The sequence below is a fragment of the Lentibacillus halodurans genome (assembly GCF_900112045.1).
Classification (GTDB): Bacteria; Bacillota; Bacilli; order Bacillales; family Amphibacillaceae; genus Lentibacillus; species Lentibacillus halodurans.
The window spans coordinates 1-57,671 of record NZ_FOJW01000010.1; the positions used below are offsets into that span (position 1 = coordinate 1).

Below are 57,671 nucleotides of genomic sequence, written 5' to 3' on the forward strand. Positions count from 1 at the left end.
TTGTTTAATATTATTAAGTCGTCTTCATAGATTTCCCCTTTGTTATCAATAATTGCTACTTGATGTTTATGTTTAGCTACATCAATCCCCACATAAATCATTAGAATTCCTTCCTTCGACTTTATTACGCTGTGCTTCAAGCCACGCACTCCTTGTCCTGTATCCTTGTACGAAATCAAACGTCTTGCGTTATCTAACTGATTAACAGATAAACAAAGAGCTGTGGTTAGATTCTCTAAAAACCAGTTACTAAAAAGTACTGTAGGCTGGGTTACTAATCCACAGCGTTGCTTTTAGTATAAACTAAAAAAGCACCAGAGGTAGCGAACCTCTAGTACTTAATATACAAGGCTGGGACACAATGAAAACTTTCCACGCTAAAGACGAATGATTACAAGGCAGGAAGTGCAGCATTTTACTTTTTCAACAGTCACATCCTATTCAGTCTTGGTGTAGCTTTCCTTCCATTCTGATGTTAGTTGCGTGCGATCATTTGCTCCGGCAGCATAGTGTTTACCATGGGCACGGCCTCAGCCTCCTCGGAAAGCAAAGACCTCTTCCTGCCGGGTCTTCGGCTCGTGCTGTTCCCATAGGAGTCTCCGAATGCTGCCTCCGCTCATGTTAGGGTGCTGATGGTTGAAAGAAAAGAACTTATAGAACGATATTCATTGAACTTGCTGTTACCTGATGAGAACACGCGATTCTAAGCTGGGAAAAATGCGGCACGCCTGGAGAACAGCGCGAGCAGAAGATCCACTTTGCCAAGTGTGTTTCTTGGCAACATTAGCTGTGGCTGTGCCCCGGAAAGGGCGTATTTTTCCGTAGCGACAATCATGCATTCACCAACAAAAGAATGGAAGCAAGCAAAACTAAGACCAAGTTACTTCTCCGTTTATCGATCATTCGCAACAAATTTTCAACAATACTCAAAAGGTAAATCCAAACCGTTCCAATCATAGTGGGATCATCGTTCGGATGTATCTTTGGCTTATATCCTTTTGTCTCAGCCTCACCTTCCTACGGTTAGTGCTGTTTTTTGACAAAACGTTTCTAAAAATTTGGAAATACCCGTAGATTCAAAAACAAACATCAAATCATCAGGAAGCGTTTGAATTTCATTCATTAGTTCTTGAAAACCAGATTGATTATGAATAATTTCCCCTTCAACCTTCAGATAGACAATTTTGGCCATCGTAAACAACCTTATAGCTCTTACCCATGGAGACATCTAAAGCCATTACTGTTCCCATTTCATTACCTATCCTCTTTGTTTGTATGAAAGATCTTCACTTATTCATTTCGATTCCAATTTCCTATACACGAGCTCTATGGCCCCAGCATACTTAAACCTGATTCAAAAATGAAAGTGAATTAAGCCTGGTTTTTTATTCAGATTCGCAATCCTCGAGACTTCGGTCGGGCTTTCTTTCACTTCTCACTATAGCTTAAAAAGAAAATAGTGGGTAATCTCACTCGTCGATGACATTACCCACTAATCTTAGTATGTTTTTTCTTTATCCTGCATCATCACGTTTAGTATGTCATTTTGTTGTGATCATGAAGACTTATTGATTCGTGATCCGAAATAGTTTAATATAGAAAGAAGATTAAGACAACCTTATAAGGAGGTTACACAATGAGCGATGAAGCAAAACGTGCATTGACCGCGGAAGACCTGAAACAAATCAGTGTTTACAGCGACCCGCATTTTACACCAGATGGAGGTGCTTATACGTTTGTATCGACTACCGCGAATGATGACAATGATTATGCATCACAATTGTTTGTTCACTCCTTAAATGAACAAGAACCAAGACAATGGACGTTTGAAAATGCTAAAAACAATCACCCGCGGTTCTCGCCGGATGGCAAACTAGTCGTTTTCCAATCGACCAGAAGCGGTGTTCCGCAACTTTGGCTATTACATACTGATGGCGGTGAAGCGAAACAGCTGACAACATTTAAACATGGTGCCGTAAACCCGGAATGGTCCAAAGAAGGTAAATATATCATTTTCAGCGCACCGTTGGAAAAAGATGATGACGTAACAAATCAGCACGAACTATCTGAAAACGAACGCCAAAAAGAGAAAGAAGAAAAAAACAAACAGCCGTTTATCGTTAATCGTTTGAAGTATAAATCAGACGCTAAAGGATTCCATGATGATAAACGTACACAAATCATCCGGTTTAATGTTGCTGCTGAAACGTTTGAACAGTTGACGTCTGCCGATACAGATCACCATTTTGAGGACATATCACCGGATGGGAAACAACTGCTGTTCAGTGCTAACCTAAGCACCAATGAAGATTACGAATTAAAAAACGATCTCTACCTTTTAAATCTTCCCACAAAAGAAACAATAACTTTAACCGATGGAAACGGTCAATACGGAAATGCTCGCTTTTCACCAAGCGGAGCAAAAATTGCCTGTTTCGGCCATGAATTTGCCTACCAGGGAGCCACGTTAAATGATTTATTTGTTTTTGACGCTGCAACAGGGGACAGACGACGCTTGAGCAGTGACTGGGACTTCCAATTAGGGGATGCCATGATTGGTGATACTAGAATGGGACTATCCGAAATAGGCCCTGTATGGAGTCATGACGAAAACCATTTATTTTTTGTTGGTACCGATTTCGGAGCAACCGGATTATACCAGTCTGATCTGAATGGGGAGCTGACTGTGCTGTACAACAATAACAACCACGTTTTCGGTTTTTCCTATAATGGAGAGACATTTATTCTTGGCATCAGCACGCCGACAAACCCTTGTAACTTCCATCGACTGGACAACAAAGGGCAAATAAACCAACTGACTGACGCTAACAGGAACTTTTTGGATGACGTAAAATTAAGTGAGCCTGAAACACTGACATTTCATACAGATGATGACTGGGCAATCCAGGGATGGCTACTGCGCCCATATGGGTTTGAAGAAGGCAAAAAATATCCGTTTGTCCTGGAAGTACACGGTGGACCGCACGCTATGTACGGTCAGACATTTTTCCATGAAATGCAGCTGCTTGCCGCCAAAGGCTACGTCGTGCTGTATACCAATCCAAGGGGGAGCCATGGATACGGTCAAACATTTGTAAACGCCTGCCGTGAAGATTATGGGGGAAAGGATTATTCCGACCTGATGCGTGCTGTTGATGGTATACTTGATGAATATAATTTTATCGACAAAGATCGACTTGGTATAACCGGCGGCAGTTATGGCGGCTTTATGACAAACTGGATTGTCAGCCATACAAACCGGTTTAAAGCAGCCGTAACCCAGCGCTGCATCAGCAATTGGCTCAGTTTTTACGGCGTGAGTGACATCGGCTATTTCTTCACCAAATGGGAACTTGGCAAAAATTTGCTGGAAGATCCAGCAAAACTGTGGGATTTCTCCCCACTCAAGTATGTCGAAAATATTGAAACACCTTTATTAATTGTGCACGGAGAAAAAGATTACCGCTGTCCGATCGAACAGGGTGAGCAAATGTTTGTGGCATTGAAGCATATGCGGAAAGAGGTTGAGTTCGTGCGCTTCCCTGATGCCAACCATGAATTAAGCCGGAGCGGAAAACCGGAAATGCGCATCGAGCGGTTAAACCATATTACCCGCTGGTTTGACGAATATCTTTGAACGAAGCGCCGTTTAAAACGGGGCTTCCTAAGAACACCGGAGACTTTTCTTGCCTATTGATGATAAAATGACATAAAAAAACGGACGCCCTCTTATAAAGAGAATCGTCCGTTTTTTTATTGCCAATCTGTATAATGAGCCAAAAACGTATTAAGCCTATCAATATATTTTTCTTTGGCGACCACAAATGGCTCCCCATGTCCGGCATTGTTCACTGTCATAAGATCAGCTTTACTTTTCGTATTTTCATATAATGTTTCCGACATGCTCGCAGGTACAAATGTATCGGCATTCCCGTGAATATACAAAATCGGAACATCTGCTTTTTTTACTTGTTCAAGAGCTGAAGCTTCTTTCAATGAATAGCCTGCCCTTAATTCTGTGACCATACTAGTGGACGGTAGGAACGGAAATGATGGCAAATGAAACATCCGATCCATCTGGTATGCAAACATATCATGAACGCTTGTATATGGACTATCAGCGATTACGGCTTTTACATTGTCCGGAAGTTCTTCGCCAGCAGTCATGAGCATTGTTGCGGCGCCCATTGAAATGCCATGCAAAATAATTTCAGTATCTTTTCCATATACTTTAATAATCCGGTCAATCCAGTCCACATAATCCTTGCGATCATGCCAGCCGAAGCCAATATAGTCACCGTCGCTTGCACCATGCCCTCGTGCATCAGCTGTAAAAATGTTGTAGCCCTTTTCCTCATAATAATATTGACCAAAAAGACCCATGTCCATCGCATTGCCAAGGTAGCCATGTGCCATCACAACAACTTTGTTGGATGGCTGTTCCGCCTCAAGAAAGTACCCTTTCAGTTTAATTCCATCATATGAAGTTATTGTCCATTCATCAAAGTCCTGTTCGTCAACCCATGTCCGCCAATTACCGTCAGTCAGAACTTCCATCGTTTCAGCAGATACTTCCAGATCCTCGTTCCCCTGCAAAAAATCCTTCTCATTGCGGTCAATTGCCAAATTATAAAAATAAAAACTTGCAATCATAACGATAATGAAGCCGACACTTACAATCCCAATAACAATCTTAAGCCATTTATTTCGTTTCACGCCTTTCCCCTTTCCAAAAAAACCTTCTATCTGTATTATACAAGATAATCTCGAAAATTTGGACAGTTTATCTAATAGTAATTGATGGAATTGCGGTCTGCTAACCGCTCAAAAACTAGTGTCTACCGTTCAAAAAAACGGACAGAAAACCTGCCCGCATTCCAATAATCATCTATCTTCGCAAAGGGCAAGACGGCTGCAGGAACAGTTAGCAGACTTATGAGAATATTTTACCATTTTACGAAAATGACAAGCTTTTCCAGTTTATATGTAGTATAATAAAAGAGACAGGTTATGCGAGTGTGCTTACGGTAAAGGAAGCAGGAAAGATTTTTCCTTGCTTGACGGCTTCAAATCCCTTAAATGAAAGGGGTTGACGTAAGTGATTCCAATTGACAAGACCCTTGAGTTGATGCTCATGTTTGGTACGCTTGTATTGTTAATTGCTGACTTTAACGAAAAAAAGTAATCCCCCTCCTTAGCACAATGAAGATTCCGGGTATTACTTTTTTTCAGTCCCTGATCGAAGCCGCCACACTCGAAAGTAACCGTCCTGGCCGCAAGTAGCCGCTTGCGGCCAGTTTACGGCCGTATTAAAAAACAGCCAATGTCAGTTTATTTATTTCGGGCAGCAAATATTCATTAAAATGAATTTTTAGTTTTTAGCTAACTGGAGCATGAGTTCCAACAGCACATTTAACATCATACTTTTGTCTTAACCAAATGATACCATTTCCGGGCGCGAAATTCATCAAATATAGTCTAAAATTTGCTTCCACTCTTCCAACTTCCCTTTAAAGCTCTTCGTATAACGTCCCGGTATTGGACTGGTTGATGGCAGCTTAATGACATCGACATTTTCTGTCCCAAAATGTCGCATAAACGTTTTGTATGACTTTGTTCCATTACAGGCGATTAACCGAATAGCAGGGTATTCCTGCAACAATCTGATGATATCATTCGGCTGTTCATCCACGATATTTTTGTCAAGACTTCCCTCTCGGCTGCATTTTCCGATGACATCCCACAAAGCAATTTGCCGGCTTTTGACAAAGGTTATTTTTTCATCATAGTGTTCGGGCGGCACTTGATTGAATAACCCAAAAATAATATGCCAAAAATGGTTGCGCGGATGACCATAGTATTCATTTTTGTCCAAAGATACGCTCCCTGGCATTGACCCCAGGATCAGCACCTTGGGCTGTTCTGGAAGTACGGGCGGAAATGAAAACAATTGTTGTTTCACTTGCAAAACCTCCATTGCTATATGACGTTTTTCTATCGAATAACCCCGAAAACATGATTGAAAGTATCAATAAATGGGAACAAATAACAGCAACGTACTTTTAGAAAGAAGGGTTAATGTGAAAGCAGTTGTCATTCATCAATATGGAGGCACCGATCAGCTTGTAGAAGAGGAAGTTCCCAATCCTGTTATAGCAGATGATCAAGTATTAGTCGAGCTTCATGCAACATCTGTTAACCCGATTGACTGGAAAGTGCGGGAAGGGTATTTGCAGGAAAGGCTCCCTTTTAAATTCCCCATCATTTTAGGATGGGATGCGGCAGGCGTTATTGTTGAAGTGGGGAATCATGTTTCCGGGTTCTCTGCTGGTGATAGAGTCTTTGCCAGACCAGATACAACCGAAAAGGGAACCTATGCGGAATACGCGGCTGTTGACGAAAATCTGCTAGCGATAATACCGGAAAAGATCTCATTTGAGGAGGCAGCCGCTGCACCGCTTACCGGCCTTACAGCGTGGCAATGCCTGGTGGACTTCTCAGATATAAAAGAAAATGACAAGGTATTAATACATGCCGGATCGGGTGGTGTTGGGAGCTTCGCCATCCAAATCGCGAAAAGTTTTAATGCTTATGTTGCTTCGACAGCCAGTGCCAAAAATGAAGCATTCCTGGAAGAATTGGGTGTGGATCGATTCATTGATTATCAAAAAGAGGATTTTGAGGACATTATGGACGATTATGACATCGTCCTTGATACCATGGGCGGCGACATCCAGAATAAAAGTTTTAATGTCCTGAAAAAGGGCGGAAAACTCGTCTCCATCGCTCAGCCGCCAAACGAAGAAATCGCTGCATCCAAAGGTGTTAAGGCGGGGTTTTTATGGCTGGAGCCGGATGGAAAACAATTAGCCAGACTTGGTGAATTAATGGAAAAAGGTGACGTAAAAGCATATATCGGTCATACTTTCCAGTTCAGCGAAGAAGGCATGCGTGAAGCCCATAAGCTAAGTGAAACACATCACGCAAAAGGAAAAATTGTTATTCACATGAAGTAGGGAATGTTGAAAAAACCTGTGATCCATACAGGTTTTTTCTTCGCTTACTTTAAGGCATACTAGACATCTAATTCACTCAATATCACCGTCCCTCTCTCTCAGATCCTCATCACCCAGCCGGTCAGTCCTCAATTGGCCAATAAAAAGTTTCAATGTCTGTAAGTTAATCCAATTCGTCCCCCACACATCATCATTAGCAAGCATTGTTCCCATCAGCCAGATTCTTCTGGCAGTAATGAACAGCGGAAGGCTTCTTACATCGTCTGCTGCCAGATCTCGTTCTGCCAAATACCCTTTCAAAAATGCATCCCAGCACGCTTCTTCCATATTTTTATAATTATTTTTCAAATTCCACCAGGATACTGCGATATCGTAGCCCCGATACCCAAACGCACAGCAGTCAAAATCAAACACTTCTATTTCGCCGTCATGGATATGCATGTTGTGGTTATGAAAATCTTCGTGGCAGAAGCCTTTTTCCAGATCAAGTTCTGCCAAATCAGCCTTAGTGTTCTCCACAACAATGTTTAATATCTCAACTGCGCCGGTTCCGAGATATCTTTCAATCACTGGTGAAATAAAAGCTGCCGGTTCATCCAGCAAATGTTCGGTGTCAAGTTCAAAACCCCGATCATACTTCACGGAAAATTCGGTTGTCAGTTTGTGCAGCCGGCCAAGCGTTGCACCGATCATTTCTGAATTGTCCGCATTAATTTGCGGGCGCTTCCCTTCCGAATACGAAAACAGCACACCATAACGCAAACCTTCAGGTGCATCTATCTCATTCAAAAACAGTCCATCCTTCTTTCTAACCGGATATGACGCGGCAAATCCTCGATCATACAGACGAACCAGGGTATCCAATTCAAACAAAATCTTTTGTTTATCGCGCCAGCCGGACCGGTAAAGCCTGAAAATATATCTGTGTTCATCATCTGTTATGAAGTATGTATCATTCAGACTGCGTGCCAAAAGATCACATTGAATAAAGTCGCCCAAATCATATTCCGCTGTCATCTGTTTGATTGTTTCCGTATCAACTAGTGAATGTTTGAAGTTTATTTGCAGCATATAAAGCCTCCAGCAGTAAAGCTTGTCTTGCCATTCTTTAAATGGGTCAATCGTTCTTCTTACGTTAAAAACATTACCATATATTCTTCATCATAGTAAATATCACCTAATTTCACCGCCCGCTTATGAATGCCAAACGGAACAAAACCCAGCGCATAGTAAAGACTCTTAGCCGTATTACTTTTGACAATGACAGATAAACAAATCTGCTCAACGCCTTCAAGAGACCTGGCATGATCAACAGCCGTCCGTATTAACTTTTTTCCCGTCCCAAAGCCCCTTCTGTACGATGTAACATAAAGCGCGCTAATGTTTGTCCGGTGTTCAGCTTTTTTGGCTGTTTCCCGGGCGAGCGTCACGACACCGATCAATTCATTTGCTGCAAATGCGCCAAAGGTAAATACATTGTCGGACTGAAATGTAACCTTATACTTATCGAGCGAATTGTCCTGCACTTCATCATAACTGGATGAAAAAGCTTCAGGACTGTTAAGCAGCGCCTCCAGTCGTATCTTCTTGTATGTCTCGGCATCCTCTGGTTCCAGCAAGCGTATATCGATCTTCATCATCCCCCGTTTCATCTTTTGGCTGGTTAAAAATGTACTTGCAATGAATATATGAATACCGCGACCGATTTCATGAATTATATCACGTAAAAACTGCTATTCCCTGCAGAGAACAGCAGCCTTATTTGATGGCAATGATTATTTTTTCTCGTAAGTCCCAAATTCTTCACCGTAAAAACGATTGTAACGTCCCTTAAACTTTTGGAACAAATAAACGACAATCACCTTCAAAATCGCATATCCCGGAATACCGAGGATAACACCGACAACACCGAACAAATTTCCCGCAACCAGCAATACAATAATGATGGTAAGCGGATGGACCTGCATAGTCTTTCCCATGACATTCGGCGAGACAAAATTTCCTTCCAAAAACTGTACCGCTGCCCAGACAATCCCCAATTTCAACAGCATCACAGGAGAATTAACAATGGCAATAATAATCGCCGGTGTTATGGCGATCATCGGGCCCAGATATGGCACAACACTAGTGATCGCAGCCACAATCGCCAGTGTGATGGCATAATCCAGACCAATGATTAAATAACCGATGTACAGCATCATGCCAATACACGTCGCTACAATAATCTGTCCCTGAATATAGGAGCCGACCTGTACATCCATATTATGAAGGATTTGATTCATTTCACCTCTGTATTTGGGCGGTAATAATTTCAGACAAAACCGTTTAAAGCGCTCTCCGTCCTTTAACAGAAAAAATAATATAATTGGAAATGTGATAATGACAACCAACGCACTGGTAATCGTGCTGGCAACATTTTGGACACCTTCCACGGCACCACCCAAATGTTCGGTCACTCTGCTGGTCAAATCACTCAAATTCGAGGTGAACCAGACATACCCCTGTTCATAATAAGGCGCGAGAAACGAGTTCTGGATCCAATGATCAATCCCTTCTCCCATCTGTTGCAAATAAATCGGAAATCTGGATGCCAAATCCTTTATCTGCGACTCAATCGCCGGTGCCGTCAGTAATATCAGTCCTGTAAGCAGCCCGCTAATGCCCAGAATAATAATGATAATACCCCAAATGCGATTAATATGTACACGTTCCAATAAATCGACAATCGGATTCAATAAATAGAATGCAATAAAAGCCAGAATGACCGGCGGCAATACGGTTGAAATGATAGTCAGAACCGGCGTAAAGATGAACGATATTTTTGTATAAATAAAAATCGTAATGCCGATCAAAATTAACAGGATCAGACCGTAAAATAAATCACGTCCGCCAATAAATTTCATAAACCGGGTTGGTGTTTTCATAACATGTCACTCCTTGATAATCAAATTATAGACGATATTGCGAAAAATTTCCATAATTGATGTGGCATGACATGGGAACTGGCTTTACCTGCTATTCCCACTCCAGAAATTCCAGCCGATTTCCGAATGGATCTGAGAGATAAAAACGATTCGCCCCGGGCAGCTGGTCATCCTCTCTGTAGTCAACACTTTTCCCGGCCAAATACGTCTTTATCATCTCAATGTTTTTCACGCTGAAAGCAGGGTGTGCCTTTTTAGCAGGAACAAATGCATCTTCCACCCCGATATGCACATGAACATTTCCCGACTGAAACCAAACACCGCCATTCTTCATTAACTGCTCCGGCTTTTCAATTTCTGCAAAACCCAATAAATCTCGGTAAAATTCACGTGCCTGATCTTCGCTGCCCACTGGTGCCGCCAGTTGGACATGATCAATTCGTTCATAACTAAAAAACATCATCATCACTCCCTCTATTCCATCATAGCTTTAAAATTCCAAAAAGAATAATCGTTATTTTGAATTGCGGCCGTAAACTTTTGCTTATCACTTGATCGAATCAACAATCTAATTAATCTTTTAAATACAAAATAAAAACCAGCTTCCAAATGGAAACTGGTTTATCACTTAAGTGGTAGACAGCCACAATTGCCGTATTTTTTAAATAAAAAGTTTTAAAACCACCACTTCACCAAGTGGGTGTTTGCAGGAACTTTCCTGTCTTCCACGCTTAAGGAGGCACGACATTTCAGTTCCGATATAAAACTCCCTATTCATCTGTTAGAGGTTAAAACTTATTTAAATACGAACAACGCAGCCTGTATTTATATAATAAATCTTTATGACACTAAAATCAATGGGAATTTTAACCTGATTTCAGAAAAGCAACGCGTAAATTTCTCTCAATTGTTTGACCCTCACATCATCTTCGGCGTTTCTGGCATAATTCAATTCCTGCTCAACGACCGAATCCAGATACTCGATCTCCTCTTGGTCCAGGCTTTTCACAAATTCTTCTTCATTTCTAAAATCATTTGTCTGAAGTTTATCCTCAATTTGTTTCGTCATATCGTTGTCACGATGGTTAACCAGTGACTCACGCAAATAGTTCAATGTAGAATCGATGGTTCTCACCCTTATTCGTTAGTTAAACGCTATAGCGTTCAAATTTTGGTATTTTTCTTTTTAGCCCGCTGTTCAAGCTGACTGTCAGGCTGCTGATCGGCCTCATCCTCACTCATCCCTTGTTTATTAACACTCGTTTTGACCTGACGCTTGCTTCGGTTATCCCTTTTCTCAGCCATAAAAACACCTCCAAAATATAGTATTTTCAATATCAAGTGTCTTATGCTGAAACTGCGGCGATTCTCACAAAACCAAAACCCATGGATATTACTGCCGTATGATTAAAGATTTTTACCCCCTTCATTCGACGTTTATTACGGAATATTTGACGTTTTTTCCGCCGAAATTCGGTATTCTTCTTTAAACTTATTAATCCCCCAACTTTTCATACCGACTACGCAAAGAACGTTTTAAAACTTTACCACTCGGATTTTTAGGCAGTTCGTCAGTAAATTCCACATGTTTTGGAACTTTGAATGTTGCCAGCCGCTCTCGGCAGAACGCCACAACGGCCTCTTTCGTCAGTTCCGTCCCCTCTTTCCGCACGATGATGGCCGTCACTGCTTCAATCCAATAGGCATCGGGAATGCCGATGGCAGCCACTTCCGAAACAGCATCCATTTGGTAAATTGTTTCCTCAACTTCGCGGCTGGATACATTGACTCCGCCTGTGTTGATCATGTCTTTTTTGCGGTCGATAATTGTAATATAGCCTTCCTCGTCCATCACACCTAAATCACCGCTGTGAAACCAGCCGTTTTTGAACACTTCAGCCGTTTTATCCGGATCATGCAAATAGCCTTTCATCGTATGCGGGGTTCGGTGAACAATCTCTCCCACTTCTCCGCGCGGCACCTGATCCCCATCCTCATCCACAATTTTTGTCTGCACATTCAGCGTCGGCACACCGGCAGAACCTAGTTTGCGCAGCTGATCTTCAGGCTGCAATGCTGTTGCTAGCGGTGCCACTTCAGTTTGTCCATAAAAATTCCAGAATTGCGCTTTCGGCAATCGTTCTGCAAGTTCCTTTAAAATTTCCCGTGGCATGATCGCCGCTCCATAATAGCATTTTTGCAATGTTGATAAATCCCGCTCGTCAAACTCCGGGTTTCTCAATAGGGCAATCCAGACAGTGGGCGGGGCAAATAATTGAGTCGCACCTTCTTCCTCAATTGTTTTTAAAATGACTTCCGGGCTTGCAGCGCCTAAAATTACCCCGCTTGCCCCAACATAGATGCTCGGCCCCAAAAAGACATGCAGCTGTGCGCTATGGTAAAGCGGCAAGGCGTGAACGAGCACATCCCCTGCTGCCATCTGCCCATCAACAATACAACTGACATATTCACTGACAAGGCTCTTATGGGAAAGCATAACGCCTTTTGGCCGTGATTCCGTTCCACTCGTATACAGCACATGGGCAAGATCATCATCGTCAATATTCGCATCAACAAAGTCAACCGGCTGTCCTTCACGCACTTCAGACAAGGACACCCACTGAGCGAGATCACCATCATACATACCTAGCGTGTCCATTAAATAGCGCTGACTGATACTAAGGCTCTCAGCCGACTTATCCAATACCGGTGCATATTCCTCGGAAGCGATTAATGCACTGACCTCCGCATGTTCCAAAATGTACTGCACATCCTCAGCCGACAGCATATAATTAATTGGTATCATCACCGCACCTATTCGCGCCAGAGCAAAGTTGACGACAACAAAATCCAGACTGTTCCTGGACATCACCGTTACCATGTCGCCTTTTTTCATGCCGTCATCGAGAAATGCACGTGCAGTCTGGTTTACCATTTCATCCAATTCCACATAATTTAACCGCTGTCCGTTGTATGCAACCGCAAATTTCTCAGGCATCCGATCCCGTGTCCGCACCAATAAATCGCTAAGCGTATTCCGCCGTGCCCTGTCCAACATCCTGCCAAGCCCACCCGTTACATTTGTTTTCATGCTCATCATTCCACTCCTCAACTGATTTTTCGATGACTTATATGCTGAATATTCCTTGTTTTAGTTTAATTCAGATATCTAATTGAAACAAGCATGAAAAATATCTTCTTTTACCGGAAAATAGCTGAAATATTTGTTATTTGTCGAAAATGGCTGATGGTCCTCCCATCCGCCTGAAAAACTCCCCCTCAATAATTAAATCAGGGAGTATATTTTGGAACATAGCAATAATCCCCATAATTCCCGCGATGTCTCCGGGGTTATAAATCTGAGATAAATAATCGGTATTTATGGTAACCGGGAAAGGCATTCGTTCATGAACCAGTTCAATGGACCTTTGTTTAAGATCAGCACCAAGTAAATGATATTCATCCGATCCGACATATTGTTTCAAGCTCTCCCAGCTTCTCGCCAAAAACATGGGGTAATGAGCAAGTGCACGATAATCACTCGCAGCATCATATGCACGATGTTTTTTGGTGATATCCAAGAGTAAGCTTTGTACATCAGGAGCTGTCCGACATATATCCACTAGGCGAATATCTTCCAATCCCTGAAAAACGCCTGGAGCAATATATCCATCACAACGTTGGGTACCTTGTATTGGCCGATTGCCTAAACTTTCCGCCCATGCGCTGGCAATCAATAATAACTTTGGATTGACATAGTTAAATGTGATAATCACGCTTTTTATTTGCTCAATGGTTTGTAAGTCGTAAATTGCCCCCCAATTTATATCAGGAGCTTTTACGCTAATATCAGGATACCTGAGGTTTTCAGCAGCATTTTCCATGTCCACTGTCAGCATATTTGAACGAACTTGAGTCCAGGCTGTGCCTAAAAATGTTTCATATAAAGCCAATGTTCTAAACATAAAATTGACAATTGGTACCTTTAAGATCGTCTGAATATCCCGATATATGCCACCCAAATTACCTTTTGCTTCTTTCTCGTAAATTTCCGGAATGCCATAATCCGTATCTTGCATAATGGAACCTCCCAGCATAATACCTTCTATAAACTTATTCTATGTTCACCGCTAATTGTTGAGACTAACGTACAAAATTTAACAATAAAAACAGGCCACCCCCTTAGGATGCCCTGATGTCAAGCACTCATTTTCACATTACTTACAAATGTTGTTCCGGGAACGTATGCTTTCACTGTCCCATTCTACCTGTCAAACACAACCCGTGTGCTGCCGAACATGTCATGTACGCCCTGTTTTTGATCACCAAACGCTACAAACAAATACAACAGATTTGTAAACCAGAATACACGATGGATGAATCGTCCAACCACTTCACGGAAGATCAAATCACTCCATTCCAGTGGCCCCCGGTCTTCCCGGACAACCCGCAAACCGAAAATCATTTTGCCCAGTGTCTTCCCGTAAAATTTCGTCATGAGCAGAAAGTACAGATACAATACAACCACTCCCACGATTCCGGTCACCGTCCAAAACCCGATATCAATCGGGTTTCCATCATTCACAAATTTAAACGGGCTCAGCAGGATGCCGTTAATACTGAATACAATCACCAAATCAACCAGATACGCCCAGAGGCGCATCCAAAATCCAGCATATCGTTGTTCGTCGACTCCAGCAGTTTCGGTATATGTTTCCTGACTTTCATTCATAACGGCACCTCCTTATTTCGAATATAAATACATGGCACGCGGTCCATCCGATTGCTGCAGAAGCTCCTGAATCGCCATCAAATTTGCTTCCTCACTGCCGAACATACTTTGCACCGTTCCGCCGAGAAAACTATTCCATTCAAAGGCAGATTTGTACTCAACCACCTGTGCATTAGGCCATTCAAAATCTTCCCGCATCATAGTAGCCGTATCTTGCAATGAACCCAAATCGTCAACCAGACCATTGTCAGCCGCCTGCTTTCCGGTGTAGACCCGGCCATCGCCAAGGTTACGTACTTCTGATTCCGGCATATCCCGGCCATCAACAATTACTTGTACGAAATCAGCATACATATCATCAACCATGGTTTGCAGAATATCATGCTCCTCGTCAGTCATTTCCCGAGACTGCGACATAATATCCTTAAACTCACCGCTTTTAATCGTGTTGAAATCAACCCCGATATTTTCAGCAAGCTCGGCAAAATTGAAGCTTTGCATGATGACACCGATTGACCCGGTCAATGTAGCCGGATGTGCAACAATTTTATCGGCAGGCGCAGATATATAGTAGCCGCCTGAAGCCGCTGTATTCCCCATCGAAACATAAACAGGTTTGTTGTGCTCCTCTTGAACCTCAACGATCTTATCATGAATTTCAGCACTTTCCACAACACCTCCGCCAGGTGTATTCACGCGTAAAATGATCCCGTCTACAGTCGGATCATCACCGACATGCTCCATTTTTTTCAAAAATCGCTCATGATTATAGCCGCCTGAATTCAGGAGGGAAGATGTGGAAATATCCTGAATAACCCCGTCGAGCTCAAGCACTGCAATTTTATTCCCGGTGCCTTCCTCAATTACTTCTTCTTGATATTGCTGCTGGGGTATATCAAACATTGCCTCCAAATCAGAAGAAAAAAGCGTGCTTATAAATCTGAAACCGATGGAAAACGCAAATAACACGACCGCGATTCCCAGTGCGATCCAACGTTTCTTATTCAATTCAATATCCTCCATTCTGTCTGTTTGTGTCATATGTATACAACAATGATACTACATTTTTTGCCAAATTATAACTGGAGATACCTGCAAAAAATACTATAGGTCCAGATTGTCCAGGGCAGCTTTCAAGTTACCCATATCCGGTACCGTCAGGGTGACACCTTTTCCCATTTTCGTCTTGTCGGGCGACCAGTCGCGCAGATCATATTTCGGCTCACGTCCATTCCAGCTGATTAAATTTAATTCCTTCGTCCATCCCTTTGGTGACTCGGAAAGTACTGCAATGTGTTCGACAATGTCATATTTGATATCGGCCACGTCAATTCCTCCTAAAGTATGGAAACCAGTCAGATCCCTCCGTTGAAACGTAAGAGGAGGCTGCTGTCATTCCGTAACGATTTAAACTTTAATACACCTTATAATTCTGTCCGGTTTGCGCCCCTTCTACACTTTTGACATATGCCCTTGCAACACGAGCAGCCGGTACCGGGTCAAAGCCGGCAAAAAAACCACCAAGTCTGCTCCAGGACTCCTCAACGATATTCGGACTGACACTATTAATCCGAATTCCTCTTGGGATTTCGATAGAGGCTGCTTTCACAAATGCTTTGACACCGCCATTTGCCATTGCAGCTGAGGCACCCATTGGGATAGGGTCATCCATCATCACGCCGGTTGTTAACGTAAAGCTGCCACCGTCATTTACATATTCCTGGCCTAAAAGTACCAAATTGATTTGCCCTTTCAATTTACTTTCGATCCCTTTCTCGTTCAGCTCCGGTGTCAATTCCGGGACAGTCTTGAAATTCGCTCCGCCTGATGCATTGATAACGGCATCCACACGTCCAATTTCTTCATACATGCTGGCAATACTTTCCGGAGAGGTTATATCAACGGAAACATCTGCTCCGTTTCTCCCAGCTCGAAGAACCACATGTTCAGACGCCAATGCTTCCGTAATCTTTTGTCCGATTGTACCGCTTGCCCCAACTAACAGTATACGCACACACATCATCTCCCTTTTTATTCCTTTAAATTTATTACCATGTCATAATGTAATACACACTAAACACTAAAAATATATTTTCCTGCTTCGCTTCGTTTGCTCCCTTTTCGGCGGAACATAACCCCGATCATAAATCCTGCCTTTTGATATACCACACTTCCCTAGAAATATATCCATTTGATCCGTTTCATATGTCTTAAAAGCTTCGATTAAAATTTTCGCAGCAACCCGTGCATCTTCCAATGCATGGTGATGGTCAAATCGAATACCATGATATGAAGCAACTGTATTCAGTTTATGATTTGTGAGGTCCGGCCATACACATCTTGAAATATTTGCTGTACAAAGATAATCCATTTCAGGGTATGTAAAATTAAAGTAATCCAGCGTATGCCGAATGACACTCATATCAAAACTGGCATTATGAGCCACAACCATATGGTTGGACAAATAACTGTCAAGTGTCAGCCACAACTGCGCAAAGGTCGGAGCATCCGACGCATCTTCTGCAGTAATACCATGTACCCGTGTGTTAAACGGGCTGAAATCCATCATTGGATTAATCAGGCTATAGAATTCATCGACAATCTCTTCCCCGTCGACAACGGCAATTCCTACCGCACAAGGACTATTTCGTCTCTCGTTTGCCGTTTCAAAGTCAATCGATACAAATTGCATAACTTCTTCCTCCCCCATTTTCCTGTAGTACGTTTGATAGATCCATATTGATTCACCTTTTGATTTCGGAAAAACTCAAAATCCCCCATTCCGCCTTAGAACGAGTACTTCTGTTTTTCACAGCAGGTCTACCATTTTTTTCTATTCGACGTTATAAAAAAAGGCTGCTGTCAACTTAATAATAATTGACCAGAAGCCTTTCATGAGTATTTTTATGCCTAAGCAACGTTTTTGTTATGTTCCGGATTTTTGATAAAAAAGGCCATAATCAGTCCGACAATAGCTATAAAGCCAACAACAAGAAATGATATGTTAACACCATGGACTGCTCCTTCGAGACCCTGCTCGGGTATTGCACTGTTGGACATAACCGTAACCATCATCGCGGTTCCAACTGCCCCGGAAACCTGTCGCATCGTATTGTTCATGGCCGTTCCATGTGGCATCATTTTATTTGGCAGTTCATTCAGTCCAGCTGTTGTGACAGGCATCATCACCATCGCCACACCAAGCATTCGAAACGCATTGACAGTCGCAATATAGGCAAATGTTGTTTCGGTCGTCATCGTGGTGAACATGAACGTTGTGGCTGACACAATAATCAAACCGATAACGGCAAGCCATTTAGCACCGAACTTATCAAACATTCTTCCAGTTATCGGGTTCATTAGACCCATGACAGCAGCACCCGGAAGCAGTGCCAGACCTGAATCAAATGCTGAAAAACCCAGCATATTCTGCATCAAGATCGGTAATACAGTTGCAGCACCAATCATGGCCATAAACACAACCATTCCGAGAGCAGTTGACAGTGTAAACATTTTATACTTAAATATCCTGAATTCAAGAATTGGCTCTCGAAGCTTTAGCTGTCTAAAGATAAACCATGTTACCGTTACAGCACCTATAACCATCGAAATGATGACATGACTGCTGCCCCAACCTTCGGGATCCGAGCCTGCTAAACTGAAGCCATACAGCAAACCGCCGAAACCAAATGATGACAGGATGATGGACAGAACATCCACTCTTGGGTAAGTCCGTTCCGTCACATTTCTTAATAGAAAGTAAGCAATAATGATATCAACTACAACAATCGGAAAAACGACATAAAATAGACTTCTCCACGGTAAATGTTCAACCAGCCAGCCTGATAACGTTGGACCGATGGCCGGCGCAAAAGCTATAACCAGACCAAACATTCCCATCGCGGACCCGCGTTTCTCCACTGGATAAAGGAGCATCAGAATCGTCTGCATCAACGGCATGATAATACCTGCCCCGGATGCCTGGACAACTCTTCCTACCATTAATATGCCAAAGTTTGGTGCAAAAGCACAAATAACAGTACCTAATCCAAAAAGACCCATTGCCGTGAGAAACAAACCTCTTGTGGTGAAACGCCCAATCAACAATGCTGTCACTGGTATCATGATTCCATTAACAAGCATAAAAATGGATGTCAGCCACTGAGCGGTGCTTTCCGAAAGATCTAGATCACTCATAATGTGGGGAAGCGCCGTTGCCAATAAAGTCTGATTTAAGATTGCTGCAAACGCCCCAGAAATGAGCACAAGCATAAGTGTCGTTCTTTTTGCCTGATTTTTTTGTTGTTGATTTTCCTGACTATCTCCCATTGATGAACCTTCTTTCTATTTGATAAAGCGAAATCCTACCATAAATGCAGGAACTTTTCTTAACACATATTTATTTAGTATAACAGAATGTATTTAGTTATGGAATCATTCTGCACCATCTTTTATAGATTAACTTTAATGTTGCAGCAGAACCGGTTCCGAACTGAATGTCTAGCAGGCCATATTTTGCTCATCTCGGCAGATATTATGAAGAATTGTCACTCCTGCCGCACGTTCAAAAGAGACCGGTTTTTGCAAGAACGGCCATTGTTTCATTTTGACATGACAGCTATACAAAAACATTTATACATGCTCAGCTCAACAGTAATCACAATAACCAATACATCGCCTCAAACATTATAACCAAGGGTGAACCACCAATACCCATGACAATCCATTGAAGGAATGACTGATTATATTCTTCCAGACTCCATGGCAAAACATGCAGATATCCGTTTTCATCCGAGCGCTGAAAACCGGCGGCTATAGCCGAATAAACGTATATCGCTACGACAATGTCAATTTGAAATATAGATCATTGACAAACATGAGAAATGACAAGGTCTTGATTAGCAATGCATTTCCAATCCTTGTGTACAGAACCACCTTATTTTTACTTGAGGACGATTTACTGCTTTCTATTTATTTTTGCACGCCATTGATCGAAGTTTGAATTCTACAGCTCAAGTGCAGATCCCCCACTCATATTATAATAGCTAATCAATGCTTTTGCTTGGAACTTCCATTTCAACAGGATATAATGAAATAAAAAGGTTTGTTAACCATGTGTCTGATCAATTTTCATTTTCAGGATCACCCGAATTACAAATTAATCATCGCCGCCAACCGGGATGAATTTTATAAGCGCCCAACTGCACCTGCCCAATTTTGGAAGGATAGCCCGGACATTTTAGCAGGCAGGGATTTAGTCGGGATGGGCACCTGGCTCGGTATTACGAAAGGTGGTCGTATTGCAGCGTTAACCAACTATCGGGATCCAGCCCAGGAGCAACATAATCAAAAATCCCGAGGTCATATCGTGAGAAACTTTCTGGAAAGTGGCATGGCAGCTGCAGATTTTTTCTCCAGACTGCAAAAAGAAAAAGATCTGTACACCGGATTCAATGTCATTGCCGGGACACCAGAACAACTATTTTATTACAATAACATTCAAAACGTTATATCACTGATTCATCAGGGCACGCACGGATTAAGCAACAAATTCTTGAACACCGCCTGGCCAAAAGTGACAAAAGGGAAAGAAAAACTCGCGGAATATATCAATCAAAACGCAATCATTAAGACAGATCCGCTTTTTGATATCATATCTGATGTGGAAGAAGCACAGGATGCGCATCTGCCTGAAACAGGTGTCGGTTTGGACCTAGAGCGAAAACTGTCACCCATGTTCATCCAGACACCAGATTACGGCACACGCTCCTCAACGGTGCTGCTCGTTGACAGGAATAATCAGGTTACATTCGCGGAACGGACCTATGAAAATGCCACACTTGAAAATGAAAATCGGTTTACGTTTAAAATCGAATAATGATTATTGTGGGGTTTGATTATAGGATCGCGAAGAATATTCATTTAATCAGGGTTTTTCCTAAGTCATCAGCACTTTTTCACATTGTACACGGCATTTCAAAATGTATCGGCAATCTAAGATTTTTTAACTAATGTGCAATCCAGTCCTAATCATCAACAAAAGCGAACAGCACCGCCGCACTGTTCGCTTTTAGTTTTCTTAATCTTTTTTCCGTATTTTCCGGATTTCATCGGCAACAAATTGTACTTGTGTTCCGACAACTACCTGGATATTATGCTTGCCGACAACGTTGACGCCTGGTACACCGGTTGCTTTAATTTTTTCCTGATTCACTTTATCCATATCTTCAACCTCAAGTCTCAGACGAGATACACAATTGTCAACGGTAAGGACGTTTTCATCTCCGCCAAGACCTTCGTAAATTTTTTCCGCCATAACGGCTGTTTCATCTTTCTCGGAAGCCGGCGCATCATCAGCTTTTTCGTCTGCCGTTTCCGTCACTTTCGCTTCATCACCTTGTACGTCTTCGTCACTTTCCCGTCCTGGTGTTTTCAAATTGAATTTAACAATCAGGAAGCGGAACAGGAAGTAGTAAATCACTGCAAAAACAAGCCCCTGCAATATCAGCATGAGTGGTTGATTGGCAATCGGAACACCCAGACTCAAGGTGTAGTCAACCAAACCAGCACTGAAACTGAAACCGGCCGTCCATTCAAACATTGCTGCAACTGCCAGTGATAGTCCTGTCAATGCAGCGTGTACAACATACAGCACAGGTGCCACGAACATAAAGGAGAATTCAAGTGCCTCCGTTACACCAGTGAAAAATGATGCGAAAGCGGCTGCCAGTAACAGGGATGCAGCTTGCTTTTTGCGTTTTGAATTAGCTGTATGATACATCGCAAGTGCCGCTGCAGGCAGACCGAACATCATGATCGGGAAAAAGCCGGCCAAATAGCGTCCGGTAATCCCTTTTTCGCCCTCGCTGGCCCAGAAACTGGCAATATCATCAATCCCGGCCACATCAAACCAGAAAACTGAGTTCAGGGCATGGTGCAGACCCGTTGGAATGAGTAAACGGTTAAAGAAGCCGTATATACCGGCACCAATGGCCTCCAGATTAATGATTGCCTCACCGAATGAAACCAGTGCTGAATAAACAACAGGCCAGACAAAGAATAGAACAGCAGAAACAACCATCATGGATGCTGCACTCATGATCGGCACCAGTCGCTTGCCGCTGAAGAAAGCGAGCGCATCCGGTAATCTTACATGACTGAACCGATTGTACATGATCGACGCTACAATACCGGAAAGAATGCCGATAAACACGTTTTCGATATTTTCAAAAGCTGGATTGACCGCGTTTTCTTCAATACTTTGAAGCCCGGCAACCCCACTGACACTAAGAACAGTGGTTCCAACCAGCCAGGCAACAAGACCGCTTAAACCGGCAGCACCATCCTGCTCCTTTGACATCCCAATAGCGACACCAACCGCAAATAGAATGCCGAGATGACTGAGAATGGCATCACCACCGCTTGTAAGATAATTGCCAATAACACTGCTCTCATTAACATTTAAAATCCAATTCCCAATACCCATCAGAATCGCGGCAGCTGGCAATACTGCAACTGGCAGCATCAAGGAACGACCGAGATTCTGTAAATATTTCATCATTGTGTTTTCCTCCTTCTATCATTTTTGAAAATTTGCTAAGGGACTCGCCTTCATCATCAGAAGCAAACAGTAAATAGGGCAATGTCTGAATTCGTTTACAAAATAAGTCCAACATGCTCATGAACAGGCATGTCCCGTTAATGTGTCCGTAATCGTTCAATATGAAGCGTAATGTACCCGAGTTCTTCCTCTGGCAAGGTAATACCATACGAGGCAGATGCTTCTTCTGCCACCCGTTTCGCACATTGGTACGAAACATCGTATTTCTGTTTAATCATGTCAAACATCTCTTTATCCATGACATGACTGTCATGATACTTTGCCCGCGTTAAGGCAAACTGAAGGTGTGTTACCAGCCGTTCATAAGATATGTCTGCCTCGTCAATCGCAATGTTTAAGTAGTCCCTGATTCGCTGAACCATTGTCTGTACCATTGTTGTCTGCCGGACTGTTTCGTGTATATCACCCCCTTGAACTTTCATCGTGTGAATATACAGCGCAATAAACGCCGCTTCATCTACAGGCATTTTAACTCCAATTTCAGTTTTAAGACGTTCTAGTGCCCACATACCGATTTCAAACTCTTGCTGATAGAGAACTTTAATTTCACGCAGCAAAGCATTTTTCAGCTGGATTCCATTCTGTTCTCGTTCAATAGCAAACGAAATATGATCGGCAAGCTGCACCCGGATATGGTCATTCAGCTCAGTACGAAGCTGTTTTTCAGCATAAGTGATAATTTCTTCGGATAGGGTAAAATGTTCTTCCGGTATTCGCAGTAAAAGCTGCTGCAGTTTCTTATTTTCTTTTAAAACAAATAACTTTTCGATTTTTTTCGCGTTCACTAGGTCATTTTTCTGTTTGTCGAACCCCACCCCCGAACCGATCGCTATTTTTTCTTCCGCTTCATCAACAACAATGACAGCATTATTGTTCAATTTCTTTCTGATCTTCATCAGAAAGCACTCCCTTCACACCGGAAATCATTTATCTGAAGCCGTTATGATCACGGTTTCTCCGGCCTTGCCTTCTTTTTCATTCGTCATCGTATATTGTTTTCCGGTTTCCTGTGCATTCGTAATCACAATTGGTGTCATATCACTTGAGGCATTATCCCGAATATATTCCAGATCAAACGCCATCAGTGGCTGACCCGCAGAAACGTTATCTCCTGTTCTGACAGAAACTGTAAAACCCTTCCCTTCCAAGGAGACAGTTTCAAGCCCAATGTGCACCAGAACTTCAGTACCATCTTTCGCACGCAGTCCAATGGCATGCTTCGTATCTGGAATTTGAACAACTTCTCCATCAACCGGTGAATAAATTTTCCCCTCTGACGGTTTAACGGCAACACCGTCACCCATCATCTTTTGGCTAAAAACCGGATCAGGAACCTCCTCCAGCGAGACAATTTCACCATTAACTGGTGTGTATATCTCTGTTTGGGAATTACCTTTTTTAAATAAATTTTTAAACATGGCATTAAACTCCTTTTCAATGATTTCGATAATTTTAACCAGTGCATGCGTTAGTATGCACCAAACACTGTCAATTAAAAAGGCATGGCGGTACAAAGGAGGTCTGCTTTCTCTCCTTCTCAAATACCACCATGCCTGATCAAGTCAGTAACATGTGACGCAATATTCACGATAACCTATTCTTATCCTATCACGTCATAAACATGAACACAATAATGATTGCTCTGGAAGGTACTCAGACATAAGGCAAACCTCAAACGATTTAAAGGTTTGCATCCATTAATCATGAGGCCAAAGAAATTTGGTTCTTTTTACCTGCATTTTCAGGAATTTTGGCCCGTTTTATGACAAGGATCTTCGGAAATAGAATAAGAAACATATAATAAAAATAGGTTTTATTTTAGGAGGGAGAAATAATGGCAAAAATACATTTGATTCCTTATCAGGTGGATGAAGTGGAAGATACAGCTGCAGAAATTCCCCAAGGTGTTCAAATGATACAAGCTCCGGATGTTTGGGAGCAATCAGACGAAGGCAGTGGCAATGTGATCGCTGTTATTGATACGGGCTGTGATACAAATCACCCTGATTTGGAAGGACAAATCATAGACGGTAAAAATTTCACAAATGATTATAACAGTGACGAGAACAATTACGAGGATAACAATGGACACGGAACACATGTGGCAGGAACGGCCGCAGCTGCTGCAGGAGAAGAAGGGATAGCGGGTGTTGCCCCAAATGCTAAACTGCTGATTGTCAAAGTATTGGACGGTAATGGCAGCGGCGAATACCAATGGATTATTGATGGCATCAACTATGCAACTGACTGGGAAGGCCCAAATGGTGAAAAAGTGAGAGCCATTTCCATGTCCCTCGGCGGACCGGAGGATATTCCGGAATTATACGAAGCTGTTAAGCGGGCGATAGATTCAGGTATCCCGGTTGTTTGTGCTGCCGGTAACCAAGGGGATGATCGGCCTGAGACCGACGAATATGCCTTCCCCGGCGCTTATAATGAAGTTCTTCAGGTCGGTGCTATCAATTTTGACCGGGAAATCGCCCCTTTCAGCAACACGAATAACGAAATTGATGTGGTTGCCCCCGGGGTTGAGATCTTATCAACTTACACCGATCAGAAATATGCGAGATTGTCCGGTACATCAATGGCCACACCACATGTATCAGGGGCACTTGCATTGGTCATAAGTATCGCCGAAGAGCAATTCGACCGGAAACTAACAGAAGCAGAACTGTATGCTCAGCTGGTGAAACGCACTGTTCCATTAGGGTATCCAAAATCAGCTGAAGGGAACGGCCTGATCGCACTCGATATTCTGAATCAATTCGAGCAGTTATTCCAAACATTTAACACCGTCTTTAAATGATAGCTTGATTGGGCAGCGGGATCCTGTTTTAAGGAGACTTTCAGGATGCCACTGCCTTGTAATTGGTCGTCTGATAAGATACGCTCTTGTTAAATAACGTTATATTTGAAAAGTAGCCGAATTAACAGTGTATCCATCCGAATCATACCAAAAACTGACTCGATTGAATTAGAGTGTGACTTGATCGACTTCTAACTAGGCGCCCAAGGTCTATTTGGTGTCATGGTCGCCATTCTTATTCCTTCTAAAATGTTTAAAAATCATTACAGAATGATAATCTGAATCAGATGTGCTTTCCCTTCAAGATGAATTTCCTTCACATCCAATTTAAGTGAAAAGACCACCTCATCTCTGAAATGGCCTTATTTAGGTTTCTATTAAATATCCGAACTACTAATTTCCCACATGACTTCAGCATTTTCTTTCAGCGTAAACGTAGGCTCGTAGTATATTTCATAAAATTCCGACTCAGCTACATCGAATTCCAGCACTGCACTCGCCTTTTTACCCTCCTTCAAATCATGGGAAAACATATTGGCGTCCATATCTTCACCGCCAAAGTATTCGTTGATGGCATTTCCCTCAGCATCATAAGCAGAGAATTCTGTATTATCAACAAATCCGTTATCAGCAGAATCATTATGAAAATTAACTTCCAGTCGTAAAACATTACCATTTTCAGCCGGTGTGAATTCACCTTGCTCTCCCCAGGATACATTCTCAATTGTCACTTCCATACCATCAATTGTAACAGTATCACCTACTCCGTAAACTTTTTCTTTCTCCTCAGAATCCTGTTCCGCATCTCCATCAGATTCACCTGCTGCTTCTTCAGAACTGTTTTTGTCCCCTGATGAAGCGTCTGTACGCTCGCTTTCTGGATTATCATTTTCAACTTCCTGTACCTAGGACTCGCCACAAGCAGTTAATATTAACACAAAAATCACGATTAACAGTAAACTGACAAATTTTTTCATGACAATTTTCCCCCTTTTTCGTATTAAACACTTTTTGATTCTGTTTTAACGGTTGATTGATCTTTTTTGAATATGCCCATCAACCCTGCAATACCAATTAATATAAATGAAATCAGGTAAAACATCGAGATACTGATCAATCCGCCGATAGCCGAAACAATTAAAAGAATACCCCCAACTTTAGCTTTTGATCTGACTACAACGGATCCGACAATGGCCATTCCAGAAAATAAAAATGCTGACCAGCCAAGTCCTGTCAATGTACTGGTCCCCCTCTCACTGAAAGCTGCGTCCACACCTCCTATAAATAAAGCGATGATCGCTGCAAAAAATCCAAGAATACCACCGATTAGACCAAGTACAAATTCCGTCGTACGGTTCATACGCCACACTCCTTATGTTTTTTGTTTCAATAGGAATTGTAGCAGAAGGGGTAGACATAAAAGTGCACACCTTTTAAGTCAAAAATGCCATGATACACAAGCAATACTTGCATAACATGACTTGCAAAATCAGATGATCATGTACCGGATTGCTTTGAGCTAACCCCCCATCACCAGAAGACACGTTTTATCACCACAAATAGTAAGCTGACAGCATGCCACTGCCCATTATCGCAATCAATAAAACAGTCCCCAATATAGCATAATCTTTCATTGTCAAAACACCAGACTGATAAGCAATAATCGTCGTATTTGAATATATCGGTAATATCATTAAACTTCCAATAACGAGAATCGTTAACAATGCAACCGACAAAACCGGCAATCCTAAAGTATGACCAAATGAAATGGCTAATGGCAATATCACCGCAATGGCACCGGTTGGACTTGTGAAAAACATTCTTAATAGCAGAACCATGATCATTAAAAAAAATAAAGCCATTAAGCTTGGATAGGTTGGAGAAATCCAGCCGAATAATACATTTGCCAGCCAGTCCGCCGTTCCAGTTCTTTGAACAATATTTGACAAAGATATCGCTGAGCCGATCAACAAAAATGTCTCCCACTCGAAGTTCCGAAAATCCAGGTCCGAAAATAACCGAATTCCTGGCAGTGATAATATGGTTAGTACCAGGATAGGAGGCAAAATGGTTGGAATGCCAGTGCTGCTCCCCAATAACCAGGCCATTAACATCAGAATGATTAGCATGAATACAATCCGCACTTTTGGGTTATCGGCAGCATATTCAGTATATTGACTATTCATTGAATCCGGCAACTCAAACAACACTTTTTTGCTGCGAGATATTTTACGCAATTCTTCCCGAATGCCAAAATAAAAAAAGGCAAACGTAACGGTGACTACAGTCGCGAGATAAATAGGCGGCATCATATACAAAAACCAGGAGACCCAGGTCATGGAATAACCAGCCTCATCGAGTAGTTCCGATGCCAATATTGGATAACCACCACCTGTTAAAACGATCATGGTTAAAAATTGATTTCCCCCACTAAACAACCAATTACAAAAGCGCCTAAACGAGCTCTGTTCCTGCAAATCATAAAAACGATTTACAGAATCAATCAAAGGATGAAACATTCGAAATCGGGCTACAGCAGATGGCATCAATATAGGCAGTACCATAGCAGCAACAATAAATCCAAACAGCACCTTTATCATATTTCCTGATGAATGACGCAGGATAAAACCGGCGATTATTTTATCCAATCCAACTTTTACCATCACCTTACTGATCATGGAAACGATTAAAACGAAATAAAGAGCCGACGCTATAAAACCGGATATTGCAGATGAAAAGGAATCAGCAAGGTTGAAAATCATCATAACAGCTATGATAAACAATGAGCTGATACCCAATGGAAGAAGGTTTGATGACCATAGAAAAATAGATATGACCAACAGCAGAAGTGTTTTCCACTGTTGATCATCCAAACCGGTAACCGGGGCAGGAGAAAGTAAACCTGTTACAAAAATAATAACGACAAAACATATTTGCAGCCATTTTGTGTTAAGAAGATAATGTCTTTGCGTCCATTCGTCCACACATAATCCACCCTTCAGGAAGCGCAATCATGAGAGCATCTTTATGAAAAAACTATGATCAGTTCAAATCGTCAAAGCAAGTTAGCACTGGTTTTCTGAGCTATATTCCTCTTCTTCACTGCCACTTTGATGAATGAATCCATCTTTTTAACCTTTATTAATCGTTCTGTCTTTTTCCCATTAAGGGTTGCTTTACCTTTTACGCTTTCTATCTCTTAAAAATGGATACGCAAATGATAGAATCGAGACAACAAATAATCCAATTGCAATCGGACTTTCCAAGAAAATCATATAGTCACCGTTTGAAATAGTTAATGCCTGCCTTAATGATTGCTCCATCATTCCACCCAGCACAAAAGCAAGGATGAACGGAGGTGCCGGAAAGGAATAAATACGAAACAGGTATCCAATCACACCAAAAATAAGCAGCAAGTATAAATCAAAAATGTTAAAGCTTATCGAATAAACGCCAATTATACAAAACATCATGACCAATGATATTAATAACGGACGTGGAATCTTTAATATTTTAGCAATGTAAGGGATCAACGGCAGATTTAAAACGAGTAAGAAAAGATTTCCGATATACATACTTGCGACAATACCCCAAAACACAACTGGATGATCTTGAAATAAAAGTGGACCGGGGTTTATGCCAAGTACGAGAAGCGCCCCAAGCATAACAGCGGTTGTACCGGACCCTGGAATACCCAAGCTTAATAACGGGACAAACGAACCGCTTGTCGCAGCATTGTTAGATGCTTCAGGTGCAGCTAAACCTTTAACGGAGCCTTTTCCAAATTCCTCAGGTTTTTTTGTAAATCGCTTTTCTATAACATAACTGATAAATGATGATATGGTTGCCCCCGCCCCAGGCAATACGCCCATGATAAAGCCGAATGGTGAATGCCTTAATAAGGGGCCCTTCATTTCTTTAAAATCTTGTTTTGTCAATTTTAAACTTCCAATATTTTGTGTTTTCGCCAAACTATCGTCATGACGTTTTTTGATTAAAAAAGCAACTTCTGCCAAGGCAAATAGGCCGAGCGCAACAATAAGAAAGTCAATTCCTTCCAATAAATTGGGATTGCCAAATGTAAAACGTGGCGTCCCAGTTTGAGCATCAATGCCTATTGTAACGGCCATGAGTCCCAACACACCTGAAATCAATGCCTTAATGACAGATCCCTCTGAAAGACTGGATATGGCCACTAATCCCATAAACATAAGTGCAAAATATTCCACTGGGCCAAATGAAACTGCAACAGACGCTAAAGTCGGTGCAAATAACATTAATAACACGATACTTACCGTTCCACCTGTAAAAGAGGAGATGGCAGCTATCGCAAGGGCCTGGCCAGCTTTACCCTGTTGAGCCATTGGATAACCATCAAAAGCTGTGGCGACTGTACCGGAGATACCCGGGGCATTTAATAATATTGAAGCAGTAGAACCTCCGAATACCGCCCCATAATAGACACCAGCCATTAATACCATGGCGATCGTAGGATCCATACCATAAATCATTGGTATCATAATCGCAATAGCCGTAATCGGCCCCAAACCAGGCAGCATACCAATTAATGTCCCGGCTGTAACGCCAATTAAAACAAAAAATATACCTTCCAGGCTGAAAGCTACTTCAAATCCTTGCATGATACCTTGCATCGCATTCATATGACCTTATCCCTCCCTCTTAAATTGGTAAGATACCGCTTGGCAGCCTAATCTGTAATAAGTAGTTGAAAATATAAAATAAAACAACTGGGAACAAAATGGATACGGTTATATTCACTTTATAGTTTTTGTAGCCAAGAACCAGTGAACATATAAAGATAAAAAACACCGTCGTAATTACAAATCCTATAATCTCCAGCAAAGAAATGTACAATATCACTAAAGCTGTTACCATCAAAAGTAAAAACATTTCAGACGCTGATCTACTATCGACTTTTGTTTCTTTTTCGGCATCATTATTTCCACTAAAAAACAAAACAATAGATAAAATAATCAATAAATATCCCAAAGCTTTTGGCATCAAATCTGAGTCGACCGGTACAAATGGATAAGGGGGAAGCTGATAACTTAATATCAAGTAACCAATTGCCAATGCTATTAAGATAAGACTTATTTTTCGATTGGAAGATCTCAGCATACTTTTCACCACACTTTCTCAATTAAAATGATTCGAGCCAATGTGTTATGGTACATTGGCTCTCGATATTTCATATATTTATTGAGACAGACCAAGTTCTTCCATTAATCCTTGTAATTCTTCTGTTTGTTCTGCTAAAAAGTCTTTATATTCTTCATGACCAATGAATTGCTCGCTCCAGCCGTATTGACTGCGAATCTCTGCAAACGCTTCCGAATCACTGAGTTCTTTAAACTTTTCCTCGTAATATTGGAGAGCGCGCTCATCCATATTAGGCGGTCCAAAAAAACCTCTCCAGTTCACGAATGTCGCATCAATTCCCTGTTCTTTTGCAGTCGGGAATGTGGATAAAACATCGCCTTCCAGCCGTTCTGGTGATGTAACACCCAACACTTTAATTTTATCTGCCTTAACCTGTTCTACTGTTTCGGCAACACCAGTGGAATATACGTCAACGCTTCCATTAAGCAGATCCGTCAGAGCCCCGCCTTCCTGGTTGGATACGTATTTAATCTGTGTGACATCTACTCCAGCCTCTTTAGCGATTTTTACAAATTGCATATGGTCCATACTGCCTGGTGATGAAGCACCTACAACAGTAATACTTGATGGATCCTCTTTCATATCTTCAAAAAGTTCATTTAAATTATCCCATTCAGCATCGGCCCTAACAGCAAAAGCAGCATAATCAGCGATCAAGTTTGCAATCGGTGTAAAATCCTCATATGTTAATTCTGTTTGACCATTAAGTGGCACAAATATAAGCGGTGGTGATGCTACAAAGAGGTTATAAGGGCTTCCTTCCTGACTATTGATATAAGACCAGCCGACTGATCCGCCTCCACCTTCTTTGTTCACAACACCGATATCCTGATCAATAATCCCCTCTTCATCGAATACCTGGGCTGCTGATCTAGCGGTCGTATCCCAACCACCCCCGGCACCGGCCGGCGCAACAAATTCAATAGATTCTTCAGGCGTCCAATTTCCTTCTTCACTGGAAGCTTGCTGCTGATCACTGCACGCCGAAACAACAACCATACCAAGTACCAATAAAGACAAAAATAAAAGCTTTTTCATAATAAACCTCCTTAAATGTTTAAAATGCTTCTTCAAGAATACGAAATCACACAAAGTTTTATTGTGTGTTCATTATGTTACAATACAAACTCCCTTTTGCAAGCGTTTTCAAAATAATTTGTATAAACAAAATAAACAAGTTTTTGTTCATTTTGTTCACCAAAGATATTACCTACAGATATTGAATGAATACGCCTGATTTAGTCCTCATCAAAGCAATTTAAGAAATGATATATATCCTTTCCGGCCTGCCGACTATACCGTATTCTAGTTCTGCTTTAACTTCTCCGGTTGATGTCAAATATTCTAAATATCTTCTTGCCGTTGTTCTTGAAGCCCCCATTTTTTCACCTGTTTCTTCCGCTGTTACACCACTATTCTCAGCACGGATTATATCTTTAACTTTTTCAAGCGTAAGGGGATCAACGCCTTTAGGTAACTCATGATTAGAACTTTGTCTGGAATGATGTGATTTGGACATAAGAATTTGATCAACTTCCTCCTGTCTGACTTCAGGATATGCATCTAATAAATCCTTTTTATGTTTATATTTCTTCATTGTTTCTAAAAATCGTTCCATTTTTAGTGGCTTTATTATGAAATCAAAAACACCATAACCTAATGAATTTTTCACCATTTCAACATCCGTTGCGGCAGTGATGACAATGATATCCATGGAAGGATAACTGCTTCTTATTTCAGGTAATAAATCGGTTCCGAGTATATCTGGCATGTAAATATCAAGCAGTAATAAGTCTACTTCTGTTTCGTTTAATAGTTTAAGTGTATCTTTACCATTCATAGCCTTTCCGACAACCTGTAAGTCATCTATTTGTGACAAAAACTTTTCATGGATTCCGGCAACACGGAAATCGTCTTCTGCGATGGCAACCCTTATCACGCTAATTCTCCCCCTTCACCTTCATGATTTTTTGGTACAAAAACCGTAACAATTGTACCCTTCGTGTTATCACTTTTTATCTCGAATGAACCACCTAACTTTTTAACGGTATCCTGAACAATCGTCAATCCATAGCCTCGATCACCCCCGGTCTTTGTGGAAAAACCCTTTTTCAAAATATTTTCATCTTCGTCTATACCTTCACCAGTGTCAGCGACTTCAAAAATGATGTCATTTCCTATATCCGTCGCAAAAAGTTGCACTTCCTTTTGTTCTTTTGAATCAACAGCTTCAAACGCATTGTCAATAATGTTCCCTAGAATTGCAATTAAGCTTGAGATATCTATATGATCAGGCAGCTGATCAAGCGAACTGTTTTGATCAATAGAAAAATTAATTTTCTTTTCAGATGCTTTCCCTATTTTGCCTAATAAAATTGCTTGAACTTTACTATCTCGAATTTGATCAAATAAAATATGATTTTGCATACCATTGGTCTTCACTTCAGATTGAATCATATCAACAGCCTCCTCATATTGTCCAAGCTGTATCAAACCAGACAATACATAAAGTTTGTTGATGTATTCATGCGTCTGTGCTCTTAAATCTTCTGAATACTGTCTGACTTCAGAAATTGTTTCAACCATTTCCTGGATTTCTGTTTTATCTCGAAAACTTGCAACCGCACCAATAACTTTTTCGTTTTCCTTTATTACTTCTCTATTCACAATAACCCAACGATTGTTAAGGTACATCTCTTGGTTTTGTTCATTTTCTCCTGATTCTAATACGCGATACATGAGTGTATTAGGAAGAATTTTTTCAATTGGTTCATGAAGATAATTTTTGTATAATCCTAACATATCACTGGCAGGTTGATTCATCATGGTTATTAAACCATTCTCATCAACAGCTATAACACCTTCCCTGATCGAATGTAGGATAGCACTTCGTTCACGGTAAAGATTGGCAATCTCAAAAGGCTCCAAGCCAAGTGTATCTTTTCTGATATTTTTCGTAAGCAGCATACCGCCAATTGCACCCAATATTAATACAATAAGGGAAATTTTGCTGATATCCCAAACTTTTTGATAAATAGCAGCATGGATATCCTCTAACAAAAAACCTACCGATACAATCCCCATAATATTACCATCGTCATCAAAAATTGGAGATTTGCCGTTCAAGGCTGGTCCAAGTACACTTTCGGATTGAGATATATAATACTGTCCAAAAATGAGAGCTCTGTAATTATCATGACCATTCATAGTCCTTCCAAGCAATGACGGATTAGGGTGAGAATAGCGAATACCATCTGCATTTGAGATGACAATATAGGCAGCACCAACCTGGAGCCTTATATTTTCTGCAATGGATTGCAATGAGCTTGACGGATTCTCCGAGTTAAATGCCTCTCTGACTGAAGGCATAAACGAGACAGTCTTCGATACTTGCAGCGCCCGCTCTCCCTTATTCTCCTCAGTCTGCTGTTTTTCAAGAACAACATAGATACCCGATAATAATAGAATAACAACTAGAATTAAAGATATAATAAGGGTTAATATTTTTGTCTGCAGCGATATATGTTTAAATTTGGTCATTTCAGAAAAGTAACTCCCTTTAAAATATATGTATTTGCTATGATTATATATAGGCACCTATTTGAAATACAAGGGTACAATAGAATGTACTATACTAAACGTTAAATTCGATAGCTTTAAATAAAAAAACCCGTTTTGAGATGCTCTGATTCCCAAAACGGATTTTAAAAACCTATTCGTTACATTGATCCTCTTACTTATTCATACGCTTTTTCAAAATGTTTCGTACTTCTCACCGTATCGATCGGGCGAACCATTTGTTCAATTTGTGCACGCTGTGGCTCAAGCATTGGCGGCAAAGCCAATTTTTCACCTAATGTTTCATATGGTTCATCACCCATGAAGCCAGGGCCATCTGTTGCAAATTCAAATAAGATCTGCGGTGCTACATTGGCATATAATGACTCAAAATAAAATCGATTCACATAACCTGATGTCCGGAATCCGAAATGGTCCATCCGCTCGATCCATTCTTCCAGTACAGAGCGGTCTTCAACGCGAAATGCGGCATGGTGAACTGTTCCATAACCTTGCCGTGCACTTGGCATGACGGTATTATACTCAACAACGACCCGCGCACCATTTCCGCCTTCACCGACTTCGAACAGATGACGACCCTCTTCCTGATCAATTTCCTTAAATTGCAGGACCTTCTCCATCATCTCTTTAAAATAAGCAAAATTGGCAATACGCACATGAATCGGTCCAAGTCCGGTAATGGCATACGCCAATGGGATTGGACCATCCTGCCATGGGATTCCCGCTTCCACACCATCATTATTTTCATCAGAAACCAATTGATATTTCTGGTCGTCAAAATCAGCGAATGAAAGTGTTTTGACACCGAATTCTTCTTTGATCCCCTCGTGTTTTACTTCAAGCCGGTCAAAACGTTTCACCCAGTATGTCAATGCTTCGTCACTCGGCACTCTAAAAGCAGTTTTGGCAATTTCATTCGTGCCATGCGCACCTTGTGGAATTCCTGGAAAATCAAAGAACGTCATATCTGTTCCGGCATTTCCTTCATCATCGGCAAAAAATAAATGATATGTTCGGATGTCGTCCTGGTTGACCGTTTTTTTGACAAGACGCATACCCAAAACATACGTAAAAAATTCATAATTCTTTTCTGCACTGCTTGTGATTGCTGTGACGTGATGCATTCCTTTTATGCCATTCATGAAAATTCCTCCATATAATCGATCCAAATTACACTAAATTTATTTATTTTGAATTCAAAATAATAATAAGGTATCCACCTTATTGATGTCAATTTATCCGTTTAACTTGGCATCTGCCTTAAACAGATGAAGTTTTTATGTATCACGCTATCCCTGCATTTACACGAATTTTTAATCCAGCAAAAACAAAAGGCTGGGACACAATTAAAACTTTCCGCTAAAGACGAACGATTACAGGGCAGGAAGTGCAGCATTTTACTTTCTCAACGTCACATCCTTATTCATCGTTGATACCGACTGCGAACGTGTGACAATGCAGCCTTCCTTCCATTCTGATATTAGTTGCTTGCGATCATTCGCAACAAATTTTCAACAATACTTCAAAAGATAAATCCGAACTGTTCCCATCATAGTGGAATCATTTCGGATTTATCTTTGGCTAATATCCTTTTTGTCCCAGCCTCCTGCCAATTTATCTCATCATGTACCAATGACACCTTTAAATACCATTCCCTGATCAAAATCAATCACTTTAACCAAATGACGATGTTTTTGAAAAATACTTTTATATTGGGCATGTCCATTTTCATCTTTTAAGACGATAATCCGTATGTTCTCATTATTCTCAACAACCTGCATCTGATAATGGTCAGCATCCACCTGTTCATCCAATATGTCACTTTCAGGATACATACCGTTAGCAGCATCATCATAGGCAACATTCCGATTTTGCCTGTCCGTCTGTATCATCTTTGTATCTTCTCCCGGCTTATGATTCGCTCCTGCTGCACCAGTAACTTTGGCGGATTCAGTGCCGGCTGCTGAAGCAAATAACAAAGCACCTGCCGCTGTACTCAAAAACAATGATCTCATTCTGATACCCCTTTCTTTTAAGGTTATCACCAGCATAGTGTAGAGATATGAAAAAAAGATTGGAGATACATTAGAAATCACTGAGAAAATGATGGAAAATGTGCGGCAGTCATGTCATCAATCTGTTATATTCATACAGTCGTCTATACACTTAAACTTAACTTAAAGAAGCTATATCATTAACCGGACAATTCTCCAATTTCAAGATGCTTTCATTGCAGCGGCCCTTATCCCTTTTTCTTCGCCAATTCATCACGATCCAGTGCCCTTGGCGGTTCTTCCAACCAGCCGTGCTTAATCATAATATTCGCCCCATCTTCAGCGTATTTCAAAATTTCATTTAACAGTCTGTTATACGTTGTTCCCAAATCTCTTCTCGGACTCGCCGACATGCTCGTGCCATAATAGCCGACGCTCAAGGCTATTAATCCAGTACTGTAATACATCATCAGCTTGTCGGAAAATGTATAGCTGGTGGAATCAGTTACCAGATCATCCATCCTTGTCGCGGCGGGGATATCATCTTCACTGAGGATGGAACCAAATATCTCACAATGTTTTTGAGCCATTTCCTTTCCTCTGATCATAAATTTTCGGACATCCGTGTTTGTTGCAACTTGACTGAATCCGATCAACGTTGCCGAACCCAGTGCATTACGATGGTAGTTCGCAAACAGATTATTAATTTCCGTACCTGCTAATGGGCGTCTCTCACCGAAATACCCTGTCAGAAAGCTTTGGTTCTGTACGAAATCATAGCTTTCCGGTTTAGGAAGATATGGGAATATTACATAAAGCCCTTTAGATTGCAATACAGTATTAACCATTTTAAGCCATTCATCCTGCTCTTGCAGGCATTCCGAAAAGTAATTGTAGACATCTTCCCTCCCGGCTAACGATAAGTTAATACTATATGCTTGTATGGCCGTTTGCGCACCCTGCTGAAGGTAGTATAAAATATAAGCATCAGAGTATAATCTTGGTGCATTGATATCGACATCTTCGTCCAGCTTGAATCCATATGGAATTGGATAACGCTCACTATTAAATATTTCCGTTATCTTTGGTATATGCGATTGAGTTAAGTTCAAACCATGCTGCACAAGCGATTTAATATCTTCATCCTTAACGATTTCCGAAAAGTATTGTAATTGACATTCCAATGCGCAGTCATTCATGTAAACTGCCCAAAGCTGGGTAATGTCTGCGGATGTCAGTCCCTGACTTTTATCATTCACGTTTTGCACCTCCAAATGCTGCAGTAATCATATTTTTTTCCAATAGAAAAGATTATATGTAATAAATCGAAAATCATTTTCGCTGAAAAATATGACTTGGCTTCTCTCTAAGCCTAGGTTAAACTTATGCCAATAAGAAAGTTATATACTTCTAATGTACCAATAGAAATACCGATCAAATGAGCGCCGGCTCTTTTACTGCTTATGTGAATTTAACCCCGAAACAATTAAAAAGGCTTTTGCCTTCACGATTCACTTCTGAGTGTACGAATAACGCCTTCTAATTCAGAGGTTAGGTTATTCAATTTATTTGACACCTCAAGTGTTGTTTCCGTCAGTTCATACTGTTTGTCAGTAGAATGAATCCCATCCCTGGTACCCGATACAGACTCCCGGGCAGATTGCGTAACTTGTTGCATCGCCGCATTTACCCTCTCAGAATAAGAAGTCAAATCTTCGGTTAGTGATGAAACACCCTGAACCTGTGAAGCAACATCGCCTGATGTTTCCGAAATATGGTGAAATACTTTATTTGATTTTTGAGCAACTTCCAGCCCTTCCGTTGTGGAACTTTTCACGTTTTCCATCGACTCAACGGACTCATTGGTCACAACCAAAATTTGCTGAATGATCTCTGAAATATTTTTTGATGATTCCAATGACTGCTCAGCTAATTTTTTCACTTCATCAGCTACGACTGCAAACCCCTTTCCATATTCTCCAGCTCTTGCCGATTCGATCGAGGCATTTAATGACAATAAATTCGTTTGATCAGCTATATCCGAAATCACCTCAACAATGCCCTCAATTGCCTGTGACCGTTGATGAAGTTCTTTAACCTTGGCATAAGAATCATCGACATCCTCATTAATTCCTTTTATTTGCATCAGTAGATTTTCAATGAGTTCACTTCCATGCCGGGCCTCCTTTGCTGATGCGTCCGAATTTGCTGAAACCTCTTGGGCTGTTTGGTTAATACTCTTAATTCCTTCATCTATTTGCGTTATAACATTCATATGATCCTGAACGATTTCCAGCTGCTGTTCGGTACTGCCTGAAGCTTCTTTCATTGAGGCGGCAAGTTTTCCACTAGCCTCATATGATTGTTTCGCATTATCTGAAAGAGTTTTCGATACAGTTGAAATTTGATCGGATGTCGTGGATAAACGGCCAACAATATCCTCTACAATATTTTTGCGCTGCTCCTGCTGCTTTTGCTGATAGTAAGCTTCTATTTTTTTGCCGCTGTATACCTGCCAACTAACTGCACTTGATGTAAGAATCAAAAAGACAGCATGCCATAAAAACATGGAAAACATATATTGCTCCATGCCAAAAACCAATTCCGGAACATATATCAGGCCGATAATATGCTGAATAGCAAAAATCGTCGTCATCAAAGCAATTAATTTAATTTCCTGATAGTAACCTAAAGCAGCAACAACCATAAATATGCTAAAGTGAAATTCTATTCTGCCGCTTCCGCCGGATATGATCGCAACGCTCCCAAACGCAAGTGCCAGCGTCAGCAGGTTGGGAATGAATCGATGGTTTTTATTTTTAAGATATATCATGATACTGAACAGAAAAAATACGATCGGAATCATGAATAATATATTCAGTGTCAAACCAAACTGAGATTCAATATCAGCTGATGGAACCATGTCACCAGTGCCATGTGAATAATCAAACATGTGAAAATATCTTCCCATAATATTCACGATGATCGTCAGCAGGATGACCGCTCCTGTTATAAAATGCATGAGTTTATTCCGTTCTTTTTTCATATACCGTCCGCTCTCCTCCCCCGAAGTGTCTAAAGCTCTCTCTTTCTAAGTCACCGTTTTCCTTTATTATCGGTAAATATTCACAAACACTTTAAATGAGTGATGTAAAGCCCGTCATGGAGCAGGCCACCAAGGAGAAAATGAAAAAGAGCACAACACGTTTATTGGTGTCATGCTCTTTATTCAGCAGGATTATTATTTACTTTGCTGCTGCTTGTTCCGCTTACGCACATTATGGACCCACGCCCTGTCTTCATCCATCATTTTTTTAGCGGCATAAATGGTCAAAAACTGTATGATAATGATCGGGATTCCCATAAGACCGGAAAGAACTTCCAACGGAGGCAGGCCACCGATCCGCATTAATAGCAATGCCAGTACAGTTATGATTGCAGCGACAATAATTCTTAATGCCCTTGATGGCTCTGCCTGACTCATGTTTTTAGTGCCTGTATAGGATGCGATTGTATAAGTCGTCGAATCCAATGTCGTCGTTAAAAAGATCGTTGCAATAACGATAAAGATGACCAGAACGATAGACGATAAAGGCAATGAGGACAATATAGCCGGTATAGCTGCCATCGTATCCTCCTGTACAACATCCAATACAGGAACTTCACCGGTCAAATACTGATGTACACCAAGACCTCCTAAAACACCTGTAGCGACCCAGGATAGGAGCGTAGGCGCTAACAAATACGTCAGGATCATTTCTTTAACAGTTCTTCCCCGGGATATTTTAGCGGCAAACACACTGTGCAGCATCGCCCATGTTGCACTGTAGGCAAACCAGAATACCGTATTGCTGACAACATATGTGGAACCTTCCATATTGACAGAGTCCGTATAAATGGACAAATCAACATAATTAGCCAATAAATGACCAAGACTGTCTGTAAAAAAGTTAAGAATAAAAATACCAGGACCAATGATCATAATAAACAAAGCAAACGCACCAGCCAGATACATATTAAAGGTGCTTAATCGTTTAATGCCCCTTTCAATCCCCAAATAAGCACTCAAGGAAAATAAAAACACCCAAACCACTGTTACAACTAGCGTTAGCCCGAACGTAATATCAATATTGAATAGTTCAGCTAAATTGTAGGTGACAATCGGTGCGCCCAATCCTAACGTAACCGCTGCTCCTGCAAGAATGCTGACGAGAAAAATGATATCCAGTATTTTACCGCCGATACCATCCGTAAATTGATCCCCAAAGATGACACGACATGCTTCGGATATCCGCATAAATGGTTTCTTGCGGACATGCAAAATATACGCCATAGCGGGGGCTGCCATCACAAAGATCGCAAACACCTGGAAACTCCACATAAACATACTGTAGGCATTTCCCCACAGCAATGCTTCCGCCGACTGGGCTTCAGCACCAAACGGGGGATCCACTGCCACATTCGCCCATTCGGTCATACCAGTCCGCATAATCGTAGAGCCCAGCCCCATAGCAATTAAAATGGAAGCATATTCAAATAAATTAAAGCGTGGCTTCTCTGCCGGATCGCCCAAAACAACATTCCCGTATTTGGAAAATGACAAAAAAAGACCTGCCGCAACCAGAATGATCGCATACCATATGTAGCCCCAAGTGAACATTCCCACAATCTGATCGAAAATGGTGTTCAAGACTTCCAGCGATTGATCCTCATACAACGCAAAAGGAATACAAATTAAAATAACAATAACTAAAGATGGAGCAAAAATTCTATGGTCAATTAGTCTTCCACTTAACCCTTTACTTTCCTTCTCCATTTAGAAACCTCCAATCACAAATTTGCGGTCAGGGAGAGGATAGTAAACTTATCCCTTCGTCCCAATTACAGATAAAGAAATATATTGTACCTATTACCACGTGATGTCATTTATAAACTTAGGTTAGCTTTGAAAAATTATACAAAAAGGATATTTGTATTGATATCCTTCTCATGTTTGTTTAGTCCTTATATTCCCTAAAACCCAAAAATGACGATGTATATTTTCATGAAGATGATCCAAAATATCAAGAAGGAACATAGCATAACGGAGGATATTAAAATGCCTAACTTTGAGCAGCTCTTTGAATCAGCATCGACTATTCTTCAATCTTTGACAGATAACAAAAAAGATCCGTTGCACGTGGGTGAAGCCATGGCTTGCTGGACATGCCTTGCTTTTGTGAACAATATCATCACTTATGAAGAAATAGGCCTTAATACAACAACAGATCCAGGTGTCAAAGAACTTTATCAGGACGGATTTAAAATAGCAAATTCCCACAAAAAGCAGTTAACGAAACTGATGCAAGAAGAAGGCGTGACTTTGCCAGCTTCCCCGGAAAGCAAGCCGAATTCCGATCCCAGTACTGTTCCGGTTGGTACAAAATTCACAGATAACGAACTGGCAAACACGATTAATATCAACTTTGTAGTAGCAGCGAATATGTGTGCAGCCGCTGCAAGTCAGTGCCTTCGTACGGATGTTGGCCTTATGTTCATCAAATTCCAGGCCGAAAAATTATCCTTAGGGTACAAAGCAAAAGAATTAATGCAACAAAAAGGCTGGCTGATAGTCCCGCCCTATTACCAGCCACCAGGGACTCCCCATCCTAAAAAATAATGTTCATATGGGTAAAAAAATATCCCTCTTGTGCTTTGGCAGCAAAGCTGTGAGGGTTATTCCTTCATGACGTTCTTCCTGTTGGAGCTGTTCTACCAATTCCAACAGTTGGCATGAGATATTCAATTGGTTCTAAAAATTGTATGCCGCTTCTTTCGCTTCACGGATTTTAGTAAAGGTTTCCGTTAATTTGACTGTATCTTCAACCAGTCGATCAATCCGAAACAGCACATCATCATTTGTAATTTCTTTTCGATAGAAATCTTTTTCCTCGATAAAAACATACGTCCCGACAATTTGTGCCTTCATATAAGTTAAAATAGGTTTTAATTGCTGTTCTGCAATTAAGAAATGTTTGGGTGAACCCGCTGTCACAATCATGCTGACAACTTTATTCCGAAACGCATTGACAGGAAGCAGATCAAATATATTCTTCAATGTCGCCGGTATAGATGCCTGAAAAATGGGTGTTCCGATCATGATAGCGTCTGTTTCCATGATCGTTTTTGCAACATATTTTGTATCACCTTCATACTCCAAATAGTTACGCCCATCACTAAACTGTACGTCATACTCGGCCAAATCAATTGTTGTCACATCAGCGTCCGGATATTTGTCATGAATAGCTTTTACTGTATAATCCATAGCTGTTTTTGTTTTTGATCCGACTTTAGAACCGGATAGAACGACAATCTTCATGCGCTGTGCCTCCTAGTTTTTTGCCGTGTATTTTTTAATTGCTGGTAAAATGTCTTTACCAATCAGCTCAATATTTTGCTTTAATTGATCAAATGAAACGCCACCGAAATCCATTTGGGCGATATACCGCTGATGGCCGAATTGTTCATGCTGATACAGAATCTTTTCAATGATTTGCTGCGGGCTGCCGACATTGATAATACTGCGTGTATCCGCTGCCTGTGCAAAACCCTGCTTCGGAAATCCCTGTCCGTTCGTTTTTTTCATCCCTTCATTAATATGGGGATAATACTCTTTCAGCGCCTGCTGTGTTGTTTCAGCCGTATAGAAAAAACCAGCCGTAGAAACGGGCAGCTCTGATGGGTCGAATCCGCTTTGCTGCGCCGCTTCACGATAAGCATCAATCGTTCGCTTAAATGCAGAAACCGGTCCGCCTAAATGAGCCATGAACATTGGAACACCTGCATAACCGGCCTTAATCGCACTGGCAGGTGTGCCACCAACGGCACGCCAAATCGGCAACGAACCATTTTGTGGACGCGGAAGAACCCTGGCATTTTTCAATGGCGCACGGAATTCCCCGTTCCAATTGACAACTTCCTCTTCATTGATCTTCCTTAAAAGATCAAATTTTTCTTCGTACAGTTCTTCATAATCACGAAGATCATATCCCAATAAATCATAAAGCCCTACCCTTGACGCACGACCGGCAACAATCTCCGCACGACCCTTTGAAATCAGATCAATCGTTGCGAAGTCCTCATATACACGTACAGGATCCAGCGTACTGATAATCGTCGAGGAGCTGGCGATTTTTATTTTGTCTGTTGCCTGAGCAATTGCTGACAAGACAACCGAGTGCGCCTGCGTTGCGAAATATTCCTGATGACTTTCCCCAACACTAAAGAAATCAAGACCTGCTTCTTCAGCAAGCTTAGCCAGTTCAATGATTTCATGAAGGCGCTGCTGGGCAGAAATCCGCTCACCTGTTGATGGATCAGGCAAATGATCTCCCAGCGTATAAAGGCCAAATTCCAGACCTTTGCTTGGATCAATACGGTATTTTTCCATTTATATCTCAACCTTTCATTTCTAAATGATTTATATTGTCTCACCTTGCATTATCACCTTCATTGTTCCCCATCAATATGTTATTATGAACTATAATAAAAAATAATGGAAGTACGCACTTTCATGTCATATAGTATACAAAAAGATACTACTGGAGGGATTAACATGGACATAGAGCCGGAATTATGCCGTGTGGAGGATGCTTTAGGTATATTAGTCGGCAAGTGGAAGCCGATTATTCTGCTGCATTTGCTGAAGGAAGGTACGCAGCGATTCAGTGAACTGAAACGAAATGTGCCCGGAATTACCCAGAAGATGCTGACAAAGCAGTTACGGGAATTGGAAGATGAAGATATTATTGAACGGGTTGTATACCCTCAGGTTCCGCCAAAAGTGGAGTATTCCATCACCGAATATGGCAAGGGCCTGGAACCCATATTGGCAGCCATGCATGAATGGGGAAAACAGCACGTGATGCATAAGAAGCAAAAAATAAAAGCAGAAAATCGTTAACCGGGACCTATCTGCTTAGAAAACGATAGGCCCAATTAAAACAAATGTATAGATCTTATTAGAGTCTTTAAACGACATTTTATTTGGTTTTACAGGCAATCTATTTCTTCTGTTAATTCACAGTTTCCACACTTTATCTCTGATTTGCAATAATCATTTTATAAACTTCATAAGATTCTATTCTAACTGCATCCTCCTCAATGAACCCAATTAAGTTTCCAAATCATTCATAAGTGATGTTACCTATCCATTGTATAATAATGCAACAGTCAAACCACCTATTAAATTTTTCATACTCCTATTCTACTATGACAAACAAGATATTCCAAAATAATACATTTTTCTGACCCTATGCAATAGGCGTTCATTCAGTATCAATAACTCTTTCGTCCCAGTAGTTAAAAAGCCTGTACAAACGCTACGTTCGAACTATTGTACAAATTAATGTGAGTAGTAAAATTATTCATAACACGATTAGGAGGAGGAAATTTTATGCAGCGGAAATTTTTATATTTAGTTGTCGCTATTTTGTTCCTATCTTTCACCTCTACATCAGTCTTGGCACAACCTGTCGAGGTGCAGGATACTGAGTCGATCCATTTCGATGCTACAGTTATCGATGGCCACAATGACACAATGATGAAGGTGATCAATGAGGATACATGGCTTCCTGAAACAGATATCGGAGACGAAACATCATTTCAGCTTGATATCCCTAAACTGCAGACAGGCGGAATCGACGCACCCTTCTTTGCGGCATATACTTCGGGGTATTACGACAATAATCCTCGCAGTATAAGCAGGACATTAGCCTTGATTAATGCTTTGTATTGGACAGAAGAACAAAATCCTGATGACCTCAACATCTCTTCCACTACCAAAGAAATCAGACAAGCAGTCAAAGATAATAAAATTGCAGCTATCCCGACAATCGAAGGTGCCTACTCCCTGCAAGAACACAATGCATTGGGGCTTCTGCATCAATACGATGACCTTGGCGTAACAGTCCTCGGTTTTAATTGGAATTATTCCAATGCCCTGGGAGAAGGTGCTGACAGAGTATATGGCGACTCTGAAAGAACGCCCTCTGAAGGTGGCCTGACAGCGTTGGGTGCTGAGGTCGCTCAAGAAATGAATGATATTGGTATGGCTATTGATGTCTCACATATGTCCAGAAACACCTTCTGGGATGTCATGGAAGTCACTGAGGCTCCCGTCATTGCCTCCCATTCAGGTGTTAATGGAATGAAAAATCACCAGCGAAACCTTACTGATGAACAGCTGCTGGCACTTGAAGAAAATGGCGGGTTGATCAACATCGTATTTTATCCTGCATTTTTGACAGACGACTCAGAAGGATATGTTAAAGATGTCGTCGACCATGTCGAATATGCTGTTGATTTGATTGGCATTGACCATGTCGGACTTGGCTCTGATTTTGACGGTGCCTCGATGCCGTCTGATCTTCAGAATGCATCAGAAATGCCTGGAATTACGGAGGAACTAGCAAGCAGAGGATATTCAAAGCAGGAGATTGAAAAACTGCTTGGCGGAAATGCACTGCGTGTACTTAAAGAAGTCGAAAAAGCGGCAAAGTACGATCCATATGAACGCGGTGTTAGCCCTGTCATAAAGCCGGATTATGAGATGGGCGAGATCATTGACGTCAGGACACCACTTCTGAAAGCAGACATCGCGACGAAAAAAGGACCAGCTGTTGATGAAAACAGTTTAAAGGTTATTGTAGATGGCATCACCTACGAACCTGATTATAATGAAGAAACATCAACATTATCACTGCAGCTTGAAGAAGACTTGCAGGAACGTTTCCATGTGGTAACCTTTGAAGCTGCTAACAAAACAGGGAAAGTTACAAGAGAGACAAGGATATTTTATATTGGTGATTAAATGAATTTGGATCATCTACAATTGTAATACCCAGCAAATTTTTAAAGGGCAGGATTATCAATTGAATCCTGCTCTTTTCTATTCGTTTGAAAAAGAAGTTACTGCTCTATGATTATTATCAAGCCTATACCGAAAGAAAGACCGCAAATACATGGTATAATAAAAATTATAATATATTGGCTTTACATGAGGGGTCAGGTACACTTTCTTTCCTTCTCGGAGCCTTCCTGTGGAGGGAAGTGCTACCTATGGGTATGGTGAATGTTTTAACGCTAATGGTTAATAGCATTAAATCATGTCCGACAAAAATAACAAAGGCCCCCTCAATGGCTCGAGCCAATCACTGCGTACGGTTCATGTCATTGAACTGACCTACTGCAATTTAACAAGTGTTCTCCCACGTACGTTACCATTCAAGATATCCCTTAATACATTAGGAAGTTCGTTTAATGAAATTTCTTCAACCAAGTCTTCATGCAGCATGGCCGGTTTAAGATCATCGCCAAGACGATGCCAGATGTTTACCCGCTGATCCATTGGGTACTCAACTGAGTCGATACCAAGCCAATTAATGCTTCTTGAAATGAAAGGAATTACTGTTGTTGAAACCTCTGTCCCACCTGTTAAACCACATGTAGCGACAGACCCGCCATATTTCAATGTGCTCAGAATGTATTGAAGTGTTTTACCGCCTACAGGATCAACAGCTCCAACCCATTTTTCGTCACGCACTGGCGTCTGATCTGTATCAACGATCTCCTCGCGATTAATAACATCTTTTGCTCCTAACCTTTTTAAATAATCCGTTTCACGGGATTTACCTGTACTGGCTGTAACGTCATAACCTCTTTTAGCCAGCATATTGACGGCAATACTGCCCACGCCGCCTGTAGCACCTGCAACCAAGACAGGACCCTGACCGGGTTTCAAGCCATTATCTTCAAGCCTTTGGACGGATAACCCTGCGGTAAAACCAGCTGTCCCAAGGATCATAGCTTCTTTTAGAGACAAGCCTTTTGGCAGGGGAACTACCCAATCTGCAGGTACTCGGGCCACTTCGCTAAACCCTCCAGAATGGCCTGTGCCTAATTGGTAGCTCGTCACAATGACCTCATCACCCACTTCAAACCGACCATCTTGTGAATCAATTACGGTGCCTGCTAAATCAATGCCTGGTATTAAAGGGTAAGATTCGACAAATTGTTGATTGATGGCTACTATTCCGTCTTTAAAATTAACACTGGAATAAGCAACACGAATGGTTAAGTCGCCTTTCGGTAAATCACCCATGTGCAATTGTTTGACATTTAAATTCGTCTGATCACCGATTTGATCGAGTACTAGTGCTTGAAACGTATCCATATTTTAAACAAACTCCCTTCATAACAGCTAGTCATCTAAAAATTTAATGATGGTATTCACAAATACAAGTACTGTTGTTTATTGTAGCAATCAATTGAGGCGTTTATAAATTAATATGCTTTATAGGAAAGCAGCGCAGTGAAATTCACGAATCCATTTCTGTTAGACTTGCGATAACAACTGGATATATCCCAGTATTTAAGCCAAGTCCTAAGGGATCATTATTTTAAAAATGCTAACCTTTTTGTTAGGGCGTTCAATTGGAGACGTTTCAAACTCACATGGCACAATAATTGTTCCTGCCGTTATTACCTTGTTCTTTCCGCAGACGACGATCACCTTTCAGTTTTTTTCGCCAATGGCATCTGATTCAAAAAACCCATTTTAATCATCAAGTTCAAAGTATCTTCACCATATAAACCTATTTCCGACATCAGTCTTCCAAAATCAACACCGATATCCTTTCTCATGACGGTTGAAAGCGCTGTCGCATAATGCCCCATGATCATTGATACAAAAACAGATATTTTGAACAGCATTAAACGATCTGAGAATGGGGGAACTGTACTATCCGTCACATCACTTTCCAGTGTTTGCAGATGAGGCAAGTCATGCCTGTCCAACAAGTCCTGCATGACTTCAAGATGTTTTTTTGTGAGTTGCTCACCACGCTTAAAATGTTTTTGTAGCTGTTTTGATGACGTAATTTGGACAAAGCTGTTCAGCAATTCTTTTTTCACTTCCACATGCCGGAAACATGCTGTAATCCTTGTAATCTCCATAGTATTTAACGGACGGTTCCCTGAAAACCATCCGCCTACAAACGATTGGTCCTGAACCTTCTCAATACTGCCAGGCGTTGGGACTTGAATTTTCGGGTTTAACAGCCCCTTTTTGTCCATAAGGCCAGTGAGTTCCTCAATCAAATCAACTGTACGCGTCAAACACGTATAATAGTACTGACGCACATCAGCATGTGTCGATTCGGCCAGAGCGACAGTGTAAAGTGTACCGGCATCTTCCGCCAGCGAATATTTCAATAACAGGATAAACGAGTCATTATATAGGGGGGGGTGCTGTCATATTAAAATCTTCACCCGAAAAACCTTGCGGAAGCGGGTGATTATAGTGGCGAAATAATTCCCTAGCCCCATCCACTTCGTATGTAGCTAAACTTAGTGCATGTTCAAATGAATGTTTTATATCTGTATCATTGGCAATTTTGATCAAATATTTGGTGAATCCGACTGCCATCGTATTACCAAGGTAAGAACTCCAAAGATTTGTAACTTCCTGTGCCGTTAATTGTTCTGTATTATCCAATGATAACGCCTCCAGCATTTAAAAGTCTAATTTATTTTTCCCTTCAGTTCATGAATGTATTCAAGCAGCTAAAAGGTCTAAGTATAATAATGAGTTGACGTCGTAAAAGCTATCCGCTATAGTTATATACATAACTATATAACCGTAATACTATATAACCATTATCAAGGTGGTGATTGCCCATTGATTAAGCCGTTTAATAATCATAAACCTATTTTCCTGCAGGTTCGCGAACAAATTGAAGATCAAATTTTAAACAACCAGCTGAAGGAAGATGATCAGGCTCCTTCAACAAATCAATTGGTTAATGTTTATAAAATCAATCACGTTACAGTTTCAAAGGGGATAACACAGCTGGTTGATGAAGGGATATTGTACAAAAAACGAGGGGTCGGCATGTTCGTCACTGAAGGTGCAAAAAGAAAACTTATTCAAAAACGAAAGAAAGCTTTTGTGGATGATTACGTTGTCAGGCTCATCCAGGAAGCGAATAAGCTGGAAATATCGGAAAGCGAAATCATTTCGCTCATCAAACACGTAAAAAGGAAGTGATCAGTATGAAGCTTGAAGTGGAAGTGAATAACGTGTCATTATACTATAACGGTTTTGCAGCATTGAAAGATTGTTCTTTTAGAATGGAAAGCGGAAAAATCTATGGTCTGCTTGGACGAAATGGTGCGGGGAAAACGTCCCTCCTTACATTGCTCGCATCCTTCCGGAAAGTAACGGAAGGTTTCATTGAAATTGGTGGTGAAGATCCCTTTGAAAATGCCAAAATCATGCAGCATGTAGCATTTCATTACGAAACCGACTACAAAGAGGAATGGGAAAATGTCAAGGGTATGCTTAAAAATGTTGAACGGTACCGTCCATATTTTGACCGGGATTATGCCCTATATCTGGCGGATCGTTTTAAACTGCCATTGAAAAAACCGATTAATAAACTTTCCAAAGGGATGCAATCCGCACTTGAGGTAACGATGGGGCTAGCAGCACGGGCACCAATCACGATTTTTGATGAGACCTATCTCGGCATGGATGCACCAGCACGAGAAATTTTTTATCAAGAACTGCTGGAAGATCAGACAAATCATCCGCGCACCATGATTTTGTCAACACATCTTGTTTCAGAAATGGATTATTTATTTGATGACGTCATTATGATTGATCAAGGATTATTCGTACTGCACGAAGACTACGAAACACTGGTGTCTAAAGGCGCATCGATTACCGGTCCTGCAGAGGAAGCAGATAAATTTGTCAGTGGTATGACCCAGCTCAACGAACAGCATTTAGGAAATACAAAAGCCATTATGGTTTATGGTGAGTTGGATGATGCACGCAGAAGCGAAGCACAGCGAAGAGGTTTGGAGGTTGGTCCTATTTCCCTGCAGGACTTATTCATTCATTTAACAAGTGAGGAGGTTTAATATGAGTCAAAGATCTTTTTTCTCTAAAATTGCGATTGATATGTTTACCTTACAAATGAAGTGGACCTTGTGGTTTTTATTTTTTGTTGCATTGGCCCATATCATTTTCATTTTCATAAATTCTGGGAACTCAATGATGGACTTTATGGCGTTTTCACACGGTTCCGCCAAAATTTATATGCTCGTGATTGGGCTTCTTTCAGTATACGCATTTCTGACATATTATGTCCATCATGGTTTAACCAGAAAAGATTATTTTATAGGATCAGCTATTTCCGCAGCCGGAATTGCCCTTGTAATGACATTTGCTGTAACGCTATTAACCGGTTTGGAATATCCCTTTTGGGAATAATTGATTCACCGGTAACACTGGATCGATCGTTAACTGGAAATGGCGATAACAGTATTGGTATCTTTTTGCCAAAAGACATTATGGATTCATCCATACTTGTTCATAGCAGCAGCTGGTTAGTATCATTTTTTATGTATGGTTTAAACACACTTGCTTATTATGTTGTCGGCTGGATGATTAGTGCAGGCTTCTATCGATTTGGCTGGTTTATCGGATTAGGATTTATCGTATTGTCGTTCGTATTTATCACGACTGGTGATTTGCTTTGGGGAACTGAATTGGATGAACCGTTATCTCATTGGCTGCCATTCGATTCGATCAGCCTCCCGCTTTATGGATCATTTATTGGTACCATCATGATTGTAGGGGTTATGCTTTGGCTTATTCGAATGTTCACCCGAGACGTGACGATTAAAATGTAAAGCCATAACACCCAATATTTAATTGGCAGGAGGGGGGCTTCCTGCCAATTCAATTTTCATCAAATCTCCAAGGTCTTCTCAGAAGTTTTAATCACTTTCTCCGCCTTCTGGAATATAAGGTAAACTTAACGTATCCGGTAAATTGATGACATGTGTTTCGATATAGGCCAGCAGCCCTTCTTTTCCATATTCCCGTCCAATCCCGGATTGTTTCACACCACCGAACGGGAAACGGACATCCAAGCCTTGAACGGCTGCTGTATTAATCATTGTCGTGCCAGCCTGTATGCGTCTGGCAATTTTAACAGCGTGCTCTTCTTTACCCCAAACAGAACTGGTTAAGCCATAAATGCTGTCATTGGCCAATTCAAGTGCATGCTCATCATCATCAAATGGCAAGATCGGCACAGTTGGTCCGAATTGCTCTTCCACAACGATCGGGTCTTTATAGTCAGCGCCCAGTACTACGGTAGGCTGCATAAAATAGCCTTTGTCATATAAATCCTGATCAAGTACTTTTCCAAGTTTTATGACCTCTGCACCTTTACGTTCGGCATCGTCAACCAAGTCTTGAACAACCTCCGTTTGCTTCTTGTTGTTGACAGCTCCAATCGTGACATTCTCATCGAATGGATCACCGACACGAATCCACTTGTTGGCGGCTTCAATGTATTTTTCCACGAACTTATCATATATTTTACGGTCAACATAAATTCGCTTAGCAATCATACAAATTTGGCCTGCTGTCAAAAAGTTGGAGATGACTAACCGGTGCATCGCTTCTTCATCATCAACATCAAAATCATCCAACACAACCGCAGCATCGTTGCCGCCCAATTCCAGCGTCATATTCTTAATCGTGTCAGCGGCGGATTTCATAATATCTTTTGCTGTTTCAGTGCCACCCGTAAAAGCAATTTTAGCGACTTTTTCATTTGATGTCAGCTCAACCCCTACATCCGCTTCACCGTGCACCAGATTCAAAACACCAGGCGGAAATTCATCCGCAATGATTTCAGCTACTTTGCTGACGGCTAATGGGGCCAAAGGACTTGGCTTGAGAACCATAGTGTTGCCGGCCAACAAAGCGGGGGCAATTTTTATCGTTGACAGTGAAATAGGATAGTTCCATGGCGAAATAGCGGAAACAACGCCAATCGCATCCCTGGCAATAATCGTTTTGCCGCCACCATCATGTTCGTTGATCTCACTGCTCAGTACATCTTTCACATTATCACACGCAAATTCCATCCAGGCTAACGAAACACCAATTTCACCTTCTGAATCATAAACCGGCTTCCCATGTTCCCTGGAAAGAAGCTGGGCAATCTCGGGTGTCTTATCTTTAATGGTTTGAATAGCTTTTCGCATTCGTTCGATACGCTCGTCAAGCGCTGACTTCCGCCAGCTGGCAAAAGCATCATTTGCCGCATCAATCGCCTTGATCGTATCTTCCTTCGTATTAACCGGTGCATACCCAACGACTTTATCCGGATGTGCCGGGTTTTCCCTTGGTTCCTGCTTTTCAGCCTTGTATTTTTCGCCATTGATAATCGCATCAATGACGACTGGCTTGTCTGACATCTAAATCCCTTCCTTTCCTATCGTTTGTTCGGTATTTATCAACTAACAATTCTGCTATTATTTTAACTGCGATAAAAAATATCATACAAGAAATGTGTTTGCATGAAACTGAAACACACACCTGGTAACACATAATCATATAGTGAACACATAACAAGAATGCGGCATAATATGATACAAGTGATCAAATATGGCTTTACAGCAAAATGAAATTTTTCCATCTGGGATTATTAAAAATGTCTTCATTAAACGTATGCAGGAAAAGAGCCGTAATGCTTACACCACATTCAAACCCATTCCCGTAATGAGAATGGGTTGACCCATTTTGAAAGGAGAGCTAACCACCCTATTCACGAGCAAGATTGATGGAGTGGTTAATTCTTTCGGTTTGACAAGATCGCAGCCACTAATGACCCAAAGGAAATCATTAGAACCAGCGATTCAAATACTGTCATGTGTTGTCATCCTTCCCTTTTGAATCAGGAATTTTCAAAGGTCACCCTTTACAGAAACATTAACCATAAATTCAGATTTGCTGGAGTAATCATGTCTAATACATAATGTTTTTGATATCCTTTTTATATTGCGATGATGTTTAAGGCTATGCAGATGCCGGCTTGTCCTATGACAATGCTTGTAAAAACCAAAAGAAGACCAAGCGTCAGAGCTTAGTCTTCCTCAATATATATACATTCGTGCAATGGTGGGCGTCCTAACACAAGCCATAATTTGATGAATAACTCAAGCCTGGGCTGTGAGACGTTATTGAATATTTTACTGATATTTGGCGGCTGCATGTCTAATTGCTCGGCAATATCCTTTATGTAAATATTTTTCTTTTTGGCTATTTCTTTAAACCGGTTTTTAATGACCGGCTGCTGGCTGTTTTCCATGAATGGATTGATAGCATCAAAATGGCTGATCTGTTCCATTTTATCAATAACAGAACCCACCACAAAATCCTCAATTTTATAATTGTCATGTCTGTTTTTATCTCGATGGCGGTTGATTAAATTTTCTAACTCAGTCAGTTCTTTAAGCTGGTTATACGTTTCATCTTTCAGTTGGATTGTTATTTCTTTCATGTATAGATCACCTCAGAGCCGGACAAGCTATAGCTGAAAGGAGGATAACCGATGGCAGACCTTAAATTCGCGCTTCAAAATGATAAAGAAGAAGATGTGATTAATGTTATACACGAAACATTTGATAAAGGCAGAAATGGATAGGGTTCTGACGGACAATTGAACCCATCCGTTTTAAAGAAAGCTCTCTTTATTTATATTCCCTGCCTTAACGAAAAATACCTTTTTTGGTACGATTCCCCTTCCCCCTTACCATAAGGCTGTAGCACAGAGCAGTCCGAACATCAATTTTCTCCCGCTTTTATACAGATTTATCCAGTTCACCAGCACGATAAACTTATACTAAGATTTTATCCGCTAAACGATTTATTTCTATGCTTCTATGATAAATAAATAATTATAAAAATATTCATTTTTTAAGGTATGTAAAAAGTGGCGACACTTTCGCCACGCTATGAAGGAACTTTTGGCATTTGCTATTAAATTAATTTCTAATAAAAGCATTTTTCTATATTCTTCTTCCATAGACGTTTATAATAAAAGTTGTCATTTATAATACAGAAATAAGGAGAATGGCTATGGATTATCAGAGTATTACTGTCGCGGGCAGCGGCGTATTAGGAAGTCAGATTGCCTACCAAATTGCGTTCGAAGGATTTGATGTATCCGTATACGACATTAATGATGACGCAATAAAAGATGCAAAAGAAAGAATCGCGAATTTGAAGCCACGTTATCAGAAAGCTGCGAAAGCAAGTGAAGCAGATGTCAATGCAGCATATAACCGTATTTCCTTCCATACTGATTTATCAGAATCAGCTCGTAATGCAGATCTCGTGATTGAAGCGATTCCTGAAGTTGTCGATATTAAAACTGATTTTTATAAAGAATTAGGGCAAGTGACTCCTGAAAAGACTGTTTTTGCAACGAATTCTTCTACGTTAATGCCAAGTCAATTTGCAGAAGCAACTGGCCGTCCGGCGAAATTTTTGGCATTACACTTCGCCAATGAAATCTGGAAAAACAATACAGCGGAAATCATGAAACATCAAGGAACAGATCCAGAAGTATTTGATGACGTGATTAAATTTGCAAAAGCTATTGGAATGGTTGCTTTGCCATTACATAAAGAACAGCCTGGCTATATTTTGAATTCGTTATTAGTCCCGCTTTTGGAAGCCGCTCAAAAGCTTCTGGTGAAGGAAGTTGCTGATGTGGAAACAATCGATAAAACATGGATGCTGGCAACAGGAGCACCTCAGGGCCCATTTGCCATCCTGGACGTTGTAGGGATCAAAACCGCCTATAATATTACACTTGCAAAAGCGGAAAAGACAGGCGATCAGGAGTTCAAAAAATTAGCCGAGTTATTGAAAACAGAGTATATCGACAAAGGAAAACTTGGAAAGGAAACGGGAGAAGGGTTCTACACATACCCTGAGCCGAATTTCATGGAAGAAGATTTTTTAAAAAATGAATGAACATGTCTTTAAACACTAAGAAACAATCATAAACGGTGAAGACATAGAAACAGCCTATGTTTTAAAAACAGTCCGTTTCGAATAAATTGGACTGTTTTTTAATGCAAAGAGCTTTCCGGACGTTGAGAGGTCGGATAAATAATGAAGACAAAATATTGAAAGGGGTTATTTATGAAGAAATGAGATACGTCTCATCTCTTCATGTGAGTGGAACAAATCGGTCATTTACAGGCGCACATTTCCCCTCTTCCAGGAATACATTAGGCGCATAACCAGGAAAGGGTGAATAAAGTGCCGACATCATTACCTGTTCATATTGAGCCAGCAAAAATAACCAGCGGACCGGACATTGAGGTGGTTTATCCAATGGTGTTCGATATGCGGGATCAGTTAATGGAAGCGTTCATCAACCAATCAATTATGTATGAAACGCAACATATGATTAACAAGCAAATTAATGATATGCCGACCTCGCTTGCGGAAATGGACGGTTCATTTGAAATCAAAAATAATCAGCGTGATATCTTGAGTTTATCCTTATCGAATTATGCCTATCATGATCAAGCTGCACATGGCATGACTTATATCATATCCCTGACTTTTGACCTACAGCAACGAAAACGCTGCAATTTAAGTGATTTGTTTAAATCAGGAAGCAATTACGTTGAACGGCTATCTGACCTGATAAATGGGCAAATCCTGCAACGTGATATCCCAACCTTCGACGATCAAGTCGATATTCAGCCTGAACAGGATTTTTATATCGCCGATAAATCGCTTGTCATCTATTTTCAGCTGTATGAAATAACGCCTTATGTTTTCGGATTCCCAATGTTTCCGATATCTGTCTATACCATCGAGGATATAATTGATAAAAACGGTCCGCTCGGGCGTATGGCCGTTCATCAATAATGATTTCAATAAAAGTAACTTACCCTTGAACCTTACGTGATTCTATGTTTTATCGTTTACCTAACAAATGACAAGAAGACACAGCTGGACGATATGAAAGATTACTATAATCATGTTGATGTTCATACATTAAAAGAGACAGCATATGAATTCAACATGATTCTTGAAAAAATCCGGTCAGAAAAGGAAAAAGGGACCTATCCCAACAGTTCCGAAGTACGGAATTGGCAAAGAAATTCACAAGAAATGATCCGGCTCTGCTGAAACTCCCGACAATACACTGTGATATGGGATTAATGATGAATTATATAAGTATATTAGAGATCGAATGCAATGGATAAGCAATATCTCTTTACACCCCTTGCAGAACATTAGAATATGATAAACAGATATGGCTGTTGAAAACAATGATAACGACAGTCGGCCTGATTCTTTAAATTTTCCATTAATCGATTTCTGCCGGTGATGTTCATGTTATACTACATTTATGTTGAATCGATTTCACTTTTGAACAGGAGTTTGTATGAATGGCACCTTTTAAATTAGATCTTAAGATGATAAACAGTGAGATACTTCCATCGTTTTCTCTTACCATAGAAGATTCCTATATCACCACCATTTACAGTGACACGGATATGCAGGGTGAACTGGTACAAGCACTCCAAAATAATGGCAGTATGACAGTATTTGATCAGCAGGATGGGTTATACAAACGACTGACAGTTAGGTCGAATATCGCATTCTATCGTAAGTGGTTTGGCTGCCAGACACCTTTAGCGGAAATTCTCGTCCTGTTTGAACTGCACACCTACGCAACCGTACCTCTTCACAAGTGCTCGGAATTTGAAATCCGCCGAGTATACTATGCCAAATATTTTATGTCGGGTGTGTATCCGATGATATTCCAGGAGCCGATCCATGGAGCTGATATCAGGACAATAAATACCTTTATCAATATGCTGCAAAAACTCACAGACAATAACACGCCAGTTCTTGTCATAGTATCCAACATGGAACATGCCCTGCTGCTTGGTGATGTGGCGTATAAACTGCAGGAAAAAGGCCTGCATCAGATTGAGATCGATAACGAAGACAACGATACAACGGAAACCGAAACATCCACACTGGCGACTAAAAATTTATTTAAAATACCAGCAAAAGTGGATGATAAAGTGATTTTATTTGATCCCCCGGAAATCGACTACATTGAAAGTCAGGGCGGAAAAGCGATGATCGTTATCAATGGTGAATCCTATGCGATGGATTCCACATTGACGGAAATTGAAAAAAAATTGGAGATATACGGTTTTTACCGATGTCACCGATCCTATATTGTCAACCTGCAGAAAGTACGCGAAATCATCACATGGTCCAAAAATACGTATTCACTCAGGATTGACAACCAGATCCAATCAACCATTCCGCTGTCACGTACGAAAATTCAGGATATCCAGGAGAAATTCAGCCTGAAATAGGTACAATTCATCCCGATTGCGGTTTTTTCTGATGTGGAATTAACGCAAAACCGGTACACTTCACCCTTCTTTTAGTACATTCCGACCTGATATGACTGCATTCGTCAGCGATATTAATTACGATTGATACAATACATTGAAGGAGGTATTCAGGTGGAAAATACAATCGAAGTAAAGGGAATGCGGAAAGTATTCGGTCAAAATGCTGCCATCAAACATGTTAGCTTCAATGTGAAAAGGGGAGAAATTTTCGGGCTCCTTGGACCGAGCGGATCTGGGAAAACAACAACCATCAAAATATTAACCGGAGAGCTCGGACAAACAACGGGTGACGTAAAGGTACTCGGGATTGACTCAAACCGTTTTGGGACAGCTGATTTTAAAGCACGAATCGGGATATTATCCGACAACAGTTCACTGTATGAACGTTTAACTGTCTACGATAATTTAAAACTGTTCTGCAGACTTTACAACGCCCCTTTGGCACACATTGATGACATGCTGCGAGAAGTGAATTTGGAGGATGAGCGGTCGAAAACAGT

General features: G+C 41.0%; 55 protein-coding genes, 1 other RNA gene and 1 pseudogene (1 of these 57 running past the window's edge). 15 read left to right on the forward strand and 42 right to left on the reverse strand.

Going from position 1 to position 57,671, the window contains the following annotated elements; all coding sequences use genetic code 11:
• Positions 1-1,009: 1,009 nt before the first annotated feature.
• Positions 1,010-1,192 (reverse strand): hypothetical protein, encoded by a 183-nt coding sequence (locus BM195_RS12335; protein ID WP_090238640.1) that lies wholly within the window; start codon positions 1,190-1,192, stop codon positions 1,010-1,012.
• 444 nt (positions 1,193-1,636) lie between these two features.
• On the opposite strand from BM195_RS12335, the gene BM195_RS12340 reads away from it, so the two are divergent.
• Entirely contained in the window at positions 1,637-3,637 is a 2,001-nt protein-coding gene (locus BM195_RS12340; protein WP_090238643.1) for a S9 family peptidase, read from the forward strand.
• Positions 3,638-3,753: 116 nt separating this feature from the next.
• Here the strand turns inward: BM195_RS12340 and BM195_RS12345 are convergent, their stop codons facing one another.
• Both BM195_RS12345 and BM195_RS12350 read right to left on the reverse strand, forming a co-directional pair.
• Complete coding sequence (locus tag BM195_RS12345) at positions 3,754-4,716, reverse strand: alpha/beta hydrolase (protein ID WP_090238646.1); 963 nt, start codon at positions 4,714-4,716, stop codon at positions 3,754-3,756.
• Positions 4,717-5,467: 751 nt separating this feature from the next.
• On the reverse strand, positions 5,468-5,962 hold the full coding sequence (locus BM195_RS12350; protein WP_090238649.1) for a DNA-deoxyinosine glycosylase: 495 nt from the start codon (positions 5,960-5,962) through the stop codon (positions 5,468-5,470).
• A gap of 118 nt (positions 5,963-6,080) precedes the next feature.
• Here BM195_RS12350 and BM195_RS12355 point away from each other — a divergent pair, with 118 nt between their 5' ends.
• Positions 6,081-7,016, forward strand: coding sequence for an NADP-dependent oxidoreductase (locus BM195_RS12355; protein WP_090238652.1), 936 nt, complete (start codon positions 6,081-6,083; stop codon positions 7,014-7,016).
• Between the two features lie 72 nt (positions 7,017-7,088).
• Here the strand turns inward: BM195_RS12355 and BM195_RS12360 are convergent, their stop codons facing one another.
• From BM195_RS12360 to BM195_RS12425, 15 genes are all read right to left on the reverse strand, one after another.
• The gene (locus BM195_RS12360; RefSeq protein ID WP_090238655.1) at positions 7,089-8,087 is read right to left on the reverse strand and encodes a phosphotransferase enzyme family protein; all 999 of its coding nucleotides are present in this window, start codon (positions 8,085-8,087) and stop codon (positions 7,089-7,091) included.
• Between the two features lie 59 nt (positions 8,088-8,146).
• Positions 8,147-8,653 carry a GNAT family N-acetyltransferase gene (locus BM195_RS12365; protein ID WP_244535758.1) on the reverse strand — a complete coding sequence of 169 codons (507 nt, stop codon included), beginning with the start codon at positions 8,651-8,653 and terminating at the stop codon, positions 8,147-8,149.
• A 138-nt stretch (positions 8,654-8,791) separates the two neighbouring features.
• Positions 8,792-9,940: an AI-2E family transporter gene (locus BM195_RS12370; RefSeq protein WP_090238658.1), complete on the reverse strand. Its 1,149-nt coding sequence runs from the start codon at positions 9,938-9,940 to the stop codon at positions 8,792-8,794.
• Between the two features lie 91 nt (positions 9,941-10,031).
• Entirely contained in the window at positions 10,032-10,400 is a 369-nt protein-coding gene (locus tag BM195_RS12375; RefSeq protein WP_090238661.1) for a VOC family protein, read from the reverse strand.
• A gap of 177 nt (positions 10,401-10,577) precedes the next feature.
• Positions 10,578-10,764, reverse strand: a non-coding RNA gene (gene ssrS / locus BM195_RS12380) — 6S RNA.
• 53 nt (positions 10,765-10,817) lie between these two features.
• The gene (locus BM195_RS12385) at positions 10,818-11,075 is read right to left on the reverse strand and encodes a sporulation protein (protein WP_244535759.1); all 258 of its coding nucleotides are present in this window, start codon (positions 11,073-11,075) and stop codon (positions 10,818-10,820) included.
• A 29-nt stretch (positions 11,076-11,104) separates the two neighbouring features.
• A complete protein-coding gene (locus BM195_RS18110; RefSeq protein WP_139224002.1) occupies positions 11,105-11,245 on the reverse strand; it encodes a small, acid-soluble spore protein L in 141 nt (46 codons plus the stop codon).
• 190 nt (positions 11,246-11,435) lie between these two features.
• Positions 11,436-13,031, reverse strand: a complete 1,596-nt coding sequence (locus BM195_RS12390; protein WP_170848261.1) for a fatty acyl-CoA synthetase — start codon at positions 13,029-13,031, stop codon at positions 11,436-11,438.
• 136 nt (positions 13,032-13,167) lie between these two features.
• Positions 13,168-14,019, reverse strand: coding sequence for a halocarboxylic acid dehydrogenase DehI family protein (locus BM195_RS12395; RefSeq protein WP_090238667.1), 852 nt, complete (start codon positions 14,017-14,019; stop codon positions 13,168-13,170).
• A 185-nt stretch (positions 14,020-14,204) separates the two neighbouring features.
• Positions 14,205-14,672, reverse strand: coding sequence for an RDD family protein (locus BM195_RS12400; protein WP_090238669.1), 468 nt, complete (start codon positions 14,670-14,672; stop codon positions 14,205-14,207).
• 12 nt (positions 14,673-14,684) lie between these two features.
• Complete coding sequence (sppA, locus tag BM195_RS12405) at positions 14,685-15,680, reverse strand: signal peptide peptidase SppA (protein ID WP_090238672.1); 996 nt, start codon at positions 15,678-15,680, stop codon at positions 14,685-14,687.
• Between the two features lie 96 nt (positions 15,681-15,776).
• The gene (locus tag BM195_RS12410) at positions 15,777-15,998 is read right to left on the reverse strand and encodes a YdbC family protein (protein ID WP_090238675.1); all 222 of its coding nucleotides are present in this window, start codon (positions 15,996-15,998) and stop codon (positions 15,777-15,779) included.
• An 88-nt stretch (positions 15,999-16,086) separates the two neighbouring features.
• Complete coding sequence (locus tag BM195_RS12415; protein ID WP_090238679.1) at positions 16,087-16,686, reverse strand: short chain dehydrogenase; 600 nt, start codon at positions 16,684-16,686, stop codon at positions 16,087-16,089.
• Between the two features lie 66 nt (positions 16,687-16,752).
• Positions 16,753-17,364, reverse strand: a complete 612-nt coding sequence (locus BM195_RS12420) for a 3'-5' exonuclease (protein ID WP_090238682.1) — start codon at positions 17,362-17,364, stop codon at positions 16,753-16,755.
• Positions 17,365-17,582: 218 nt separating this feature from the next.
• Entirely contained in the window at positions 17,583-19,001 is a 1,419-nt protein-coding gene (locus BM195_RS12425; RefSeq protein WP_090238685.1) for an MDR family MFS transporter, read from the reverse strand.
• Between the two features lie 784 nt (positions 19,002-19,785).
• On the opposite strand from BM195_RS12425, the gene BM195_RS12430 reads away from it, so the two are divergent.
• Positions 19,786-20,550: an NRDE family protein gene (locus BM195_RS12430; protein ID WP_090238688.1), complete on the forward strand. Its 765-nt coding sequence runs from the start codon at positions 19,786-19,788 to the stop codon at positions 20,548-20,550.
• A 201-nt stretch (positions 20,551-20,751) separates the two neighbouring features.
• On the opposite strand, the gene nagE is transcribed toward BM195_RS12430, so the two are convergent.
• From nagE to BM195_RS12445, 3 genes are all read right to left on the reverse strand, one after another.
• Positions 20,752-22,233: an N-acetylglucosamine-specific PTS transporter subunit IIBC gene (nagE, locus tag BM195_RS12435; protein ID WP_090238692.1), complete on the reverse strand. Its 1,482-nt coding sequence runs from the start codon at positions 22,231-22,233 to the stop codon at positions 20,752-20,754.
• 137 nt (positions 22,234-22,370) lie between these two features.
• The gene (locus tag BM195_RS12440) at positions 22,371-23,189 is read right to left on the reverse strand and encodes a PRD domain-containing protein (protein WP_090238695.1); all 819 of its coding nucleotides are present in this window, start codon (positions 23,187-23,189) and stop codon (positions 22,371-22,373) included.
• 27 nt (positions 23,190-23,216) lie between these two features.
• Positions 23,217-23,711 (reverse strand): PTS sugar transporter subunit IIA, encoded by a 495-nt coding sequence (locus BM195_RS12445; RefSeq protein ID WP_090239013.1) that lies wholly within the window; start codon positions 23,709-23,711, stop codon positions 23,217-23,219.
• A 416-nt stretch (positions 23,712-24,127) separates the two neighbouring features.
• On the opposite strand from BM195_RS12445, the gene BM195_RS12450 reads away from it, so the two are divergent.
• On the forward strand, positions 24,128-25,099 hold the full coding sequence (locus tag BM195_RS12450) for a S8 family peptidase (protein WP_090238698.1): 972 nt from the start codon (positions 24,128-24,130) through the stop codon (positions 25,097-25,099).
• 377 nt (positions 25,100-25,476) lie between these two features.
• Here the strand turns inward: BM195_RS12450 and BM195_RS12455 are convergent.
• From BM195_RS12455 to BM195_RS12515, 13 genes and pseudogenes are all read right to left on the reverse strand, one after another.
• Positions 25,477-25,857, reverse strand: a pseudogene (locus BM195_RS12455) (DUF4352 domain-containing protein); the annotation flags it as partial.
• A gap of 242 nt (positions 25,858-26,099) precedes the next feature.
• The gene (locus BM195_RS12460) at positions 26,100-26,459 is read right to left on the reverse strand and encodes a DUF4064 domain-containing protein (protein WP_090238704.1); all 360 of its coding nucleotides are present in this window, start codon (positions 26,457-26,459) and stop codon (positions 26,100-26,102) included.
• A gap of 190 nt (positions 26,460-26,649) precedes the next feature.
• Positions 26,650-28,083 (reverse strand): SLC13 family permease, encoded by a 1,434-nt coding sequence (locus BM195_RS12465; protein WP_170848251.1) that lies wholly within the window; start codon positions 28,081-28,083, stop codon positions 26,650-26,652.
• 192 nt (positions 28,084-28,275) lie between these two features.
• The gene (locus tag BM195_RS12470) at positions 28,276-29,760 is read right to left on the reverse strand and encodes a tripartite tricarboxylate transporter permease (protein ID WP_090238710.1); all 1,485 of its coding nucleotides are present in this window, start codon (positions 29,758-29,760) and stop codon (positions 28,276-28,278) included.
• A gap of 19 nt (positions 29,761-29,779) precedes the next feature.
• Positions 29,780-30,238, reverse strand: coding sequence for a tripartite tricarboxylate transporter TctB family protein (locus tag BM195_RS12475; protein ID WP_090238713.1), 459 nt, complete (start codon positions 30,236-30,238; stop codon positions 29,780-29,782).
• A gap of 78 nt (positions 30,239-30,316) precedes the next feature.
• Positions 30,317-31,318 carry a tripartite tricarboxylate transporter substrate binding protein gene (locus BM195_RS12480; protein ID WP_090238715.1) on the reverse strand — a complete coding sequence of 334 codons (1,002 nt, stop codon included), beginning with the start codon at positions 31,316-31,318 and terminating at the stop codon, positions 30,317-30,319.
• 220 nt (positions 31,319-31,538) lie between these two features.
• Positions 31,539-32,219 (reverse strand): response regulator, encoded by a 681-nt coding sequence (locus BM195_RS12485; RefSeq protein ID WP_090238718.1) that lies wholly within the window; start codon positions 32,217-32,219, stop codon positions 31,539-31,541.
• Complete coding sequence (locus tag BM195_RS12490) at positions 32,216-33,820, reverse strand: ATP-binding protein (protein ID WP_090238721.1); 1,605 nt, start codon at positions 33,818-33,820, stop codon at positions 32,216-32,218. Before BM195_RS12490 ends, BM195_RS12485 begins: the two co-directional genes overlap by 4 nt.
• A 197-nt stretch (positions 33,821-34,017) precedes the next feature.
• Positions 34,018-35,001 (reverse strand): ring-cleaving dioxygenase, encoded by a 984-nt coding sequence (locus tag BM195_RS12495; protein WP_090238724.1) that lies wholly within the window; start codon positions 34,999-35,001, stop codon positions 34,018-34,020.
• A 480-nt stretch (positions 35,002-35,481) separates the two neighbouring features.
• A complete protein-coding gene (locus tag BM195_RS12500) occupies positions 35,482-35,874 on the reverse strand; it encodes a hypothetical protein (RefSeq protein WP_090238727.1) in 393 nt (130 codons plus the stop codon).
• Between the two features lie 227 nt (positions 35,875-36,101).
• Positions 36,102-37,112 carry a DUF3231 family protein gene (locus BM195_RS12505; protein ID WP_244535760.1) on the reverse strand — a complete coding sequence of 337 codons (1,011 nt, stop codon included), beginning with the start codon at positions 37,110-37,112 and terminating at the stop codon, positions 36,102-36,104.
• 245 nt (positions 37,113-37,357) lie between these two features.
• Positions 37,358-38,899, reverse strand: a complete 1,542-nt coding sequence (locus BM195_RS12510) for a methyl-accepting chemotaxis protein (RefSeq protein WP_090238733.1) — start codon at positions 38,897-38,899, stop codon at positions 37,358-37,360.
• A gap of 195 nt (positions 38,900-39,094) precedes the next feature.
• On the reverse strand, positions 39,095-40,669 hold the full coding sequence (locus BM195_RS12515) for a BCCT family transporter (protein WP_090238736.1): 1,575 nt from the start codon (positions 40,667-40,669) through the stop codon (positions 39,095-39,097).
• 282 nt (positions 40,670-40,951) lie between these two features.
• Between BM195_RS12515 and BM195_RS12520 the strand changes: the two genes are divergently transcribed.
• Entirely contained in the window at positions 40,952-41,512 is a 561-nt protein-coding gene (locus tag BM195_RS12520; protein ID WP_170848252.1) for a DUF3231 family protein, read from the forward strand.
• Between the two features lie 132 nt (positions 41,513-41,644).
• Here BM195_RS12520 and BM195_RS12525 read toward each other — a convergent pair whose 3' ends face one another.
• A complete protein-coding gene (locus BM195_RS12525; RefSeq protein WP_090238742.1) occupies positions 41,645-42,211 on the reverse strand; it encodes an NADPH-dependent FMN reductase in 567 nt (188 codons plus the stop codon).
• Between the two features lie 12 nt (positions 42,212-42,223).
• Positions 42,224-43,282, reverse strand: a complete 1,059-nt coding sequence (locus BM195_RS12530) for an LLM class flavin-dependent oxidoreductase (RefSeq protein WP_090238745.1) — start codon at positions 43,280-43,282, stop codon at positions 42,224-42,226.
• Positions 43,283-43,447: 165 nt separating this feature from the next.
• On the opposite strand from BM195_RS12530, the gene BM195_RS12535 reads away from it, so the two are divergent.
• On the forward strand, positions 43,448-43,795 hold the full coding sequence (locus BM195_RS12535) for a winged helix-turn-helix transcriptional regulator (protein ID WP_090238748.1): 348 nt from the start codon (positions 43,448-43,450) through the stop codon (positions 43,793-43,795).
• 492 nt (positions 43,796-44,287) lie between these two features.
• Positions 44,288-45,703 (forward strand): dipeptidase, encoded by a 1,416-nt coding sequence (locus BM195_RS12540; protein WP_090238751.1) that lies wholly within the window; start codon positions 44,288-44,290, stop codon positions 45,701-45,703.
• A 372-nt stretch (positions 45,704-46,075) separates the two neighbouring features.
• Here the strand turns inward: BM195_RS12540 and BM195_RS12545 are convergent, their stop codons facing one another.
• The 3 genes from BM195_RS12545 to BM195_RS12555 all read right to left on the reverse strand — a co-directional run bounded on the left by BM195_RS12545 (position 46,076) and on the right by BM195_RS12555 (position 48,388).
• Positions 46,076-47,065, reverse strand: coding sequence for an acrylyl-CoA reductase family protein (locus BM195_RS12545; RefSeq protein WP_090238753.1), 990 nt, complete (start codon positions 47,063-47,065; stop codon positions 46,076-46,078).
• Positions 47,066-47,400: 335 nt separating this feature from the next.
• Positions 47,401-48,105, reverse strand: coding sequence for a DUF3231 family protein (locus tag BM195_RS12550; RefSeq protein WP_090238757.1), 705 nt, complete (start codon positions 48,103-48,105; stop codon positions 47,401-47,403).
• A 19-nt stretch (positions 48,106-48,124) separates the two neighbouring features.
• Positions 48,125-48,388, reverse strand: coding sequence for a DUF3231 family protein (locus BM195_RS12555; protein WP_170848253.1), 264 nt, complete (start codon positions 48,386-48,388; stop codon positions 48,125-48,127).
• A 183-nt stretch (positions 48,389-48,571) separates the two neighbouring features.
• Between BM195_RS12555 and BM195_RS12560 the strand changes: the two genes are divergently transcribed.
• Genes BM195_RS12560 through BM195_RS12575 form a run of 4 tightly spaced genes read left to right on the forward strand, consistent with a single transcriptional unit; the run spans position 48,572 to position 50,592 of the window.
• Positions 48,572-48,940 (forward strand): GntR family transcriptional regulator, encoded by a 369-nt coding sequence (locus BM195_RS12560; protein WP_090238763.1) that lies wholly within the window; start codon positions 48,572-48,574, stop codon positions 48,938-48,940.
• Between the two features lie 5 nt (positions 48,941-48,945).
• Positions 48,946-49,818 (forward strand): ATP-binding cassette domain-containing protein, encoded by an 873-nt coding sequence (locus tag BM195_RS12565; protein ID WP_090238766.1) that lies wholly within the window; start codon positions 48,946-48,948, stop codon positions 49,816-49,818.
• A gap of 1 nt (position 49,819) precedes the next feature.
• Entirely contained in the window at positions 49,820-50,170 is a 351-nt protein-coding gene (locus BM195_RS12570) for a hypothetical protein (RefSeq protein WP_090238769.1), read from the forward strand.
• Positions 50,161-50,592 carry a hypothetical protein gene (locus BM195_RS12575; RefSeq protein ID WP_090238772.1) on the forward strand — a complete coding sequence of 144 codons (432 nt, stop codon included), beginning with the start codon at positions 50,161-50,163 and terminating at the stop codon, positions 50,590-50,592. The genes BM195_RS12570 and BM195_RS12575 overlap by 10 nt, the downstream gene beginning before the upstream one ends.
• A gap of 87 nt (positions 50,593-50,679) precedes the next feature.
• On the opposite strand, the gene BM195_RS12580 is transcribed toward BM195_RS12575, so the two are convergent.
• From BM195_RS12580 to BM195_RS12585, 3 genes are all read right to left on the reverse strand, one after another.
• On the reverse strand, positions 50,680-52,176 hold the full coding sequence (locus BM195_RS12580; protein ID WP_090238775.1) for an aldehyde dehydrogenase family protein: 1,497 nt from the start codon (positions 52,174-52,176) through the stop codon (positions 50,680-50,682).
• Positions 52,177-52,550: 374 nt separating this feature from the next.
• Positions 52,551-52,631 carry a putative holin-like toxin gene (locus BM195_RS19195; protein ID WP_425283921.1) on the reverse strand — a complete coding sequence of 27 codons (81 nt, stop codon included), beginning with the start codon at positions 52,629-52,631 and terminating at the stop codon, positions 52,551-52,553.
• A gap of 213 nt (positions 52,632-52,844) precedes the next feature.
• The gene (locus BM195_RS12585) at positions 52,845-53,261 is read right to left on the reverse strand and encodes a helix-turn-helix domain-containing protein (protein ID WP_090238778.1); all 417 of its coding nucleotides are present in this window, start codon (positions 53,259-53,261) and stop codon (positions 52,845-52,847) included.
• Between the two features lie 578 nt (positions 53,262-53,839).
• Here BM195_RS12585 and BM195_RS12590 point away from each other — a divergent pair.
• From BM195_RS12590 to BM195_RS12605, 4 genes are all read left to right on the forward strand, one after another.
• Positions 53,840-54,742, forward strand: coding sequence for a 3-hydroxyacyl-CoA dehydrogenase (locus BM195_RS12590; protein WP_090238781.1), 903 nt, complete (start codon positions 53,840-53,842; stop codon positions 54,740-54,742).
• 291 nt (positions 54,743-55,033) lie between these two features.
• The gene (locus tag BM195_RS12595; RefSeq protein WP_170848254.1) at positions 55,034-55,654 is read left to right on the forward strand and encodes a DUF3298 and DUF4163 domain-containing protein; all 621 of its coding nucleotides are present in this window, start codon (positions 55,034-55,036) and stop codon (positions 55,652-55,654) included.
• 527 nt (positions 55,655-56,181) lie between these two features.
• The gene (locus BM195_RS12600) at positions 56,182-57,129 is read left to right on the forward strand and encodes a response regulator transcription factor (protein ID WP_090238783.1); all 948 of its coding nucleotides are present in this window, start codon (positions 56,182-56,184) and stop codon (positions 57,127-57,129) included.
• A 153-nt stretch (positions 57,130-57,282) separates the two neighbouring features.
• On the forward strand, positions 57,283-57,671 hold the start of the coding sequence (locus tag BM195_RS12605) for an ABC transporter ATP-binding protein (protein ID WP_090238786.1). Its footprint extends 460 nt past the window's final position; only the first 389 of its 849 coding nucleotides appear in the window; the start codon lies at positions 57,283-57,285; its stop codon lies off the right edge, out of view.

Bases quoted from the DNA above. Each gene is read 5' to 3' on its own strand.
- BM195_RS12565 (WP_090238766.1), top strand. From the start codon at position 48,946: ATGAAGCTTGAAGTGGAAGTGAATAACGTGTCATTATACTATAACGGT.
- BM195_RS12365 (WP_244535758.1), bottom strand. From the start codon at position 8,653: ATGAAGATCGATATACGCTTGCTGGAACCAGAGGATGCCGAGACATAC.
- BM195_RS12540 (WP_090238751.1), top strand. From the start codon at position 44,288: ATGCAGCGGAAATTTTTATATTTAGTTGTCGCTATTTTGTTCCTATCT.
- BM195_RS12590 (WP_090238781.1), top strand. From the start codon at position 53,840: ATGGATTATCAGAGTATTACTGTCGCGGGCAGCGGCGTATTAGGAAGT.
- BM195_RS12445 (WP_090239013.1), bottom strand. From the start codon at position 23,711: ATGTTTAAAAATTTATTTAAAAAAGGTAATTCCCAAACAGAGATATAC.
- BM195_RS12340 (WP_090238643.1), top strand. From the start codon at position 1,637: ATGAGCGATGAAGCAAAACGTGCATTGACCGCGGAAGACCTGAAACAA.
- BM195_RS12545 (WP_090238753.1), bottom strand. From the start codon at position 47,065: ATGGATACGTTTCAAGCACTAGTACTCGATCAAATCGGTGATCAGACG.
- BM195_RS12570 (WP_090238769.1), top strand. From the start codon at position 49,820: ATGAGTCAAAGATCTTTTTTCTCTAAAATTGCGATTGATATGTTTACC.
- BM195_RS12425 (WP_090238685.1), bottom strand. From the start codon at position 19,001: ATGGGAGATAGTCAGGAAAATCAACAACAAAAAAATCAGGCAAAAAGA.
- BM195_RS12420 (WP_090238682.1), bottom strand. From the start codon at position 17,364: ATGCAATTTGTATCGATTGACTTTGAAACGGCAAACGAGAGACGAAAT.
- nagE (WP_090238692.1), bottom strand. From the start codon at position 22,233: ATGATGAAATATTTACAGAATCTCGGTCGTTCCTTGATGCTGCCAGTT.
- BM195_RS12470 (WP_090238710.1), bottom strand. From the start codon at position 29,760: ATGAATGCGATGCAAGGTATCATGCAAGGATTTGAAGTAGCTTTCAGC.
- BM195_RS12535 (WP_090238748.1), top strand. From the start codon at position 43,448: ATGGACATAGAGCCGGAATTATGCCGTGTGGAGGATGCTTTAGGTATA.
- BM195_RS12440 (WP_090238695.1), bottom strand. From the start codon at position 23,189: ATGAAGATCAGAAAGAAATTGAACAATAATGCTGTCATTGTTGTTGAT.
- BM195_RS18110 (WP_139224002.1), bottom strand. From the start codon at position 11,245: ATGGCTGAGAAAAGGGATAACCGAAGCAAGCGTCAGGTCAAAACGAGT.
- BM195_RS12450 (WP_090238698.1), top strand. From the start codon at position 24,128: ATGGCAAAAATACATTTGATTCCTTATCAGGTGGATGAAGTGGAAGAT.
- BM195_RS12495 (WP_090238724.1), bottom strand. From the start codon at position 35,001: ATGAATGGCATAAAAGGAATGCATCACGTCACAGCAATCACAAGCAGT.
- BM195_RS12335 (WP_090238640.1), bottom strand. From the start codon at position 1,192: ATGGCCAAAATTGTCTATCTGAAGGTTGAAGGGGAAATTATTCATAAT.
- BM195_RS12515 (WP_090238736.1), bottom strand. From the start codon at position 40,669: ATGGAGAAGGAAAGTAAAGGGTTAAGTGGAAGACTAATTGACCATAGA.
- BM195_RS12530 (WP_090238745.1), bottom strand. From the start codon at position 43,282: ATGGAAAAATACCGTATTGATCCAAGCAAAGGTCTGGAATTTGGCCTT.
- BM195_RS19195 (WP_425283921.1), bottom strand. From the start codon at position 52,631: ATGACAGTATTTGAATCGCTGGTTCTAATGATTTCCTTTGGGTCATTA.
- BM195_RS12360 (WP_090238655.1), bottom strand. From the start codon at position 8,087: ATGCTGCAAATAAACTTCAAACATTCACTAGTTGATACGGAAACAATC.
- BM195_RS12585 (WP_090238778.1), bottom strand. From the start codon at position 53,261: ATGAAAGAAATAACAATCCAACTGAAAGATGAAACGTATAACCAGCTT.
- BM195_RS12475 (WP_090238713.1), bottom strand. From the start codon at position 30,238: ATGCTGAGATCTTCCAATCGAAAAATAAGTCTTATCTTAATAGCATTG.
- BM195_RS12480 (WP_090238715.1), bottom strand. From the start codon at position 31,318: ATGAAAAAGCTTTTATTTTTGTCTTTATTGGTACTTGGTATGGTTGTT.
- BM195_RS12375 (WP_090238661.1), bottom strand. From the start codon at position 10,400: ATGTTTTTTAGTTATGAACGAATTGATCATGTCCAACTGGCGGCACCA.
- BM195_RS12520 (WP_170848252.1), top strand. From the start codon at position 40,952: ATGCCTAACTTTGAGCAGCTCTTTGAATCAGCATCGACTATTCTTCAA.
- BM195_RS12390 (WP_170848261.1), bottom strand. From the start codon at position 13,031: ATGAAAACAAATGTAACGGGTGGGCTTGGCAGGATGTTGGACAGGGCA.
- BM195_RS12460 (WP_090238704.1), bottom strand. From the start codon at position 26,459: ATGAACCGTACGACGGAATTTGTACTTGGTCTAATCGGTGGTATTCTT.
- BM195_RS12430 (WP_090238688.1), top strand. From the start codon at position 19,786: ATGTGTCTGATCAATTTTCATTTTCAGGATCACCCGAATTACAAATTA.
- BM195_RS12525 (WP_090238742.1), bottom strand. From the start codon at position 42,211: ATGAAGATTGTCGTTCTATCCGGTTCTAAAGTCGGATCAAAAACAAAA.
- BM195_RS12490 (WP_090238721.1), bottom strand. From the start codon at position 33,820: ATGACCAAATTTAAACATATATCGCTGCAGACAAAAATATTAACCCTT.
- BM195_RS12400 (WP_090238669.1), bottom strand. From the start codon at position 14,672: ATGAATGAAAGTCAGGAAACATATACCGAAACTGCTGGAGTCGACGAA.
- BM195_RS12510 (WP_090238733.1), bottom strand. From the start codon at position 38,899: ATGAAAAAAGAACGGAATAAACTCATGCATTTTATAACAGGAGCGGTC.
- BM195_RS12580 (WP_090238775.1), bottom strand. From the start codon at position 52,176: ATGTCAGACAAGCCAGTCGTCATTGATGCGATTATCAATGGCGAAAAA.
- BM195_RS12395 (WP_090238667.1), bottom strand. From the start codon at position 14,019: ATGCAAGATACGGATTATGGCATTCCGGAAATTTACGAGAAAGAAGCA.
- BM195_RS12500 (WP_090238727.1), bottom strand. From the start codon at position 35,874: ATGAGATCATTGTTTTTGAGTACAGCGGCAGGTGCTTTGTTATTTGCT.
- BM195_RS12370 (WP_090238658.1), bottom strand. From the start codon at position 9,940: ATGAAAACACCAACCCGGTTTATGAAATTTATTGGCGGACGTGATTTA.
- BM195_RS12600 (WP_090238783.1), top strand. From the start codon at position 56,182: ATGGCACCTTTTAAATTAGATCTTAAGATGATAAACAGTGAGATACTT.